Origin of the sequence: Tumidithrix elongata BACA0141, from assembly GCF_036349135.1 — a bacterium.
Classification (GTDB): Bacteria; Cyanobacteriota; Cyanobacteriia; order Pseudanabaenales; family Pseudanabaenaceae; genus Tumidithrix; species Tumidithrix elongata.
Genome location: NZ_JAZBJZ010000025.1, coordinates 1 through 51,807, shown reverse-complemented (window position 1 = coordinate 51,807; position 51,807 = coordinate 1). Strand labels below are relative to the sequence as shown.

The following is a 51,807-nucleotide window of genomic DNA, read 5'->3' as shown; positions in this document are numbered from 1 at the left end:
GATGATTCAAATCCTCCTAAAACGTCTTGCTTAACTTCTCAAACACTCTCTAATAACAGAGCAAAGTTGAGAATGCCAAAATCATCCGCGCTAAAAGTCAGCATCTTCATACTGCTTCTGGGTTGAGCCATTAATGCTTGAGGAACTCCTGTCAGCATTGCTGTACCCAAACTGACAAGTCCCCACTTCATCAAAGTACGGCGTGAAGCAGGAGAACTTCTTCTCAAAAGTAAGTCTGGAAAAGTCATAGTGGTTGTCCCTGTAAATGTTATCCAAACATTCTTGTGGTTTTGAGATGATTTCTAAAATCTCAAAGTGTTTGTAACTTAAGAGAATGACATGCCTATGATTGAAATCGTGTAACAGTAAATGTGTGAATAGTTGTGACTGTATACTTTGTGTGAATACTTTTCAAATCTTAATCCTTGTAAAGCATAGAAAGATGTATAGGTTTAATACAGGATTTTGAGAGAAGTCTAAATGAGTTCGCTGGGATAATCTTTGCTGTTCTAAACTCATGCTTAAAAGTTGGTAGTAAATGCCCTGAACAGGGTTCTGTCGTATTTCATCAGCAATCTATTTTTACGTTTTGTATCGTTGTTAATCAATTCATCCAATTCACTCAGGAAATAACTCAGCGACCTGTAAAGGTTGATTTTGGAAACAGAGTTGTTCATTCGACTCAGACAAGTAGTCCTCCACTTCAATCGGGAACTCGTCATGAGCTTAAAAAATAGAGAAATAACTTTGACAAACAACAAACGCGCTGTAGGTATCTTCTCTGGTTATCAAGAGGCAGAGGATGCTCTCACGAAACTTCGCTGCGCTGGATTTGCCATGAATCAGGTATCGATCGTGGCAAAAGATTCTGACGTGAATGAAGCGACCCACTTTGACGAAGAGGCAAAGATAGGGGCGGAAGCAGGTGGAGCGGTTGGAGGACTGACAGGATTGCTGGTCGGACTGGGTATTTTATCCGTTCCTGGTGTGGGATTAATTATGTTGGCAGGGACAACAGCCAGTGCGATCGCGACCACATTAGCTGGCGGTGCGATCGGAACGGTTGCTGGCAGTTTAGTTGGTGGGCTGATCGGTCTAGGAATTCCAGAGGATCAAGCGCAGATCTATCACGATTATGTCGTGCGTGGAGACTACCTCGTCATTGTCGATGGCACAGATGCTGAAATCCTTGGCGCTGGGACAATTCTAAGACGTAGAGGAATTCGCGAGTGGGAAGTATATCCCCCTGCGATCGCAAGAAGAGACATTGAGCCTAGCTGTTCGCTGATGAAGTCGTGAAATCTTCAAGATATAAGTACAAGGAGACAAAATCATGCCAGATCGGCCCCCCAACCATGTTGAGTTAGAAAAAGAGGTATTGCCCAAGAGCACTCCCCAAAAACTTAAAATTTTAGATAAACCCAAACGGAAACCTTGGTTGCTTGGCTTATTTGTTTTGATTCCCTTTATGGGTATCGGCTATTTTGCTTACAACCAGCTTGTTATAGTGCCTCAACAGCAGGCAAAGAACAAGATTCAAACGGCTTTAGTCAAGCGGAGCACTCTGACGATCGTGGTTTCTGCAAATGGAACCGTACAACCCCAACAATCGGTGAATGTAAGTCCCAAAACATCAGGGATTTTAAAGCAACTGTTGGTCAAAGAAGGCGATTTTGTCAAAGAAGGGCAAATTCTTGCCTATATGGATGACTCCAACCTGCAGGGGCAACTAAGTCAGGCTCAGGGAAATCTCGCCGCTGCGGAGGCAAATCTGCAAAAGGTGATCGGCGGCAACCGTCAACAGGCAACTGCTCAGGCAACTGCCAAATTGCAGGATTCTCTATTTGCACTTCGCTTAACCGAAAATGATTTGCAGCGAAATCAGTTGTTAAATCAGCAAGGAGCGATTTCCAGACAGGCTTTTGATACGGCGCTAACAACCCGCAATCGCGCTCAAGCACAGGTCAATCAAGATCGGGAAGCTCTGAATCTTTCGCAGGCGGGAGCCCAACAGGAAGACATCGATCAAGCCCGCGCCCAAGTCGCAGCGGCTCAGGGGGCAGTGCAAATTATTCAATCGAATATCAACGACATGGTACTCCGAGCCCCCTTTAGTGGGACGATCGGGCGTAAATTTGCCGACCCAGGTGCATTTGTGACACCCACGACATCAGGGAGTTCGGTTACTTCGGCAACTTCTTCTTCTATCTTATCTCTTGCCTCGACAAACCAGATCGTTGCTCAGGTCTCTGAAGCGAACATTTCCCAAATTCGGCTGGGGCTGGAGGCGACAATTCTGGCAGATGCCTATCCGGGTAAAACCTTTACGGGTCAGGTGACGCAAATTGCTACCCAGTCGGATGTCGTGCAGAATGTGACCAGCTTTGAGGTTAAAACATCGGTTCCCGATCCCAAAAATTTGCTGCGATCGGGCATGAATGTGAACGTAGAGTTCAAAGCTGGAGAGTTGAAAAATGTTCTGGTGGTTCCAACGGGGGCGATCGTCGCTCAGAACAACGTACAGGGCGTGTTTGTGGCAGATGATAAGGGCGGTTCCGTTTTTGTACCGATTACAGCCGGGACAACGGTAAATGACAAAACCGAGGTAAAGTCTGGTTTAAAAGGTAACGAACAGGTTCTGCTCAGTTTCCCCACTGGGACGCGCAAGGTTTCTGCACCTAGGGGTGGGCCTTAATTACTCATGACAAAGCTAGCGAATTCACCACAAATAGTTCGATCGCGACGGCCGCGAAAGCGCAGAATTTCTCTCAGTGAAGTTCTGATCATGTCTGCTGAAACGCTGTGGAGCAACAAGCTGCGAACATTCTTAACGATGTTAGGCGTGATTATTGGCATCTCTTCGGTGATTGCGATTACGGCTGTGGGACAGGGCGTGCAGAGGTCAACAGAGTTACAAATCGAAGCACTGGGAACGAACGTCATGCTAGTGTCGGCTGGAGCTGCCAGAACGGGCGGCATTAGCCAAGGTTCGGGTTCGGCAAGTACGCTGACTTGGGAAGATGCGAAAGCGATCGCGGCACAAGTTCCACCTGCCAAGTCAGTTTCGGCATTCTTACAACGCCCTTCAATTCAGGTGGTCAGGGGCAATACCAATATTTCTACTACCCTGTTAGGAACGGATTTGACTTACCCAGTCATGAAAAATATTCATCCCGAGGTAGGGCTCTTTTTTAGTCAGGGGGATTTGGATGCTGGCAAACCTGTAGCTTTTCTCGGCGCTAAGGTGCGCGATGAATTGTTTAGTCCCGATGAGACTGCGATCGGAGCCGATTTGCGAATTCGAGGCAAGCGCTACACGATCGTCGGCGTGGCAGAATCCAAGGGATCGGCGGGTGGACAGGATCTGGACGATCTGATTTATATTCCACTGACCAATATGTCCGCTCAAATTGTGGGTAATAACGCTCTGACGGGTGTTGCGATTAATGGCTTTTGGGTAGAAGCGAACGATGCCGATCAACTCAACTCAGCGCAATTTCAGGTGACGAATATTCTGCGGTTGCGGCATGGTATTCATCTATCAGCCCCCGATGATTTTCGGATTACCAATCAAGTTGACATCATCAATACCTTCACGAACGTAATCGGGTCATTTACCGTGATGATTGGTGCGATCGCAGGAATTTCCCTTGTGGTTGGCGGCATTGGCATTGCCAATATCATGCTGGTTTCGGTGATGGAACGGACGCGTGAAATCGGGATTCGCAAAGCCGTGGGTGCAACGAGCGCGGACATTTTAAGCCAATTTTTGACGGAATCGATTGTTATTTCTACGATCGGCGGTGCGATCGGTGTGGGATTGGGCGTGGGATTGGCGTTTGCGGCGGCAACTATTTTTAAATATCCGTTCATTGTGCCCTTGTGGTCAGTTGGAGCAGGGTTTGGGCTTTCCTTCATAGTTGGCATTCTCGCAGGAGGGATCCCTGCTCGTAATGCTGCCAAATTAGATCCGATCGCGGCGCTACATAGCGAGTAACGATAAGCGAGTAACGATAAGCGAATAACGATAAGCGAATAACGATAAGCAAGTAATCACCATGGCAACCATGATCTCGATCGAGGGACTTACAAAAACCTATCATCTAGGCGAATTGGATGTGCCCGTTCTGAAGGAAATCGATCTATCGATCCAAGAAGGAGAATATGTGGCGATTATGGGAACTTCGGGTTCGGGAAAATCGACCCTGATGAATATCATTGGCTGTCTGGATCGTCCCACAAGTGGTCTATATACCTTGGATGGCAGGGATCTAACCACGATGGATGACGATGAACTCGCAGACATTCGCAATCAATATATTGGCTTTGTATTTCAACAGTTCAATCTATTGCCAAGGTTGACAGCTTTAGAAAATGTGATGCTACCAATGATTTATGCCGAAGTTCCGCGATCGGAACGCATAAAATTTGCGATCGCTGCCCTAGAAAAGATTGGATTAGGCGATCGCTTAACCAACCGACCTAGCCAACTTTCAGGAGGACAGCAACAGCGGGTCGCGATCGCCAGAGCATTGGTAAACCATCCTGCCTTGGTGTTGGCAGATGAACCCACAGGAGCATTAGATTCCAAAACTTCCCACGAAATTATGGAACTGCTGACGGAATTAAATCAACAGGGTACGACGATCGCCCTCGTTACCCATGATGCGACCGTGGCAGCTCAGACAAAGCGGGTGATTCATATGCAAGATGGCGTAATTGTTGAGACCGAGAAACATTCGTAAAACTTGAGGAACCCTTCTATGGAACCAGATTATTTGATTGTCGGTAGCGGTTTATCCGCATTGGTCTTTGGTGCTTTGATGGCAAACTCAGGGAAGATCGTGCAAATTCTCGAAGCCCACGAGCATCCAGGTGGCTTTGGTCATACCTTTACCATGGCTAAGAAATATACCTTTAACGCCCAATTTCACTATGTTTGGGATTGCGGTGAAGGGCAGATGGTGAATCAAGTACTTAAGAAACTAGGCTTAGAAAAGGACGTCACCTTTGAGCGGTACGATCCCCAAGGCTTTGACCATATGCGAATGCCAGGATATGCGTTAGATATTCCTTCGGATCCAGAGGAACTGATTCAGCGATTGTCCGCGCTGTTTCCTGACCACAGCGATCGCATTCGCAAATTTGTGAACGAAGTCGAAAAAACTGGCGCAGGCATGAAACACCTTGCACCTCCGATTCAGCCCATGGCATTGCTCAAACATGCAGGTGAAGTGGCTTGTGCGATCCAATATCTCCCCAGCACGCTTCAGGATGTATTCGATAAGTTCCAACTACCACAGGCCGCCCAAACCCTTTTGGCACTGCAATGGCTTGATTTTTTGCTACCACCCAATCAGCTTTCTTTCTATGCTTGGGTGGCATTATTTCGGGGCTATCAGGCAGGGGCATTTTATCCAACGCAGCATTTTGAACATGTGGTGAATTCGTTAGTCAAGGTGATTGAATCCCACGGAGGACAGGTGCTGCTCAACCATGAAATTACAAAATTTAGAGTCACCGATCGCAGAGTTACGGGCGTTGAAGCGATCGATCTCACCACCCATCAAACCCATGAATTCAAAGGCAACACGGTAATCTGTAATATCGATCCTCAAAAAGCCGCCAAAATGATTGGTGAAAAGAAGTTCTCCAAAACCGTGCGCCGCAAACTCAACTATGAGTATTCCGCATCGAACTATATGGTCTACTGCGTCGTCAAAGATCTCGACCTACGAGACTATGGATTTGGCAAATGGAATCTCTCCCATACGGGGCATGAGGATCTAAATGAAGCCTTTGCGCAGATGTACGATCGGCACGATTTTTCCAATCCGAGTTTTGCAATTACAACGCCCACCTTGCTCACAGAAGCAAGACAAGATTGTCCTGAGGACTGCCAAATTGTGGAATTCCTTACCGTTGCCAACTACACCTACTTTAAGCAATTGCAGGAAAGCGATCGCCAAGCTTATAAGCATAAAAAACAGGAAATCTTAGATGCCATCCTAGATGTCGTGGAAAAACACTATGTCCCGAATTTTAGAGAGCATATGGTCTTCCACATCACGGGCAGCCCTACCACCAACGAACGCTTCTGCTGGTGTCCTAATGGGAACTCCTATGGCTCTAGTCTAACCCCACGCAATATGGGGCTAGGACGATTAAATCACGAAACTTCACTGGAGCATTTCTATTTTTGCAATGCCTCATCTGGTTATCCGGGCTTTGCTCCCACATTCTGGACAGGAACGCTGCTGTATCAACGATTATCAGGTGACTTGCTTTTAGGTAAGAGCGAAAGCTCAGTAAAAAATAATGCGAATTTGGGATGAGAAGGGATTGTCAGAGTTCCCCAGAATTGAGGAATTTAGAAGGGAGTTCATATTCATCAACTAGGAGGTCAGTTATGAGAATTGCAGTGATCGGTGGTGGTGCTAGCGGTATGGTGACAGCCTACCTACTTGACAAACAAAAACATCATGTCACGGTATTTGAACGGCAACCGATGTTGGGAGGACATATTCGGACGCTTAACAAAAATGTAAAGCCCAACCAATCTGAATGCCATGAAATGTTAGAAGGTGGTGTACTAGAATTCCCTACGGCATTTCACACCTTTATCGCGCTTATGGAAGAATTAGGGGTAAAACTAGAACCCGTTAGCGTCGGCTCGGCTTTATACCCTAAGGATGGCAATCATTTTTTGTCGGGGGTTACGATCGATAAGAACTACACGGGTATCCAACGCTTGATTGAATATCTCCGTTTCGATCTGCTCCATGCCCGTTCCGCTGGATTATGGTTAGAAACGAGATCGGCGGAGATCGAAGATTTCTACGATCGCCCTCTATCTGAATATGTGAACAACGACAGCATTAGCAATATCTGGCTAAAGTTACTCACCATGTATAGCTACTCCATGCCGTTCGATCTGATTGATGACTTTCCCGCAGAACTGGCAATTCCCATGTTACGCGACTACCTCGCGGTCAATTGGCTCAGGATCGAAGGCGGTGTGTATACCTACATTGAAAAAATTTTAGAGCGTTTTAAGGGTGACATCTTCCTTAATGTAGAGATTGCCAATATTACTAGAAGTTCTGATACCGTGAAAATCGAGCGATCGCAAGGTGAGATCCAGGAATTTGATCAAGTCGTGTTCGCCATGCCCCCTGACCAGGTGATGTCATTGCTAGCGGATCCTACGGATGCTGAAATCAAGCGCTTTTCTGCTTGGAAAGCCAACTATATAACTACGACCTTGCATCATGATGCTTCCCTGTACAATCGTTACGACATCCAACATCCCTCGGAATTTGATTTCTTCCAGACAGAAACCCACTGGGGGTATAACAGTTGCTTAAATCAGCTTTGCAATATCTCATCGCCTAAGCTTTATTTTTTGTCGTTTCAACTGGAAGATTTGATTGCTAAAGATTGCATTATTCACACGCAGAAACATCATACGCCACTGTTTAGCACTGAATCTTTTCGATATCGCGATGAAGTGGTAGCTACCAATGGAGAGAATCATACCTATCACGCAGGAGCCTATCTGGGAGATGGCTTGCATGAAGGCGCGATCGCCTCTGCTTTTCGAGTTGCTCAACTGATCGGCTAAATCTCAACCCCATCTAAAGCAAGAATGATCGATTCTTTCTTACGTTTTGTGTCGTAGTCAATCAATTCATTCAATTCATGCAAGAAAGAACCCAACAGCCTGTCAGGATGATAGCAGAAAAAGGGTTGTTCGTTCAACTCAGACAAACAGTCCGCTCTTTATCTGGATATATTCTGTAAGCTTTGCAGGTCGCCAGAATGGAACTTTTGGACTTTACAAAAAGCTAATAAATGCTCTTGGAGTCTTACCCATGAAATCCGCCATTCTGTCTGCAACTACGATTACATTCATCAGTTTAATCAGTGTCGTTCCTGCGATCGCCCAAGTTCACTTCATTGAGTCAACCCAAAATCCTGACAGGGCGATTGTAGAAACCACTTTGTTCATAAGACTTAGGCAAACAGCCCACGCTCCATCTGGATTGGTTCTGTAAGCTTTATCGCTTATCAAAATGGAGTTCCGTGCTTTCTAAAAAAATAAATCTCTCGGAGTCTTAACCATGAAACTTTCTATTCTCTCTACCGCATCTATTGTATTCATCAGTTTAGCAAGTACTGCTCCTGCGATCGCGCAATCTGAAAGAATTTCCTGCATTCGCACTCAATATACGATTAACTGCCCTGGTTATGGCAGTTTCAACTATCGCTCCAATAATGGCAATAATGGCAATAATGGCAATTACAACAACGGTAATTACAACAATGGTGCACAGATGGATCGAGCGATCAACAGTATTTACCAACAATACTTGGGACGAAACGCCGATGCCTCAGGACTACAAACCTATCGCAATGTACTCATGAACGGTGGAAGCATTGAGGATGTGAGAAATGCAGTTGCTAATAGCCCTGAAGCTAGAAATAGAAATGGTAACCAAGGTAATCAAGGTAATACTCTTGCGATCGATCAGGCTATCAACAGAATATACCAACAGTACTTAGGACGAAATGCCGATGCCTCAGGTTTACAGACCTACCGCAATATGCTCATGAACGGTGGAAGCATTGAGGATGTCAGAAATGCAGTTGCCAACAGTCCTGAAGCTAGAAACAGAAATGGCAACCAAGGTAATAACCAGACTATCGAGCAGGCTATCAACAGAATATTTCAAGAGTTCTTAGGACGAGATGCCGATGCCAGTGGATTACAGTTCTATCGAAACTCAATTACTAACGGCAGAAGTATTGATGATGTTAGAAGTGAAGTTTCCAATAGCCCCGAAGCTAGAAATAGAAGATAGAGATCTTATGGCGCTCCCCTATGGGAGTGCATGAGTGCCGAGTAAAAGAAGAATTTTGAATAACGATAACGAGGAAAATTATGAGACCTAACGAAGATCCAATTAGTGAAGATGCCCGTCGCAAAGGCTATACACAGGGTGAAATTGACGAAAATAATCGACAGGCTGGAATTCAAAAAGCTCGTGACAGTGAAAGTGCTGTGAGTGGAACGCTGATAGGAATTATTCTCGCCGTTGTAGTAGGTATGGTTGTTGGTACAATCTATTTCTTGAATCGCCGCGATCAGGCTCCTGTTCCTTCTCCTGTGATTGTTCCTGTAACTCCAATAAATCAACCTTCACCAACACCTGTTCCAACCATAAATATTACTATTCCACCACAACAGCAGACACCTCCACAACCAACTCAAGCGCCACCTAACAACATTAATATTACGGTTCCTCCACAACCAACCCAAGCGCCACCTAACAACATTAATATTACAGTTCCACCACAGAAGGAGCCAGTAACACAACCATCTCCTCAGGGTTCACCTGTGCCCAAGCCCAGCACGTCCCCAAACTAGAAAAGACAGTGCCGCTAATAACTTGGAAGCTAGAAACAGAAGATAGAAGTCTTATGGAATCTCTCTTTTGAAGCTTTCAAGTTCGGCTTGAGAGAAGATTTCCGAATAACTACACTAAGGATAACCATGAGACCCGAAGATCCAATCAATAAAAATGCCCGTCAAAAAGGATATGTACAGGGCAAAATTGATGAAAATAATCGACAGGCTGGAATTCAAAAAGTTCGTGACAGTGAAAATGCTGTGAGTGGTACGTTGCTAGGAATTATTCTTGCAGTTATAGTAGGCATGGTTCTTGGTACGGTCTATTTCTTAAATCGACGAGACCAAACTCCTATCCCTTCTCCAATCGTCATTCCTGCAACTCCACTAGTTCAGCCTTCGCCAATACCGACTCCAACCATTAATATTACGGTTCCACCGCAACAACAGGCACCTCCCCAACCAGCACCATCTCCTTCAACGAATAATATTGAAATTACAGTTCCACCGCAGCCAGAACCAGTTCGACCAAGTCCAACACCTCAAAGTTCCCAAGCTCCACAGGTTTCCCCGCCTCCTAAACCTAATACATCCCCAAACTAACAAAGACTGGTAGAGGCAATTTACAACTGATGTTACGCGGAAGTTCCTGAAACCCTTACCCCTAGCCCCTCTCCCTGAGGGAGAGGGGAATAAAACCCAAACGGGGGCTTCGCCCCTGCGACCTATGTGGGAGAGGTGTTTGATGATTAAGAGGAGATTATCGTTCTACGTAAGACGAGTTAAGTAAATAAACTGAGATTGAATTTCATACAGAACGATCGCACGACAGACTACAAAATTTATTAAGTAGCTTGGAGAAAAGAAATGATTTTAAAACATGACAAACGAGCTGTAGGAACCTTTTCTAGCCGTCAAGAGGCAGAGAAGGCTCTTAGCGAACTACGAGATGCCAAATTTGCAATGGATCGGGTATCCATCATTGCAAAAGATAGCGATCGCATTAGTGAGATGCAGGTTCAAGGAACTAATCGGCTTGATGGAGGCGTAACAGCCGGTGTAGCAGTAGGCGGAGCCGTCGGAGAACTAACTGGCTTGCTAGTCGGACTTGGCTCCCTAGCCATTCCCGGAGTAGGCCCCATTATATTGCTGGGGGCAACTGCCACTGCGATCGCTACCACATTAGCTGGCGGTGCGATCGGAGCCGCGACTGGTGGTTTGGTTGGTGGTCTGATCGGTCTAGGCATTTCAGACGAACAGGCACAGGTTTATCACAATTCTGTGCTTCGGGGAGATTACCTTGTTATTGTAGATGGCACAGAAGCTGAGATTCTTCAAGCTGAAGCAATTCTGAGATCCAGCAAGATTCGTGAATGGGAAGTTTATTCCCCTTCTTCCACTGCGGGTTACATCGATCCTATCGTTCGCTTATAAGGTTGTAGATTATTCAGAAATTGAAGTTATGAAGAAGATTGCAAGATTAGTCCTTAGTAGCATTCTACTAATGGGTACTGTCGCCTGTTATGCAGAAGTTCCCACAACAACAGTTCAAAACAGTCAAAATGATGCGCCTAGTAAAGTACGTCAAGATCAACTCGATTCAGATATTCGCGCTCGCGAGCAGCGTAACAAACTGACTGGAGGAGACACAAATCGCGCTGATAGTGACTTAACTAGTGAAGTTCGCTCTAAGCTAGAAGCCAATATCCCTAATGGCAACCTCACGATTACTTCTAAGGAAGGAACAGTTGTTGTATCTGGAACTGTACAAACGCAAAGCCAACTCGACAAAATTGAACCTTTGGCAAAACAAATCAAGGGCGTTAAGAGTGTTTATGTTGGAGCTAAAGTTATGACCATCGTTCTAGATAAAAAGCAGTAAACACCTAGATTTCATAAGTTCATCACTCACCTATTTTAGGAGCAAAACAGGTGCTTTGGTCAATTACAGTTGTTTTAGTAGTTCTATGGGCTCTTGGATTTGGAATTAGCTTCGGAGGTGGGCTGATTCATATCCTTTTAGTCCTTGCCTTGATTAGTGTAGTCTATAACCTAGTTTCAGGACGTAGCGTTCTATAAAAAGTATTCCTCAACATCCACTAAGAAGCTGTTTGAGAATAGAAAGGGTCAAGCTAAACGTTTGATCATGACGCGAATCATCGTGACATAAATAAAGGCTTCAGACATTTGTGGCAAACGTTCATAATCTTTACTTAAGCGACGAGACCAAAGCAACCATGCGAATGAACGCTCTACGACCCAACGCTTAGGTTGGACAACAAATCCTTTCACATCATCAGCACGTAAAACTACTTCTAAAATCCACCGAAAGCTATCCATCACCCAATGCATAAAGGTTTCGCCACAATAAGTACCATCTGCCAAAATGCGTGCTAAACGAGGAAACTTTTGTCTTTTCTGCTCCAAGTGTTCAAACACCTGTCTTGCTCCCTGCTGATCGCTAATCCCTGCCGCAGTCACCACTACCATCAATAAGAGTCCGATGGTATCAACCAGGACATGGCGTTTGCGTCCATTCACCAGTTTCCCGCCATCAACGCTAATTTGCTTTGCTCCTGGTAATCCTGTCTTTATCGATTGACTATCAAGCAAAGCCATTGATGGAGTAGGAGATCTTTCCTCTGTCACGCGCACCCACTACCGTAATTGGTCATTCATTTTCTCCCATGTACCATCGATACGCCATCGACGAAAGTAGGTATAGACTGTGTGCCAGTTAGGAGGATAGTCATGCGGTAACATTCGCCACTGACAGCCTGTGCCTGATATGTAGAAGATAGCGTTAATCACGCTACGCAAACAAATCTTGCGTGGTCTTCCTAATCTGCTGGTACTGGGGAGTAAGTCTGCTATCAGAGACCACTGGCCGTTTGTCAAATCTGTAGGATAGGATGTTGTCATGGCTCTCGTAATTCTGCGATCTTTTCATTCACAGATTATAGTTGCGGGAGCTTTCCTACATTCTCAAACAGCTTCTTACTTCAAACCTATAGACACACTTGTATTTGAAGAGATTCCCAAACTTGAGGGATTAGCAGACCTCAAAAATCTCAAAAAGTTACAGGGCTATGAAAATGCTTATCGAATCAAAGTAGGAGATTATCGAATTGGGGTGACTTGTTAAGACGGAACTATCACCTTTTAGCGCGTCCTACATCGCAAAGAAATTTATCGTTACTTCCCACCCAAGAACTAAAAGATTGGGGAAGATAAGTGTTGATAGTCAGTCTAATAAAATTGTGTAATACCATTTTCAAAAAATGATGCAACGCATCTTTTTGAAAAAACCGCGCTCAGCGCGGAATCTAAAACCTGATCTGTCGCAAATATTTAGGAAATTGGTATAAGGTTTGAATACATTTTGAGACAACTCATGCAATTCCAACATTCCTTGCAACATGATTTCAAACATCCCTATGCCACAGTATTTAAAATCAAAGAGATGATGAAACGATCGCGTTAACCTCAGCAATCTATGCTAACCAATATAGGGATTCAATAGATGACATGGCTTTTAACGATCGCTACTTTGATCTTGATTGGCATTGGGCTTGCCATTGTTTATGGTAAATATCGGTGGCAGCTAGATACAGCTAATCTACGGGCTAAGTTTGCCAATGAACGCCAGCTCGTTAAACCCAAATTTTATCGCGAAGAAGAGCTTGAAGGCTTGCCAGCACCTGTGCAACGATTCTTCCGAAAAGTGTTGAGAAACGGACAGCCCATGATTGCTGCGGTGAAGGTCATGCATCGAGGTCAGTTCAACATGAGCGAGACAGAAGTGAAGTGGAATCCGTTTACCTCCACACAAGTAGCGATCACTCAGCCTCCTGGCTTTGATTGGGATGGGCATATTCAAATGGCTCCGGGTGTGAATGCATTCGTTCACGATACCTATCTACTAGGGAAAGGCAACTTACACGTATCATTACTTGGGCTGTTCGCGCTTGCTCATTTGCACGATACCCCCGAGTTAAACCAAGGTGAATTGCTCCGATTCTTTGCCGAAGCAGCGTGGTATCCTACAGCACTTTTGCCCAGTCAGGGCGTGCGTTGGGAAGCGATCGATGACCTCTCTGCCCGTGGGACTCTGACCGATGGTGCAACCACCGCCTCTCTTGTATTTCGGTTTAATACTGACGGGGCGATCGATAGCGTTCGTGCAGACGCTCGGTATGGAACCTTTGGTGGCAAACTGCTGGCGATGCCTTGGAACTGCCGATTTGGTGAATACACAGTACAGCATGGGATGTCTATTCCCTTATATGGCGAAGTGGAATGGGAGCGTCCAGAAGATACTTGGCTGTATTTTAAAGGGCAAATCATAGAGATTGACTATGAGTTTGTGTCATGAGTTCATCTAGCGTCGAATCAGGCGTGATTCATCGCTGGAGGTGAAATTGAACAAATAAAGCGTGAGATTGAATTTGCCTAAGGCAACCTAGCTATGAAGGAGGCATCCATGTTTAAGTCAAAGGCGCGAACGTTCTGGCAAACTTATGACTGTTAGCACTGCACCTATATTATCTCCTACCCTAAAAAATCGGATTACGATTCATGTGCGGAACCTCCATAGACACTATGGCAAAACGATTGCCATTCGAGGCATCGATCTAGATGTACGGCAAGGTGAACTATTTGGGTTGATTGGAGCCGACGGTGCTGGTAAAACTACGACCTTCAACATTCTGGGCGGAGTCATGGAGGCAACGGCAGGTACAGTGCAAATTTTGGGGTTGTCTCCGAGGGAGGCTCGTAACTACTCAGGGTATCTGACCCAGCAATTTTCGCTCTATCCCGATCTGAGTGTTGACGAAAACATTAACTATAGCGCTGGACTCCGATTAGTGCCAGAAAATCAACTGGAAGCGCGACGCAATAAATATCTGACGCTGATGCAGTTGGAGCGGTTTCGCGATCGCTTGGCTGGAAAGCTTTCGGGTGGAATGAAGCAAAAATTAGCCCTTTGTTGTGCTTTGATTGCCGAACCACAAGTTCTGTTGCTCGACGAACCAACGACGGGAGTTGATACGGTGGCGCGACGAGAGTTTTGGGATATTCTGGCAGGACTTACCAGACAGGGGATTACGGTCATTGTTGCTACGCCCGACCTAGACGAAGCGGAACGGTGCGATCGCGTTGCCTTACTCCACAACGGCGAGATTCAACAAATGAACACGCCATCTGCCTTGAAAGCGAAGCTAGGGCTGCAACGGCTTGTGATTCGCACACCAGAACTGCTTGAAACGGAACAGATGTTAAGACAAGCGATCGATCCATTGCAAGGACAAATTGCCGATGTGGCAACCTTTGGCGATCGCGTCGAAGTGTTAGTCCGAGATTCCAAGTACGGCGAGATTCAAGTCCGCGACCTGCTCGATCGACATCAGGTGTCCTACGATCGCATCCAGTCCGAAGAACCGACCTTGGAAAATGTTTTTGTCACGCTTTTACGACGGAAAGGATCTGTGCCACTATCGATCCCTTTTCCCCGACACAAGATGCCGGGGGAGCAAGGGCAAGGGAAACAAGACGCTAAGATTGCGATCGCTGCCCATAATCTCAATCGTGTCTTTGGGAATTTTCATGCGGTGAACGAGCTAAACCTCGATATTCACTACGGCGAAGTGTATGGATTGCTCGGTGCAAATGGCGCTGGAAAAACTACCGCAATTAAAATGCTATGTGGTCTCTTACCCGTTAGCTCGGGTGAGGTTTCGCTGGCAGGAGAAACGGGCAATCTCCGAAGCCCAGAACTGAGACAGCAGATTGGCTACATGAGTCAGAAATTTACCCTCTATGATGACCTGACCATTCTCGAAAATTTACAGTTTTACAGTGGGGTCTATGGCATTCCTCAGAGACAGCAACAGGAAAAAATCAAATGGGTACTCGCGACCTGTGGACTGGAAGGACAAGAACATCTCTTGACGCGACAACTCCCAGGGGGATGGAAACAGCGCGTTTCCTTTGGAGCCTGCGTGATGCACGAACCGAAGATTTTATTTTTAGATGAGCCCACTTCGGGAGCCGATGTGCTAGCAAGGCAACAGTTCTGGCAATTGATTAATGAGTTTGCCCGCAATGGTACAGCGATTCTCGTGACGACGCACTACATGAATGAGGCAGAACAGTGCAATCGCCTTTGTTTTATGGTAGCGGGGCGCAAAGTCACCGAGGGATCTGCGAGTGAAATTAAAGCAGCTCAACCAGGTAAGTTGTTTGAACTGCATGTCGAACAATTACAGGAGAGTTACGATCGCTTACGGCAACACTTAGAACCTTGGCGCGTATCCATCTTTGGCGATCGCCTCCATATCGTGCTAGATCGTCCCGATCTGGAACTTCCTCAAGTCAAATCGCTACTGCAAAGTGTCAATTTATCCTTCTCCGATCTGCAATCAATCCCATTCTCCTTAGAAGATGCCTTTATTGGCGAAGTTCAACGGGCAGGAGGAGCGCCGCCATGACGATCCGTCGCATTCGCAATCAGTTCTTTAAGGAATTAGAGCAGTTTCAGCGCGATCGCTTAGGCGTGGCACTGGCATTTATTTTGCCTGTGATTGCCCTTTTAATTATCGGTTTTGCGATTCGGTTAGAAGCCAGAAATATTCCCTTGGTGGTGCGCGATCTAGATCGAACTTCGCTTAGTCGCAGCTATATCGAACGGCTCTATGCCACCAATCTATTTATTCCGGCAATTTGGCGGGGCGATCGCTTTCCCGATGCGATCGATCGCAGTAGCGCCCTCGTTCAAATCAATATTCCCGCTGGATTTAGTGCGAATGTAGCAGCAGGTAGAGCCGGGGATTTGCAGGTTGTCATTGATGGCAGCGATGTGATCAATGCTCGTGTGGTTCGGTTAGCCATCCAAGGCACAACGCTATCGGTTCTGCAAAATCAGCTTGGCAAACTTGCCGATGAGTTAGGCGTAGTGGCTCAGGTGCGACTCTGGTTCAACCCCGGACGGCAAGAGTCGTTGTTTATCGTGCCCGGAAGTTATGGTGTGATTTTGGCGATTTTCCCACCCTTGCTGATTGCGATCGCGTTGGTTCGAGAAAAGGAACAAGGCACGATCTTACAACTCTATGCTTCCAGCCTAAGCGCTTTTGAATTACTAATGGGCAAATCGTTGGCATATACTGTTGTCGGTCTAGGAGAGGCGGTAATTCTGTTTGTTGTGGGATTTCTGTTGTTTGGAGTTCGTACGATCGGCGATCCAACGCCTTTAATAGTTGGCACTGTCATTTTCATGTTGGCAACGGTGCAACTGGGCTTGATTATCGGGATTTTTACTACAACGCAAAGTGCAGCAGTACAGGCGATCGGAACCATTAAGGTCTTGACGGCTTTCCTACTGGCAGGATTTCTTTTTCCCCTCAATAGCGTTCCGTTTCCATTCTCGCTCGTGTCTTACTTGGTTCCTGTTCGCTACTACATTGAACTCTGTCGAGACGTATTTATTCGGGGATCGGGATGGCTAGGAACAGGGCATTTAACGATCGCTCTTTTGCTTTTGGGCATGGTCGAATTTGCGATCGCTTGGTGGGGAATGCGCCGAATGCAACTGTCTGGTTGAAGGTGATTTATGGCTGTGTCTCACCTGAAAGCATCATTGACAAATCGTTAGGAGATAACCATCATGGAAAGTAGAATATGTTAAGCCGTCGTTTGCTTGCACTACTCATTAAGGAATCTACTGAACTGCTGCGAAACCGACAGTTGGTGATTTTCTTGACCCTTGCACCCATTCTCTCGATGGTCATTTTTGGCTATGTCCTAAACTCCAATGTGAATCATTTACGACTAAGCATCTTAGACCAAAATCAAGGGGCAATGAGTCGCGATTTCATCAATGCCTTTACTGAAAATCATATCTTTCTCGTCGATCGCTATTCCAACACGCAGCAAGATTTAACGCAACAGGTTGCCCAAGGGAAAGTCGATGCTGGTCTGATGATTCCTCCTACATTCAGCCGAGATCTACTTCAGATAGGCAAAGCAGAAGTCGGATTTGTGATTGACGGGATTAATGCTTATAGTTCGGGTTTGGCAAAGGGCTATGTTGCCCAGATTACAACCCAGTTCAATCTCAGTCTTCTGAAACAATATCAGCCCCTTTCCCTCGATTTCAAGCTTCCGCTCCAGCCACAGATTACATTTCGCTATAATCCAGGAACCCTTGATAGCTGGTTCTTCGTTCCAGGTGTGATTGGCGCAATTATGACATTGAGCGCTATCTTAGCCGCCGCAGTAGAAGCAGTGCGGGAAAAGGATCAGGGTACGCTTGAGCAACTCTTGATGACTCCAGTCGCTTCTACATCAATTCTGATTTCTAAAATCGCACCAATCTCTGGCTTGTTAAGCGTTACCTTACTCATGTGCTTTGCTACGGCGCATTGGATTTTCCAAATTCCATTTCGGGGCAATGTTTTTCTGTTGCTAATCTTCTCAATTCTGTTTATTCAAATTGGTGTTTCGATTGGACTGGCGATTTCCGCATTTTCAAGAAATAAATTGCAAACGATTCTGATTGGGATCTTCTTAAATATTCCAATCATTTTGCTGGGTGGTGCCGTAACATCCATTAACAGTATGCCTCTTCTGTTTCGTTGGATTGCCCAGATGAATCCACTCTATCATTATCTAATTATTCTACGGGGCATTTTGCTTAAGGGCGTTGGTTTAGAGGTTTGGGGGGTAAATGCGATCGCGATGGTTTTATTTGCAGTGACAACGCTTTTCGTGAGTGCAAGACATTATCGAAGTCAACTGAACTAGATTCCATATTCAACTAAAGAGGTAATTATGACAAAAACTGTTGATTCTTCAAAGATCGTAGTAGAAAATGCGCCGTCCGCATCTCCACAAATACTCAAAAAACCACCTCAACGGCGTTGGTTATGGATTTTAATGGGGACAGCAGCGATCGCAGGCATTGGAATCGGAATTTGGTACGGGTCGCGTCCTAAGACCGAGCGCTTGATTCAACTGAGCGGCCGGATCGAAGGCTATGAAACCGATGTTAGCACTAAGGGCGCTGGACGTGTCGAAGAAGTGACTGTGCGAGAGGGAACCATGGTTAAAAAAGGACAATTGCTAGTACGTTTAAGTGACGACGAAGTGCGATCAGAACTGCAAGCTGCCACTTCACAGGTCAATGCCGCCAAGCAACGAGAAGTCAGCGCGCGTTTACAAATCTCGGCAGCAGAAGCTCAAGTCGAAGATGCTCGACTAAATTTACAGCAATCTGAGGGTGACACTCAAGGAAAAGTCACAGAAGCTGAAGGGATCGTCGCAACGGCACAGGCAATTCTCGAACAAGAACAGGCAAGAGTTGGAGAAGCAAGAGCACTGCTCGAGCAGGCAAGAGTCGATCGCGATCGCTATTTCAATCTCGCGTCTCAAGGGGCTGAGACGCGACAGCGCTATGACTTGGCAAAAACAACATTCAACGTTGCCGAGGCAGGGCTGCAAAGTCGCCTAGCCGCAGTGAAAGCCGCCAGTCAAGCCATCCAAATTGCTCGGGGAAAATTGACGCAAGCCCAAACCTCAAGCCTCAATCCTAATCGCCAAGAAACGAATGTTAGTCGCTTTCTAACTCAGTTAGCCCAAGCCCAAGCTACGCTTGTTGCTGCCCAAGCCGATGTTCAAACTGCTGAAGCCAATCGCCAACTGATTCAAACCCGTCTGAATAATCTTACGGTCAATAGTCCAATCGATGGGGTTGTGACGATGCGCAGTGTAGAAACAGGCACAGTGGTTTTGCCCAGTCGTCCTCTGCTCCGTATTGTAGATCTAAATCAAGTCTATATGCGCGGCTTTATTCCCGGAGGAGACATCGGTCGAATTTGGGTTGGAGGATCTGCGAGAGTCTATCTGGATAACGATCCAGACCGTCAACATCCCTTAAAAGCAACGATTGTTGCGATCGATGCAAAAGCATCCTTTACACCAGAAAATGTCTACTTTCAGAAAGATCGAGTGGAACAGGTGTTTGGCGTGAAACTGAGCCTAGAGCAACCCAATGGATTTGCCAAACCGGGAATGCCTGCGGATGCAGAGATTATCTTAGATCGGAGATAGTTCTTTGGATGCGATCGCAGCACGATAAGATAACAATCCTAAACGAGTTGTAACTAACTTGTAGCGCAGGCATCTTGCCTGCAAGGGCTGGAAGTCCGTTTTTTAGACTTGTATTGCGTTTTCAAGCTTTTTATTACGTTTAATTCAATTTGTCTCGTAGTCAATCAATTCACGCAGTAAATCAAACCATCGTCGCATAGAAGTATTACATAGGTTATCTATCAAGACCAAACTTGATGCGGCGATCGCTGTATTTCGCTCAGTGTTTTGTCAAGAATTCTCGTTAAGTATTCAGGAGTTATATGTCTAGATTGATAAACCAACAAATCCTGCTCAAAAATTACCCGATCGCAGAACCCCAAGAAAGCGATTTTGCCCTAGTCGAAACAGAACTTCCAGAATTGGGAGAATCAGAAATTCTCAATCGCACGATTTACTTGTCCCTTGACCCTTATATACGAGGACGCATGAGCGATCGCGCCTCCTATGCAACACCAGCGGAATTAGGCAAAGTCATGGTTGGTAGTACTGTCAGCCAGGTGGTGAAATCAAACCATCCCAAATTTTCAGTGGGAGATTTCGTCGTGGGCTATGACGGTTGGCAATCCTATGGAATTTCAAAAGGCGAAACCTTAAGAAAGCTTGACCCCAATCAAGTACCACTTTCCTATGCCTTAGGCATTACAGGAATGCCTGGAATGACGGCCTATTTTGCGTTGCTAGATATTGGCAAGCCCAAAGCAGGCGAAACGGTTGTGGTTTCTGCGGCTTCTGGGGCAGTGGGTGCGGTTGTGGGGCAAATTGCCAAAATCAAGGGCTGTCGGGCAGTGGGCATTGTCGGGAGTGAAGAGAAATGTAAGTATGTCGTAGATGAACTGGGCTTTGATGCCTGCATCAATCGCAAAACTCAAGACCTGAGTGCCGCCTTGAAAGCTACTTGCCCTCATGGCATTGATGTCTATGTCGATCATACGGCAGGGCCAATTTTAGAAGCCGTGTTGCAACAGATCAATCTGGGAGCCAGAATTCCTTTGGTGGGTTTGATCTCTCAGTACAATGCCGAAAAACTACCTCCAGGGCCTAATCTGATGCCGCTCTTGGTGAAACGAGCCCTGATTAGGGGGGTTCTGGTAGGGGACTACCAAGAGCGGCACGCTGAGTTTATCAAGGATGTATCCCTGTGGTTACAGGCAGGCAAACTCAAGTACAGGGAAGATATCGTCCAAGGTCTAGAAGCTGCACCCAGTGCGTTTATTGGTTTACTGCAAGGGAAGAACTTTGGCAAGCTCATCGTTCAGGTTAGTGACGATCCAACCAAGAAATGAATTATTCACCATCTAATTTAAGAGGTTTCCATCATGAATGACGAATCAATGGTCGCTCAAGGAACTGTTTCCAATCAAGCCGCCGCAGAAGCGCTACAAACGATCGCAGGGCAAAATCATTACGCAGGAGGCAATGCACTGTTAAGTGCCGAAGCCGAGGCAGGAGCCCAACTTGATAATTCGGCGATCGACCAACTTGTGGAGACAAAAACTGCTAGTAATCAAGCTACAGAAAACTCCACTGAGGCAAAGCGGTTTACCACAACTGGAAACTACCCTATAAACTTTGAGCATCTTAGCGACGCAGGAGACCTATCCCTGACCAATGATGTTCCAAGTGCCGAATAATCGATTCTGAGAATTCCGTCATGCCCACTGCAACCGACTTCAAAGACTACTACGCCATTCTGGGAGTCAGCAAAACTGCCACTGCTGAGGAAATTAAGCGGGCATATCGCAAACTTGCCCGTAAATACCATCCTGACGTAAATCCTGGTAATCCAGATGCTGAGGCGAAATTTAAAGACATTAATGAAGCCAACGAAGTTGTCTCAAATCCCGAAACGCGCAAAAAGTACGACCAATTTGGACAGTACTGGAAGCAATCGGCGGAAGGGGTTGCTCCTCCTAGAGGAACGAACGAAAGTGCCGCAGGATTTGAGCAATATAGCGACTTTGATGATTTTATTAACGATTTACTGGGTGGTTTAGGCGGCAGAACCAAAGCAGGAAGAACCTATCGCCGCACATCCGATGGTCAGCCAGAGGACTTTGCGGGATTTCGCAGTCAAGCCCCAGCCCCTGATACAGAAGCAGCGATCGCGCTCTCGTTATCAGAAGCCTTTCATGGCGTGCAAAAACGGTTGCAGTTGGACAATGAAGCCATGAACGTTCGCATTCCCGCAGGCGCTAAGCGGGGCAGTCGAATTCGGATTAAAGGAAAAGGTCGCCCCAGCCCTTTTTCTCAACAGCGAGGTGATTTGTATCTCACGATCGAACTATTTCCCCATCCCTTTTTTCAATTTTCTGGGGATAATCTGACCTGTGAAGTTCCTATTCGTCCCGACGAAGCTGTCTTAGGCACGCAAATTCAGGTACCAACCCCAGAAGGTCGCGTGACTATGACCGTTCCTAAAGGGGTGCGCTCTGGGCAATCGCTGCGGCTACGCGGCAAAGGTTGGATATTACCGAAAGGCGATCGCACCGATCTGATTGTGAAGCTTCAGATCGTGTCTCCGCAAGAGTTAAGTGATATCGAGCGCGATTGCTACGAAAAGATTCAGTCCAATAGCATTTTTAACCCACGTTCTGCCATAGCAGAGGTGACATTATGAGCGAGTTTAGCCTTTCCTGTACAGTCGTCTCCCAAGAAGGCGATCGCCTTTATACCTTTGAATATGCTGCTTTGGTGACGGAAACCTCAACGATTGTAATCGAGCAATACGTGCAGGTGGGATTGATCGAACCCATTGGCTCCATGCTGCACTCGCGGGAAATTGCGCGCATCGCTCAAGTCCAACGGTTGCGACGAGATTTAGGACTTAATCTTGTTGGCGCAATCATGGTTCTAGATATGGCTCAGGAAATCGCCCAACTTCGGGCAAGGCTTACAGCCTTACAGTCTTGATTTGCAAAATATTATTGCAGATATCTAGAACTACAAACTCAAGCCCATGCCAAATCGCTCTCTCACCAAGCACTTTAATGAGCGCCACTAGCATCGGTAGACTTCACCTTCTTAAAAAATAAAATTGCTACACCACTCAACAACAAAGCAAAACCAACAAAATAAAAGCAATCATTAAAAGCCATCACATAGGATTCGCGACTCACCACATTGGCGATCGCTTGATAAGCCTGAGACTTTGCTGCGATCAAATCCGAGCCTTTACTGACAAACAACTGGGTCAGCTCATCTACACGCTGCTGCGTTGCGAGATTATACAAAGACACCGCATCCCCCAAACGATTGGAGTGGAACTTCTCTCGCTGGGTTAACAAAGTCGCCAAAGCGGCGGTTCCTTTGGAATTGCCCAAATTTCGCATCATGTTAAATAAACCACTTGCCGAACCTGCTTGAGCCTTTGAGAGACCAGCCGTAGCTACTGCCGATAGCGGCACGATAATTAACGGTTGACCCATGGCTCTGACTAATTGCGACCAGCGCAACTGGTCGATGCCACTGAGATTCGTCAGATCGGAATTCATAAAACAGCTAATCGAAAATAGACTTACGCCCACACCAATCACCAAGCGCGTATCCACAAGCTGAATCAGTTTTGGTACAAAAGGAATGAGAAATAATTGCGGTAACCCCGCCCACATTAACACCTCACCAATCTGGAGGGCATTATATTTCTGGATTTGCACGAGATACAAAGGCAAAAGATAAATGGAACCATATAAGCCCACTCCCAGTGAAATATTGACGATACTAGCCAGCCCAAAATTGCGATCGCGTAACAGCCGCAAATTAATAAATGGTTGTTTGCGCGTTAATTCGATCCAGAAAAATATGGATAAGAAAATTGCCGCGATCGCACCCAGCGTCACAATCAAGGACGAACTAAACCAATCCTTGCGAGAGCCTTCTTCTAACACTACCTGTAAAGATGCTAACCCGATCGCCATGGAGATAATTCCCCACCAGTCTCCTTGTTTTAGCAACTCTGGTTTCGCTGGTTGCGGCTTGATGCCATACCACACGCCCGCTAGGAGTAATACCCCAGGAACGATATTGAGATAGAAGATATAGTGCCAACTCAAATTATTCGTCAACCATCCACCCAAGGTGGGGCCAATCGAAGGGGCAAATGTGGCAGTAATTCCAAATAACGCCATGCCTATGGGTTGTTTAGATGGAGGCAAAGTGACCAACATATTGGTAAATGCCATCGGGATTAATATTCCTCCTGTTGCTCCTTGACAGGCGCGAAAGACAATCATGGAGGACAAGTCCCAAGCGGAGGCACAGCAGATAGAAAAGAAGATAAATAGCGCCGCATTGACTAAGATGTAACGTTTAATTGAGAAGACTTGGGATAACCAACCTGTCAAGGGAATCACCACAATCTCGGCGACGAGATAGGCTGTGGAAATCCAAGAACCTTCCTCTAGGGTTGCACCTAGGGCTGCTTGGATATCTTGGAGTGAGGAGTTCGTGATTTGAATATCCAGTACCGCCATAAACGCGCCCAGCATACTAGCAGCGACCCCAATCCAGATCCTTAGGGGGACATCATCGGGTGGACGAGTAGAAAGTTGGCGTTGGTTAAGGATTGCTCTGGTATTCGCCACGGTTTTGACACTGTATAGTTTTTGCTTTGGGGTTCTCGATTTGTAACTAAGAGAGTGTTTGAGAAGTCTAGTATCTCGTATAAATTTCTACTTTTACCCCCCTTAATCCCCCCTTGCAAAGGGGGGAAACTTAAATCCTCCTCTTACCCTGCGGGAAGTCGCTTCGCGGCCAGTGCAAGGGGGAGCTAGAGGGAGTAAAAACTTCTCAAACACGCTCTAAGCCTGTTTCCTATTCTTTGATGGGTAAGGGGATAATGATTCCTTTGCTCTGATAAATTTTATGGACAATCTTCTTTAATGCGGGCAACTGTCTACTGAAAAAGAACGAACCTAAAAGGCAAGAGAGTCCAGCAATAATTAATGTGTTGGTTGCACCGATCAGATCGGCTAAAGCGCCACCCATGAGATTGCCAAAAGGAGTCATGCCTAAAAATGACATGGTATATAGGCTCATGATGCGTCCGCGTTTGTCATCATCTACAATCGTTTGTAAAACAATGTTGCCAGATGAGACTTGCAAAATTGTGCCTAAACCAATCAATAACATGGCGAATAGTGAAAGGGCTAAAATAGGTGACAAGGAAAAGATAAGTAAACCACAGCCTAAAATTGCTGGGCCGACGATAATTAATTTGCCGATTCCGACGACTGTTTTTCTTGTAGCTAGATAAACACCTCCAAAGAGAGCGCCAACGCCTGATGCTGCCATGAGAAAGCCTAAAGTTTGAGCATTCCCATTGAGGATTTTGTCTGCGAAAACGGGTACGAGTACGGTATATTGCATCCCCATAAAGCTGACGATCGCTGAAAGCAATAAAATTGCGCGGATGGGTGGACTGCGAAAGGCATAGTCAAATCCTTCTAGGATTTTTTGGAGAAGATTACCATGGGGGATGGGAATTTCTTTTGCCTGAAATCGCATCGCCAGTAAAGCCCCAATCACAGCAATGTAACTGAGCCCATCGATTAGGAAGCAGTAAGCCTCTCCGACTAGGGAAATGAGTAATCCCCCGATCGCAGGACCGATTAATCGCGCTGCATTAAACATTGTGGAGTTGATTGCGATCGCATTCGCTAAATCTTCTCTATGTTCGACCAGTTCGATCGCAAACACTTGCCTTGCTGGCGCATCCACAGCATTGATGAGTCCTTGAAATAGGCTTAAAGCAAGGATGTGCCAAAGGTTGATCGCATCAGATAGGGCTAAGGCAGCAAGACTTAGGGATTGCACCATCGCTAAAATCTGGGTGCCTACCAAGATCCGATGGCGAGGGAAGCGATCGACAAATACACCACCAAACGGAGCTAACAGGAAACTAGGAATTTGGCTGGTAAATCCGACTATCCCAAGCATGAGAGCCGAGTGTGTGAGGTGATAAACCAACCACACCATAGCGATTTGCGTCATCCATGTCCCAATCAGAGATACACCCTGTCCAGCAAAAAACAGCCGATAGTTTCTCGATCGCAGTGCAGGTAGGAAGAATTTAGGCTCAGTTGCTTGCATAGGGTTGGCGGAATATTACTTAATCTCAACCGTAACTTCCGCAGACATACCTGCCGTAATCCGCGATTCATATCCTTTGAGGCTTTGAGGTTCTAGGGTGATTTTGACAGAAATACGTTGGACGATTTTAGTGAAGTTACCCGTCGCATTATCGGGTGGTAAAAGTGCGAATTGAGCGCCAGAAGCTGGAGAAATACTCTCTACCCGACCCATAAAAACTTGTTCGGGAAAGGCATCTAGCCTAACTTCCACAGACTGTCCAGCTTTAATGCGATTTAGTTGCGTTTCTTTGAAATTAGCCACGATCCAGTAATTGTTCTCTACCACTGCCATGAGTGGCGAGCCCACTTGAATATCGATGTAGGCAAGCTGCAATTGGGCGTCCTTGAGAACTGCACCTGACTGCGCGATCGCGGATTGAGCGGCTTCGTATTCACTGCGATTAACAGTTGTTTGTTGACCGCTGGCGGCGGCCTGAGCCAATTCACCCCTAGATCCTGAAAGCTTGGCTTGCGCGCTGGTGATTCCTTCCTGTGCTTGGGCTAATCTGGCTTGAGCCTGTTGTACGGATTGGATTGCCGAATTTTTCTGGGCTAGCGCCACCTCGTAGGCGGTTTTAACTGCACCTAATTGTTGACTAGAAATTGCACCTTCCTTATACAGTATGTTATTACGGTTGTAGTCAGTTTGGGCATTTTCTAAGCTGGCATTGGCCTGCTCTACCTGCGCTTGGGCAAGGGGAATTCCCGCTTGGGCTTCTTGGGCGATCGCTTGGGCATTCGCAATGGAGGCTTGAGCAATGCCAACATTTCCCTGAGCTTGAGATGTCCTACCGCTGGTGGTTTCAGAGGCTAGGTCTATATTGGCTTGCGCGGCATTCGCCGTTCTCTTTGCCGACTCTAGTGCGGCTTCGGCTTCTTGGACTTTATTCTCATAGTCCTTGGGATCGAGCTTCACCAATAGCTGCCCTGATTGCACCTGTTGATTATCGCTCACGAGGACGTAGGTAACGGTTCCCGCAATTTTGCTACTAACTTGGTGAATATGTCCGACCACGGAGGCGTTATCGGTTGATTGATGGGTGGAGGCATATTGCCAATAACGATAGCCAAACGCGATCGCGACAACTGCCCCAACGCCCAATCCTGTCAGAATATAGGCGATCGGTTTAATCTGCTTTGGTGCTGGTTTTTCTGGTTCCTCTGGTAATGGGTTCGCTATTGCTACTTTCTCTACATTTGTTATGGGTATTAGTAGGGGCTTCGTAATATTTAAATTTGCAGTATGGTCTTCGCCTATATCTTTATTTGTAATCATATCTTTCTCCATAATTTGCAATCGCTATAGACCCAGAGCATTGAATATGTAACCGATGCTGATAATACCTACTGTCATGAGTCCAATAAATACAGCTAATAGTTGAGGACGCAGTACTTTTTTGAGAATCACCATTTCAGGAAGAGAAAGAGCTGTTACTGCCATTGTGAAGGCTAAAACTGTACCCATAGGCATTCCTTTATTGACTAAAGCTTCAGTGATTGGCATTACTCCTGCAATATTCGCGTAGAGTGGCACGCCCAAAATTACCGCGAGTGGCACTGCTAAAGGATTATTCACACCTGCATATTTGGTAATAAAATCTGTCGGTACATAACCATGAATTCCCGCACCGATCGCTATACCAACCACCACATAGAGCCACACCGATCTCATAATTTCACTCGATTGGAACCTACCTTGCTCAAGTCTTTGATGCCAAGTTAGGGCGACTGATTCTAGGTTGCTTTCATGTTCTGGTGGCTGTTCTTGATAAGATTTTTGCATTTCCCAAACAAATGGTTCCACCCATTTTTCTAATTTAAGTAGTCCGATTATGTAACCAGCCGCGATCGCCAAACCCACGCCAAAGCCAATATAAAGAAGTGTTATCTTCAAGCCAAATAATCCCCACAAAAGGATCACGGCAACTTCATTTACCATTGGTGCTGCCATCAGATAGGAAAAAGTTATGCCCAAAGGTACACCTGCTTCTAAGAACCCGATAAATAAAGGAACAGCAGAACAAGAACAAAATGGTGTAACGATTCCTACCATCGCTGCCAAAATATTGCCTGCGAAAGTGTGCTTTCCCTCTAGCAAAGCACGAACTCTCTCTGGTTCTAAAAAGCTTTGAAATGTCCCAATAATGAAGCTAATCATCATTAGCAATGTTAAAACTTTTGGCACGTCGTAAAGAAAGAAGTGCAGGCTTGCTCCTAAATGCGATGATATTTCTAACCCTATTAGCTTTGTGACGATCTGGGTTGCTAACCAATCGAATGGATAAAAAAGATCGAACATCAAATTTACTCCTTTAACGCAGCAAAAGGGGTTGAATTTGTTCCGAACTGATCACTTGACCTTTGCTGACAACTTTGCCGTTGATTGTCATGGCAGGAGTAGACATCACGCCTCGTTTAGCGATTTCGATTGGGTCAGTAATGTGTAGAACTTCAGCAGTTAAATTGAGGATCGCTAATGCTTCCTTAGCATTTGCTTCTAGCTGTTGGCATTTTTTACAGCCCGCACCCAAAATTTCAATTTTGATTGTATTCATGGAGTGATTCCTAATATTGATCTAATCCTCGAGACTAATCCACTTCACGGAGAGCTGATCGTCTACTGAGAATACCCCAGGTGCAGCCCAAGCAGCTCGTTCGGCTTCCTCCATCTCGGTATAGTTCCGCACTTTGCCACGAAGTGTCACCTTGCTTCCGAGTACCTCCACTTGGATGTTTCTAGCATCCAAAATGGCACTTCGTTTAAAAGCTGATTTAATATCAGCTTCGATTTCTGTTTTTGTCAGTTTGGGGTTGATTGAGATCAGATTAGAGACCCCTTTGACACCAGACAGGTGGTGCAAGAAGTGCCCAGCGGCTTCTTTTAGATACTGCCACTCTACTTCGCCATCTAGTGTGATCCAGCCGTCGCGAACCGTTACCTTAACAGTTCCTCTTGGAATAGTGGTAAACCAGTCGATGTGATGGGCAGCAGCAGCAGCAATGTCGCCATCTGTGCGTTGCAGAGATTCTGGTAGCTTGACTTCGATGTCGTCTGCGATCGCCCTTACTCCAGCAACTCGTTTAGCCGCACGTACAGCTTCCCATTTCTCGCCAGAGCTGGTTGCATAGCCATTGAGTGTCACAACCCCGTCTTTTACTAAAACGCCGATGTCTGTAACTTTCACGCTGGGATCGTATTTGAGTTCGGAAAGCACATCAGTCTTGAGGACGGAGTCAGTTTTCTCTATGGTAATCATTATTTATTTCTCCTATGTTTTATGTATAGCGATCGAAGGATAGGTTGAGATATTCAAAATCAGAGATTATCCTTACAGAGCTAGGCTCCTCAAATCAGCAGTCCCGATCTTTGCTTGACTGCTACAATCTGTTACAAGAATCATCATGACATTCTGTTGTTTGAAATCATGTTTGATTAAGCGTATGGATTGGCTGGATCGCATGAATATCCAATAAATCTTTACAAGAAAGATTTCCGATCGCTCCCGTTCGATAATGGCAACTGTTCCCATGTCGATGCTTTCCACAATCAGCACGGCAAGAGCCATGCCAGTGTTGAGCTTATGGGTACAATATTTTCGAGTAAGTTTCTTGACCCGAAATTGCGCTATGAGGGTAGCTCTAAATCTCTAATGTAAAACATTTCGCTCTCCTGAATAGAGAGTGAACATCCAAATTCCATCAAACAAGAGATTGATTCCAATTAACGTCCCAATCAGCCAAGCGGCACTCACTGGTGAAGTGGACCATACGAAAATCCCGAAAATAATGCCAATCATTCCGCTCACAAGCATCCATCCCCAGTTCGATGAAATCCAACGCATTTGAAATGCGATTGACACTTGAATGATGCCTTGCATAAAAATGGTAAAACCTAACACTAATGTGAAAGCGAGGACTCCTTCGAGCGGATTTATAATCACGAGAATTCCTGCTAAGAGATACAAGAAACCTAGAATCATTTTCCAGACGACTTGTCCCTCTTCTCTCGATTGAAGGACAAAAGCGATTTGTGCAATTCCCGCGAAGATGAATATCCAACCAAATAGTAAGGTTGATGCAATGGTGACAAAGAAGGGAAATGCGATCGCAATCATACCCAGCACGATCGTAAGAATAGCGATCGGAGCTAACCACCTAGAACTAACAACTTGCTCATCAATTTCAGTCTCAATAACTTTCATGTGGTTCTCTTTATGAATAACTACATACATTTCGGCAAACTACTCGCCAACTACGATCAGTTCGCGAATTAAACGCTCTACATCAAAGCACTTTATAGATACCCCAGTCTTGAACGCCTTGGGTTTTTAAAATTGCTTCGGCACAATCGATCTCGTCATCTGTTCCCTCTATCACAACTAAATATTTGCCTTGAAGTAAGCTATCGGTGTAAACGCTGGACTGCTTGGGAGACATACTGTTACCAAACGCGCCTCCAAGCAAACTACCGCCGACTGCCCCATAGAAACTGCCAACCGCCATTCCCAGAAGCGCAGCTCCTCTAGCACCTGCGAATACAATTGTTCCCACACCAGGCAGGATAACGCTTGCCAATCCGAGGAGTAATCCACTGGCAGCGCCTAATATTCCACCACTCAACGCGCCTATTTCCAACTGCTCAATCGTTTGATGTCGAGAGAATTCACTTTCAGATATTGCCACATCATCAGGCGCTACAGTCTGCGCGACCAATGTGATCTTGTTTAAGGGAATTCCAGCCTCTTTAAGGCGATCGAGGGTAGACTCTGCGACATGTCGATCGGACAATACACCCACAGCACTTTTATGTTCTAGATCCATCTTTTTCTCACTGTATGTATTGAAGTCTCGATCTAATGGAATCGCGAGCATCAAAAGCAAACTAAACTTTATTCACATAATTACTATGACAAGCGATTGTTCTATTCCATGAATGAATAGATTGAATACGATACAAAACGTAACTGGCTGTTAGTTTTTTGGGAAGCCTTGCGATCGGAGATACAGGATTTTGAATGTACGATACTGATTTGAGAATTGCTATAAGCATTGTAAAGTTTAAATGCATTTCGATGAAACTCATGCAATTCAACCACTCCCATCAACACGATTTCAAACATCTCTGGGTCACAATATTGAAGTAGGATTCCACACACTAAGCTAGGAAAAGAATGATGAGTGAAAAGATTGACAGCTTTGCCAATATCTTTCGAGGTAAATTAAACGATATCGACGATCGCTTGTCCTCCGTTAAGGCAACCATAGAATCTGCCGCTGAGGAAACCCAATCAACGATTGAATCCAAACTGAATGAGGTTAAAGCCAAGCTAGAGAAGAAGAAAGACGAATTCGCGACCTACAGAACAAAACTTGCTGAGCTAGCTGCAGAAAAGCAAGCTGAGGTCAAATCAAAGGTTGAAGAATGGAAAACGAAACAGGAATTTGAAGAACTCAACCGTCGTGCCGATCGCGCCGAACACTACGCCGCTAGTGGAATTATCGTTGCTATGGCAACCATCGATGAGGCAGAAGAGGCAATTTTAGAAGCGATCGCTGCCCGATTAGACGCAGATAACGCCGTGAAGGTTAAGTAAGCCCATACATTCACCCGTTCTGAATTGGGCTAAACTCAACAAGTAAGCTAAATTCAACGAGAATGAGATGAGTCTAACTCTGTATTTTCTACGCCATGGAGAGACGACTTACAGCCAGACTGGGGGCTATTGCGGTACGCTCGATCCAGACTTGACGGCTGAGGGGCATCGTATGGCAGAGGCGTTTGCAGCGACCTATCAGGCGATCGCTTGGACTGCGATCTACGTCAGTCCGATGAAGCGAACCATTGCCACAGCTAAACCCCTCTGTGACGCAGTAGGGCTAGAGATGCAACTGCGCGACGGACTCATGGAGCTTCACTATGGTGAGTGGGAAGGCAAAACCCCAGAGTACGTTAAGGCAAACCATCTCGATGACTACATCAAGTGGTTAACTGAACCAGCTTGGAATCCCCCTACGGGTGGCGAGACCGCAGTAGAAGTAGCCAGCCGAGCTACTCCTGTGATTAGCAAAATTGAGTCGGAGCATTCTGAGGGAAATGTGTTGGTGGTTTCCCACAAGGGAACCATTCGGATTCTCCTATGCAGTCTGTTGGGAATCGATCTGGGACGTTATCGCGATCGCATCGATATGCCTGCCGCCTCTGTAAGTGTAGTTAAGTTTGATACCCACGGGCCCTTGCTACAACGCCTCGGCGATCGCGCTTACCTTCCTGACGACTTACGCAAGCGATCGGGAACTTAGAACATTGAATCCATGCTGACCGCACGATCGGTTTTGGTTAAATAGCAGGTCATGGAAAAGAGCTTCTCACTGTTGAAGATCGTCTAGCAGTTTCAATAAGATTCATCTCGAAATTCATCAATTTATGCGACAAGTCAAATAGCGATCGCAACCACACTAGCACATTAAACCCAATCGCCCTAAGGCTTTTATCGGTTCTCAAGATTTTTATTATTTTTGATGACAATTTATATCGTAATCAATCAATTCATCCAGTAAATCAAACAGCGATCGCTCAGAGTACGCGAAATAGGAAGGTTATCGAGTTCAATTTGACCAACCAAAGGAAATGATTTTATGACGCGATTAGGCAAAGCTACCGATGCACTCAAAAAGCCTAAAACAGGATCTAGCTCAGATGTGGAGTCATCCACATCACTGCTCAAAATGGCGAACTGTGATGTGGATGGAGTTTTACACTTATTCGATACTTCGCTAAAGGGGCTGAGCGATCGTGAAGCCAAGCGGCGGCTAGAGAAATATGGACTGAATGAAATCGCTCGCGAAAAACCGATCGCATGGTATATCCAACTACTGAAAACAGTAACGAATCCCCTGTCGCTGTTACTCATCGTTCTCGGGGTGATTTCACTGTTGACAGGGAGTACGACTGCCGCTGCAATTATTTTTATTATGGTGATTTTTGGGGGATTGCTGCGCTTTTCCCAAGAATTTCAATCGAACAAAGCTGCCGAAAAATTACGGGAAATGGTGAGTTCGACGGCTACGGTGAGTCGCCAAGATACCGTACAAAATATGGCTCTAAAATCCGATACGAAAGAAGTAAAGGGGGCAACCGCAGGCAAAGAAATTGCAGTGAAGTTGCTTGTGCCTGGGGATATTATTTTTCTGTCAGCAGGAGATATGATTCCAGCGGATGTCAGGCTGATTGCGGCAAAGGATTTATTCCTCAGCCAATCTACCCTCACTGGAGAGTCTCTACCCGCCGAAAAGCATGTAGAACTCCCCGACGACAAGGAGAAAAATCCCTTAGAGCTAGCGAATCTCTGTTTTATGGGTACGGCAGTGGTGAGTGGTTCTGGAACAGCCGTTGTCGCAGAAACTGGTACGCATACCTACTTGGCATCTCTGGCTAAAACCGTCAGTGGACGCAAACCCCGCACCAGCTTTGACAAAGGGGTGAATGGCGTCACCATGCTGTTGTTACGCTTTATGCTGATCATGGCTCCCCTCGTCTTTTTAATCAATGGAATCGTTAAAGGCAATTGGGTCGAAGCCTTTACATTCTCTTTATCTGTGGCGGTGGGACTAGCTCCTGAAATGTTACCTGTGATTGTCACGGCTAATTTGGCGAAGGGAGCGATCGCGATGTCTGACAAAAAGGTAATTGTCAAAAATATTGATGCGATTCAAGATTTTGGCTCTATGAATATTCTCTGTACGGACAAAACAGGGACGCTGACCCAAGACAAAATCGTCTTGCAGCGGCACTTAGACCCCTACGGTCAAGAGAGTGCCGATGTACTCAAATATGCCTATCTCAATAGCTTCTATCAGACAGGTTTAAAAAACTTGCTGGATATCGCTGTTCTCGAACACGATCGCGAACTCGAATCTTTAGAAATTGAGAAAAACTACCAGAAATTTGACGAGATTCCCTTTGACTTTGTGCGCCGCCGCATGTCTGTCGTGATCGAAGAAATGGGAAAACAGCATGTGCTAATTTGCAAAGGTGCAGTGGAAGAAATCCTAAAAGTTTGCACCCAACTCAAAGTCAATGACGAGGTTGTAGCGATGGATGAATCAGCCCGTAAAAAGGTAGCTGACTTACAACAAGCCCTCAACGCCGATGGATTGCGGGTAATTGCCGTTGCCTACAAAGTGATGCCAAAGGATCAATCCCATTACGCGATCGCTGACGAAAGCGATCTGATTCTATTGGGGAACATTGCCTTTCTCGATCCGCCCAAAGATTCTGCGGCGGAGGCAATTAAAGCCCTGAAGTGTTCTGGTGTCGATGTCAAAATTTTAACAGGCGATAATGAAGTGATTACTCGAAAAATCTGTAAAGATGTGGGTCTGCCCGTCCACCATGTTTTATTAGGCAGTGAGATCGAAGCTTTATCCGACGATCGACTAGCCGAAGTTGCAGCCACCACAACGATTTTTGCGAAGTTCTCTCCCACCCAAAAAGCCAAAGTAATTCAGGTGCTGCGAAAGAAAGGCACGATTGTGGGATATATGGGAGATGGAATCAATGATGCGGCAGCTTTGCGGGAAGCCGATGTGGGTATTTCCGTGGATACAGCAGTCGATATTGCTAAAGAGTCAGCAGATATCATTCTATTAGAAAAAAATCTGTTAGTCCTAAGCTCTGGAGTGGTTGAAGGTCGGAAGACCTTTGCGAATATCATCAAATACATCAGAATGGGTACGAGTTCTAACTTTGGTAATATGTTTAGTGTCTTGGGTGCGAGTGCGCTCTTGCCATTTTTACCGATGCAGCCCGTGCAGATATTGATCAATAATCTTCTCTACGACTTTTCGCAAACGGGGATTCCCTTTGATGATGTGGATCGAGAAGAATTGGTAAAGCCACCAAAGTGGAAAATTGATAATATCCAGCGATTTATGATATTCATCGGTCCAATTAGCTCCATCTTTGACTATGCCACCTATGCCCTGATGTGGTTTGTGTTTGGGGCAACTTCTAGGGAGCATCAAGCCTTGTTCCAAACGGGGTGGTTTGTGGAAAGCCTGATGACGCAAACGCTGATCGTCCATGTCATTCGTACAGCTAAAGTTCCTTTTTTCCAAAGTCGGGCTTCTTTCCCGACCCTCGCGATTACCGCTACAGTGATGGGTGTAGGTATGTATTTACCCTTTTCTCCCCTCGCCACCAGTTTAGGGTTTGTTCCCTTACCAGCCGTTTATTTTCTCTGGTTGGCTTTAATCCTCACCTGCTATTGCGTCTTAACTCAATTTGTCAAAACTTGGTTCATCAAGAAATATAGCTATACCTAAAGTTATCCAAACGCAAAATCAGCTAAAGAGGGGCTATTACCTTTGACTTATATTGCCTTAGATGCTTTTGAAGTTGGTGTAAATGGAGCAGCGATCGCGTTGTGGATGGCTTTCCTTTGGGCAATTGGTTTAGGGCTGCTATCCCTAGCTTGCTGGCAACTGTCAAAGGCGAGCCAATGATTGAGGAATCTTTTGATAATTCTGCTCTAAGTATCTCTTTGGCTGAAGGCATCAAACCAAGAGTCTCCATGCGCAATAGCCTTCGATCTTCCACGATCGATGGAGGTCTGGCGGCAGTCTTTAACAGCGTGACTGGTGGCGTTTTACTCAACAAATTTCTACTAGATCTTGGCGCTAATCCAGTAGAGATAGGCATGTTGGCTTCTGTACCGATGCTGGCAAATCTTTTGCAACCCCTAGGAGCCCTACTATCCAATCGCACCCATAGCCGTTGTTTCTATGGGCTGTGGATATTTTTACCTGCGCGATTATTGTGGTTGCTGCTGCTTTTAGGCATTATTTTTGACGCCGATCGCCCTAGGCAACTGGTGTACTTAACCCTAGCGCTAATATTTAGCTCCAATATTCTAGGGGCATTGGGCAGTGCTTCATGGATGACTTGGCTTGCTGCTCTAGTACCCGCACAATTGCGGGGGCGCTACTATAGCGTTCGCTATCTTGTGAGTAATTTGGCTAGTCTGCTCTGCTTACCGATCGCGAGTTTGGTGGTGTCGGAATGGAAAGAGGGAGAGATTGCAGGTTATGGCATCGTTTTGGGTGTTGGCATTGTGGCAGGGATAGTGAGCTTGGGCTGCCAACAATTTATGGTGGATATCAATCCGCAGGAATGCCAACAGGAGAACCCTTCCCTATACAAGGATCTATCCGCTCTTTTTGGCGATCGCAACCTCGCGATCTTTCTGCTTTATGCTGCCCTATGGGGATTTGCCCTCAATCTCAGCGCTCCGTTTTTTAATCTCTATATGCTGGATGATTTGGGCTTAGAGGTAACTTGGGTCACTTTGTTTAATACCCTCTACATTGGCGCAAATATGGTGATGCTATTGGTCTGGGGACGGCTGAGCGATCGCTTAGGCAACCTTCCCCTGTTGTTATGTGCGGGAATCGCGATCGCAGCAATGCCTCTATTCTGGCTGCTCACCAATACCGCGCCCTTACAGGCACATTTATTTATCTATCTGGCTTTGTTCCATATCGTTTGGGGAGGAACTTGGAGCGCGATCGATCTCTGTAGCAATAATATCCAGATCGATATTGCACCGATGCCGTATCGGGCAACTTTTTTTGCAATCGCTGCGGCGATCGCAGGAGTTAGCGGCGCTTTAGGCACAACCGTTGGTAGTTTCCTCGCTCAGTTTGCACACTACGAAGGATTATGGGGCGTGTTCTTCCTGTCTGCGATCGCGCGGGCGATCGCGCTTATCCCGCTATTATTTGTGAAGGAGACAAGATAGCCAAAAGACGAATTCTCCCCACCCTTGTTTACCTGTGAATGTTCCGAAATAGACGCAGAAAATTCCGCAAACCTATCCAAATATTCTCCATCATTCCTTCTCTATGGCATATCAATGGGAGGTGCGGCGATTCTCAGAGCAGTAGCGATTGAAAATTTGTAGCGTAGGTATCTTGCCTGCAAGAACTGGAAACATTCACAAACAATTAAGGGGCGTAACACATCGAAGTCATTGTTAGCAAATCCGTAATAAACAACCAAATTTACGATCGCTAAGCAAAGAGTTTTGCCATAATATATAAGCTCTTGTAGTTTAGGGCTTCAAACTAAGCCTTTATGCTCAATGACAGACCTCCGACTTCACCCTGATACGAAAGAGCAGGTCAGACAGAAGGTTGACATCGTCGATGTCATTTCTGAGCATATTGTGCTACGCAAAAGTGGCGTAAATTTTCGCGGGGCTTGCCCGTTTCACAATGGCAGTAACCCCACAGCCTTAACCGTTAACCCCGTCAAACAGATCTATCACTGCTTTAACTGCGGCGCGAGTGGTGATGCCTTTAAGTTCTTGATGGACATCGGCAAAAGGTCGTTTCAAGATGTGGTGTTGGATCTCGCCAAACGGCATGGCGTGGCAGTTCGTACCCTAGAGCCCGAAAAAGCCCAAGAATTACAACGGCAACTTTCCCATCGCGATCAGATTTATGAAGCCATGGGTTTGGCAACTAGCTTTTATCAACATGCTCTGTTTTCCAGTCAGGGACGGGAAGCCCATGACTATCTCATCCAAAAGCGGCAACTGACTAAAGAGACGATTCAGACCTTTCAACTGGGGTATGCCCCCGCAGGTTGGGATACACTCTATGGCTATTTGGTTCAGCAAAAACGCTTGCCGCCCGCTTTGGTCGAGCAAGCAGGTTTGATCGTGCCCCGCAAAGGGGGCGGCGGCTATTACGATCGCTTCCGCGATCGCTTGATGATTCCGATTCATGACACCAGAGGCAGAGCGATCGCCTTTGGAGGACGTTCCCTTGGAGACGAACAGCCTAAATATCTAAATTCGCCTGAAACGGAACTATTCAGCAAAGGTTCCATTCTCTATGCGATGGACAAGGCAAGAGATGCGATTAGCAAAACCGATCGCGCCGTGGTGGTAGAAGGGTATTTTGATGCGATCGCACTGCACCAAGCGGGAATTCAGCAAGCCGTTGCCACGATGGGCGTGGCTCTGAGCGGCGATCAGATGCGCCAGCTATTGCGCTATACAGAATCGAAGCACATCATTCTCAACTTTGATGCGGACAAGGCAGGAATTACGGCGGCGGAAAAAGCGATCGCTGGGTTTAAAGATTTAGTTTTTAATGGAACGGTGCAACTTCGCATTCTCACAATGCCTGATGGTAAGGATGCCGATGAGTATCTCAAACAGCATGATGCCAATGCCTATCAAGAACTCTTAACCAATGCACCGCTTTTCATCGACTGGCAAATCGAACAGATTCTGGCTGGGCAGAATCTCAATCAAGCTGACCAGTTCCAAAAATGCAGTCAGGCGATTACCCAACTACTAACAAATCTACCCGACACCTTCATCCGCACCCATTACATTCACACCTGCGCTCAGCGACTGGCTCAAGGGAACTCATACCTTGCCCTGCGCTTAGAACAAGACCTGCGCCGACAATTGCGCTATTCCCGTTGGTATGGCAATAAACCACAAACCCCGACTACGCCCACCTCGGCATTACATGTGGCAGAAACCCAACTCCTGCAAATCTATCTCCACTTCCCCCAACATCGCGCCTTCGTTTATGAGATCTTGGAAACAGAAGACATTAGCTTTAGTATGTCGAATCACCGCCATCTCTGGCAGATGATCCTAGATATGCTGGAAGAAGAGACAACTTCCCTCGAACCTGTGGAACCCTTTCCCGATCATCTCGTGCAGCAATTGCAAACTGCCTGTGCGGAAATTCCTGAGATGGCAAAACAATTGCATCACCTCCTGTGGCTCGATGAGAACTCACGGGTGGCATTACTGCGTCCGACCATGGTGGTTAAGGCAGCGATCGCTAAGATTCAACTCGTAATGGGTGAAAAACGCTATCGCCACTGGCGCGATCTATGGGAAAAAACCGATCTCAAAGCCAATCCAGAACTCGGTCATTACTATCAAACCAAAATTCAATCAGAACGAAACAGTATTTTAGAACTTCAGAAACAAATTGAAGTTACTTTTGCCGACCTCACCGATACCTTAGGCTTGATCGTTGAGTTTTAAGACTTTAAAACTACTGTAACTATCGATTCGTTAGGTATTAGCGCGATCGCTTGAGACTGAGAGACATACAAATTTTTACTTTTTAGTGGGAAAGGTCAATAAGTCAAACAAGTCAGCCACAGATAACTGCCAATTGTGAAAAACATCTAGGACAGGCAAAATATCATCGTCTTTATGGCTATTAAAGCGATCACCCTGAAATGTCAAAACTGTTTTTTCATTCGGTGCAATCAACCAGCCTAGCTTTGTCCCATGTTTTAGCGCAAAACTGATTTTATCAATCACAAGAATTGACGATTGCTCAGGTGACAGGATTTCGATCATCCAATCAGGAGCAAGTTCGATCTTATCGAGAATCTCACCATCGGCATCGAGTGGAATATTCGCCCATTCAAACACACAAATATCGGGTACAAGCGATCGCTCTGCAAAAGTACAACGCAACACAGGAAATGCAAAAGCAAGTTGTTCAGATTCCCCACGTTGATTGATGATGGTGGTAAATCGCCCTTGCAATGTACTATGTTTTCCTTGGGGCATAGGTTTTTGATAGATTTGTCCATCGATCAATTCGCTAGCAGGTTTTGTCTCTGGAATCTCCAAAAACTCTTCTAGAGAGAGCGTATTTGTCTTAGGTTGAACTGCGATCGTCATAATTATGCTCCCTTTTACATTGCTTAAGACTAAAATAAATTCGATTGGATTTGCCTCAAATGGGCGATCATCGTTCTTTCCTAGTTTTCATATTGCTTGGATATGGATTTATCTGTAATTGAAAGATTGTTTTACGACCTACTGCCTATAATTTGAGGATCGAATCTTTCCAAAATTTCGTGGTAGCAACTGCGATAGTATTCTTGCAGACGCGCTATGCAATCTGAAACATGCTCTCGAAGTGCCTGTACATTTTCTACATTCATTGGGCTGAGAAGTTGTTCAGCAAAACGACAACTAGCAGCTTGTGACAAATAGCTGGGAGGTCGATTCAAATATATAACGCTCCAAGGATGCCAATTCCCAAAAGCCAATTGTGCATGAGGAATAGTTAGATATAAGAAGAAGTCTGCTTCCATGAAAGATTGAGCAGGAACAATCTTTGCGAGAGAACTTTCGGTATGACGCTTGTTAAGAACATCAGCATGAAGCGATATTCTATTGAGTTTTTCTCTGTCATTGATTGTATTAAATGTTGCAACATGTCTACTAGCATAGGTGAATAGCACTGATGTAGATTTAATTCGGTAAACATTTGAAATATACAACTCCGTGCTGAGCAGTTCGGCAATTAATGCCCAACGCTTATTTGCAAGAAAAGCAGAAAAGAATGACACAAATAACTCATGTCCCAGAAAGCGGTAAAAGTCAAATTCTGTCTTTTGTATTTCCCCAAAGTAATCACTTGGATATTCATAGAGTTCCAGAATTGGAACAAATCCTTCATAGACTGCCTTAGCAATCTCAATATTATTGGTGGCGGCTATAGCTTTTGCAAACGTTGAGAATTCGGATGCAAGAACTTGTGTTGGATCGTCTGCCTGTGTTAAGAGCAAATCTAGACGATCTTCTTTGTACTCAGGGAACAGGCGAATGAGTTCTTCCACAAGCCACGATAAATATTTTCGAGCTAGCACTGGAGCATTGGGTTGTGAGTCTTCAATAGCTGTTATAGCTTGTTCAACAATAGATGGAGGGGCAGGCGTTGATTCAACTACAGTCATTTCAACCCTTAAGATTTCGCGAAGTGCTGCACCTAATTTGCCTTCAAGTACTCTACGCATATCAGCTTTGCTCTCAAAATTGACAGGTAATGTGTAGGAGGTAATGCGTCGCATCCGCAAGTCGAATGGCAGGCTCTCAATTTCTCCAAAGGCTGTATTCATTACTAGAACTATTCTTTCCCACCCTAATACGCCCACAGCAAAGCCAAGCTCCACTAGAACATTTGGGTTTGGTGTTAGTCTACCATCCTTGCCATTGTTGATGATTGAAACGTCACAGACAAAAACCTGACACTCTCTTATTTTATTAAAGATGGTATTTGCAATATCAGGGGAACCAGCTACACCTTGTGTATCCCGATCGATAACGGGCTCAACGAGGATGGAATCATCTTTGTGGATTTCTTTTGCAACTCTTTCCAAAGCAGCCTCTATAAATCCTCGGTTAGTCGAGTTGGGACAGTCAGACTGCCAAGAATAGAAAACCTTACACTCCATAATTTCTCCTGCAGTTCTTTATACAAAGTCATCCCAATCTATCTTTCGCCTCAAATTATTACCTCGGTTATAGGCTAAAACCCCATCATGATGCAACCTGCCCACAACGATCGCAGGGGCAATCCCAAGTTCTGTAGCAAAAAGTGAGATCTCCCGATCGTCTAATTTCCCATTTTCTAGAAACTGCTGCAATGGTTGCTTCGGAATTAGCAGATTTGCCGCAAACTCGTCTGCACCCTTTTCCATTGCATCATTTGGGTCGTAGTCCTTTTTCTCGTCTGTTTCAATAAAAACATCACGTTTTCTTTCTTGAAGTACATGTCCAGATTCATGAAAGAAAGTAAACCAGAAGCGATCGTCACGTTTATAGCGAAAACTGAGTTGTATCAGTGCTTTAGTTGGTGTTAACCAACGTGTTACCCCACTAGCCCTAACACCTTTTAGAGAAGGGACTAAAACAACTACCACACCCGCTGCTGCACATAGTTGTTTAACTTTAGAGATTGCCTCCTTGGGATTTTCCACCGTAAGACTGCGAATCTCCTCTAAGGCTCGTTTAAACTTTTCTGCATCATAGGGAGCACACTCGATCTTTTGAGCATCGAGTTCGCCCTTTCTTAGCCAAGCATTTGTTGCGATGCGATCGCTCTCAAAAGCAACAGATTTCCGAAAAGCCAACGCTTTCGTTCCCCAATAGACATCACACTGTTCGGGTGAAACCACACCAAAAAAATTCAAAACAATTTGTAACTGTTCAACTTTCTCCTTAGACTTTTCAATCCAGCCAAGTTTTATCATTTCCTTGACAGGAACCTTCTCCAGCCAAGCGATCTGTACTTGTAAGCGTGCTTGCTCTTGCTGACGCGCCAAAAATTCTCGATATTTCTGCTCGCGGCTATTCCAGAAACTTGCAGAAATACCTAAGACTCGTTCTAGCTGTAAAGCTGTGTCTGTTGTAATGGCTGCTTTGCCATTAATAATTTCGCTAATAGTTTTTTTGGGTCGCCCTGTGCGATCTGCCAAGTCAGCTTGGCTCATGCCTCTTTCTTCAAGCACCTCAAGTAATGTTTCGCCGGGGGGAGAAACATAATCTGGCAAATATTGATTGTGAACTTTGCTACTCATGGGTGTTATCTACTCCAATAATCCGCACTGCGGTTACTTGCGTCCAATCTATTCCCCCATCCAGTTTTTTGGGGATTGGATCGTTTGCAGGTTCAAAGATAAGTCGATATGGGCCATCGAGATCCAGCGACAACTGACCAGCGCGATCGCCTCGCAACTCATGACATCGCCCTGGCAAATCGCGCATAGTTACAAGCGAAACAGCACCAGAGAGGTCATCCAATCGTCGTCGAATTCGACTAGCTCTATCTAATCCATGTTCTTTGATCAGTAACTTTTGATTGTTACAGGATTTTGCAAACTTCTTATCTTGGAAGAATATGTCCATTATAGCAGGACTTGTATAATTTTATTAACCTTAAAGGTTAACATATTTTTTTCGATTAGTTGCGGATGCAGAAGATTTTATCCTGTATATAGTGCTTAATTGAAACAAAAGTTGATATTTAGCACTATATCTGAGAGCTTAAACGATGACAATTCGTGTTGGGTTGGGACAGGGCTAAGTATTTCTGGCGATAAAAATCCCCAAAAAAGTGGCAAATAGGCAGAGCATGACGCTTAGAGAAACATAGAGAAATAGGGTAAGGTAGTCACCACTTTCAAAAAGTGAATTGTTCTCATAGGCAAAAGAAGAGAAGGTGGTAAATCCTCCACAAAAACCTGTGGCAAGCAGCAAACTCAAAGCTGGACTTAAGCGATATTTTGCCACAAGGGCATAAACTACACCAATGAGAAAACACCCCAAAATATTCACAAAAAAAGTCCCCAATGGGAATGTAAGTTCAAATTGGCGACTAATCGTTTTACTAAGCAAAAATCGCGAAACACTCCCAAATCCTCCTCCCAAGAAAACGATGAATATCTGGCGCATGATGTTTGTCGGGTAAATCGTTGTTAAAATTGCAGTGAAATCATTCTCTCTTGCAAACTTTAATCCATGCCTGCCATTAGTTCCACGATTCCTTTAGTTTTTCCAGAATTTCAGACCCATGCCACGATGGTAGGACTGATTGCAATTTTTGCGATCGCGCACAGTGGTCTAGCAGCTTTACGGATGCGGGGCGAAAAATTGATTGGGGCTAGAGCATATCGGGTGATTTTTGCACTGGTTAGCCTACCCCTCGCATCAATCCTGTTGATCTATTTCTTTAATCATCGCTATGACGGCATACAGCTCTGGCAAGTGCAAGCTGTACCGGGCATCAACCCTCTGGTTTTGGTCGTATCCGCAATTTCTTTTTTGTTTCTCTATCCCTCCACATTCAATCTACTGGAAGTAGCTGCGATCGCAAAGCCACAGGTTCATCTACATGAAACGGGAATTATTCGCATCACCCGCCATCCACAGATGGTTGGTCAAATTATTTGGTGTGTTGCCCATACACTCTGGATTGGGAGCAGCTTTATGGTAGTAACTTCCCTTGCGCTGATCTTGCATCATCTTTTTGGTGTGTGGCATGGCGATCGCCGTTTGCTGGAACGCTATGGCGATGCTTTTGAGGAGCTGAAACAGCGAACTTCTGTATTTCCATTTCTGGCGATCGTGCAAGGACGCCAAACCTTTGAATGGAAAGAATTCATCCGTCCTGCCTATATCGGTGTAATTATTGCCGTAGTTCTATTTCGCTGGTTGCACCCGATCGCAATTAATGCCTTCGCCAACATCCCTTGGTAGTCGTCTAAAAGTTCAGGTGGGATAAACTTCAGGTGGGATTTAGATCGGCAGTAAGATTTTTAATTGCTGCAATCAATTCGGGTACGGAGGATGCCGCCCAATCTAGTTCGGCCCTGCGTCCGACTTGAAGTTGGGCGTGCAGGCTAAACTCCTGTGGGTAACCCGTTACCTCTACGCGAATCATTTCGGTAGCAGCCGTACAGGTGAGCTTCTCGCGATCGCTTAGCTCTGTTTCCATGTGTGTCATCGTATCTGCAAGCTGCAAACTCAGCCGACAAAAATCGCGCAGTTCCTGACCTGTAAGCTCGATCGCCCAGCGATCGCCACCCACCAAACCTTCAAAAACCTCTGCCTCAGATTGCCAACCGAGTCGCCAGCCCGCACCACTTGCCATGCGTTTTGGCATTCGTTTGAATCTATAAATCTAGTCGCTATACATTTAATCGCTAAGACTTAATCGCTAAGTCTTAGGGAGCGATCGCTTTTAAAAAGGGTACTTCCAGATTCTCCCCCTTAATTCAAGGGGGGCTGGGGGGGATCTAAACCTAATCGCTCAAAATTTCTGGTTGGGTCATTTCATCAGACATCTCAATAATGGCTCTGAGAATTGGTTTCATGGCGTGATCGTCGTAATCGTCAATTTCTTCGTAACGTCTGAGCTTGGCACGATTGGCGACCTGCACCGTAATACGGTAGCGATTAGAAGCTTTACCCACCAAATCTTCTACACGACGAGTAATCTGAGCTGAGTCAACAATGTAGCGTTTTGCCATAACGAGTTTGTCTGTCTAAGTTCTGGTTTATGAGTTTGAGTCGATTTTGCCTTGTGCGCCCTTAAACAAATATTCAGTTAAAAAGCAACAGTCAGCCTGTCTAGTTTACCTTGATTCTCCAGTTGTATTGCTTAGAATTATAGGTCATCAGTATTTATACCTAAAGACTTATCAAAATATCTGCCAAGCTGTAAATATTGATACTAGTTATTCGGTAAGATTGTTAAGACAGTCTAAAAAATATTTAACATAACGTAAGGATTTTTCTATGGCGAAGCAAACTTTAGCGTCTTTAAACTCTGCTGACTTAGCTGGAAAGAAAGTGTTGGTCAGAGTGGACTTTAACGTACCTCAAGATAAAGTAACTGGAGCAATTACCGACGACACCCGCATTCGCGCTGCATTGCCCACCATTAACTATTTGACTGAAGCTGGAGCCATAGTAATTCTCACTAGTCACCTCGGCAGACCTAAAGGTGTGACTGAAAATTTAAGACTCAATCCGATCGCCGTACGTCTGTCAGAGCTTCTCGGTAAGCCCGTAGCCAAGACCGATGATTGTATTGGCGATGCCGTAGCCGCAACCGTCGCGGGTCTGAGCAATGGTGATGTTGTCTTGCTTGAGAACGTGCGCTTTTATCCTGAAGAAGAAAAGAACGATCCTGAATTTGCCCGTAAGTTAGCATCCGTTGCTGACATGTATGTTAACGATGCCTTTGGCGCTGCCCACCGCGCCCATGCTTCCACAGAAGGCGTTACCAAATATCTCAGCCCCTCCGTCGCTGGTTTCTTGCTCGACAAAGAGTTGCAGTACTTGAGCGGTGCAATTGATACGCCCCAACGTCCTCTAGCAGCGATCGTCGGTGGTTCTAAGGTTTCTAGCAAAATTGGTGTGATTGAAGCTTTACTCGGTAAAGTAGACAAGCTTTTGATCGGTGGTGGCATGATCTTTACCTTCTATAAAGCCAGAGGCCTTGCCGTAGGTAAGTCCTTGGTCGAAGAAGACAAGCTCGAATTGGCAAAATCTCTCGAAGAAATCGCCAAGCAAAAAGGCGTACAACTGCTTTTGCCTACCGATGTTGTCGTAGCTGATAACTTTGCCCCTGATGCCAACTCTCAAACCGTCAGCATTAACAATATTCCCGATGGTTGGATGGGCTTAGATATTGGACCTGACTCGCTCAAGGTATTCCAAGAGGCATTGGCTGATTGCAAGACCGTCATTTGGAATGGTCCTATGGGTGTATTTGAGTTTGATAAATTTGCCGCAGGTACAGACGGAATTGCCCACACGCTTGCTGGTCTAACGGGTTCAGGCACAATCACGATCATCGGCGGTGGTGACTCCGTAGCAGCCGTTGAGAAAGTTGGCGTAGCCGACAAAATGAGCCATATTTCTACAGGTGGTGGCGCCAGTCTCGAACTGCTAGAAGGCAAGGTACTTCCTGGCATCGCTGCTTTAAATGATGCCTAGTTTGCCGTCGGTATCTAGATCCATAGCGAAATAAATAACGAATCGGGGGGATTGGGATGGAAGTCTCAGTCCCCTCTCTGTTTCAGCTATCATAAGCACCATTCACGCATAACTACCGCAGATAAAGCAAACATAACTATTTACCGATCGCTGATAGGAGCAATGACGAATGTCTCAAGGGAAAGAAACGGCAGTCCTAATTTTGAGTCTGTTAGTTACAGGTGGATTAGCAGCAGGGGGGTACTGGTATTTCCAGAAGGAGAGCAAAAATTCCGTACAAACAACCTCAACTGAGACGGCTAGTCCAACTTCATCGCCAACCTCTTCAGCCACACAAGCCCCTCCGAGTCCTGTTTCTGTAGCTTCCCTAGATACCTCTCAACCAAACCCTGCGATCTTGGGTATTGACGGCAGTACCGCCATGGTTTCCTTAGTCAAAGAATTGCGTACTGCCTACGCTCAGGTTAATCCCAATATTCCCTCTACTTTTGGTGTGCCTGATGGTAGCCCGGGCGGATCGAGCAAGGGCATTCAAAATTTAATGAATGGTTCTGTGGCGATCGCTGCGACTTCGCGTCCGCTCAAGGTAAACGAGGCACAGGCAGGGGTGCAACTTTTTCCGATCGCTAAAGATGCGGTTGCGATCGTTGTGGGGGCAAATAATTCGTTTAAAGGTAGCTTAACCTTTGACCAAGTCCGAGACATTTATACAGGTAAAATCACCAACTGGTCTCAGGTAGGGGGAGCCAATATACCGATTAAGGCAATCAATCGTGCGTCTGCTAGCGGAACCAGAGACCTATTTCAAGATGTCGTGTTAAAAGGTCAACCCTTTGCGCCCGATAGTGCCAACTTTATTACTTGGCCGCAGGACGAAACCACAGCCATCTTACGCGCAATTGGAGATAACGGCATCAGCTATGCCACCGTGTCTCAAGTTGAGAAGCAAGAAATTGTGCGAATTGTATCGATTGATGGGGCAGCACCGACAGATGTTGCCGCCATCAAAGCAGGTAAATACCCAATCACGCGCAATCTGTTTTTGGCAGTCAAAAAACAGACTAGCCCTGCGGTCAAACAGTTTATCGATCTAGCCCTATCCCCACAGGGACAACAAATTGTGCAGAAATTGGGGTTTATTCCCTTGCAGTGAATTGATGCATGGCATCTTAGCTAGCAGCCGTCACGCGATCGATTTCGCCGACATAGGTTCCCAGACCGATCGCAGTTTTAATTAAACCGCCATCGGTCTCAACGGCACGATATTGGGAGATCGCTTCCATGATTGGCACCGCCACGATGTGACGGTTTTGCCATGCCACCATATGATCAAATTTCTCTTGGGCAATCAGATCGACAGCACTGACCCCAAAGGCTGCACCTAGAACGCGATCCAATGCCGAAGGCTTACTGCCACGCTGGACGTGACCGAGAGTTGTGACGCGAGTTTCAATACCCGTGCTGGTGCTGATCTGGTCGCCCAAATACTGAGCAATCCCGCCATACAGAGACTGACCCAAACTATTGGTGTACTTGACCGCTTCACCTGTTTCAGTTTTGACGGCTTCGGCGACGACCATCGTACTAAAGTTGATGCCCCGATCGCGTCGTTCGCTTAAGGTCTTACAGATTTTTTCCATGCTATAGGGAATCTCAGGAATGAGAATCACATGCGCACCACCAGCAATCCCAGCACTCACAGCAATATGCCCCGCATCGCGTCCCATCACTTCTAAAATCATGACGCGGCTGTGACTGATCGCCGTGTAGGTGAGTCGATCTAAGGCTTCAACCGCAACATCGACAGCCGTGTTGAACCCTACGGAATATTCGGTAGCACCAAGATCGTTATCAATGGTTTTGGGCACGGCAACGAGATTTAAATTACCCTTTTGGGCAAGTTTGCGTAAAATTGCCAGACTGCCATCGCCACCTACCACAATTAGGGCATCTAGCCCCAGTTGCTTGTAACCTTCAATTACTTCATCGGAGCGATCGACAAGACTGCCATCGGGCATGGGAAAAGCGAAGGGATTCCCTTTATTGATCGTGCCCAGAATAGTGCCGCCATATCTCAGAATGCCAGAAACCTTTTTAATATCAAGGAGTTCGGCATCAACGGGGCGATTCATCAATCCTTGGGTCGAATCTTTAATTCCATAGATCTCTATGTCATAGTCTCGGGCTCGCCGCACAACGGCTCTAGTCACCGCGTTTAAGCCACCACAATCACCGCCACTGGTGAGAATACCAACACGCTTGGGTTTACTCATGCAATACCTTACTTAACTCACAATGTATGAACTTAGCTTTATCTAGCCTTTGAACTAGAAAATTGCAGGTTGTCTCAAGGATCGCTCAGGCAATGCAAACAAGTAGCATCAATAAACACAAATCCGAGAATGCGGAAATGGGCGCAAAAAGATAAGCACCACAGGAACTTATGATTCCTCGGTGCTTATCCCAAATAATTTCTAATAATTTAATGATTGCTTTTTGAAAACTTGAGTTTCTCAGTCTAACGATCTAAATTAGTCGCCTAATTCGATCTTCAGCTTAATGGAGAAAACTCAACAAGCTAGGTTGGCTGTTTGGTTACAGAGAAGAACCAAGACCGATATAAGAGCCATAGAAAAACAAACCGACTACAACAAGCACACCAGTTCCAGCAACTGTTGCTACCAACCATAAAGGAATACGCCCACCTTCTGTCATCGTTTACACCTCTATAAAATAAGTTTTATCTGAATTTTGATTCAAATCGGCGATCTAAGTTTCAATTTGAGTTTTGGCTTGAAGTTTGTAAAGCTATCAACATAACCAGTACGAGCAACTAGTTAAAGAAATAGCTCGAAAACAACAAAACAGTAACAAAAATAAGCAGCAAACCCAAAAAGAGCGATGTACGGTTTAGCTCTACAGGTTGGCTATTAGGATTTTTGGGAGCCATGAATAATAAGACCTCTAAATTCTCTGGGTTAATCAGTAGTGTCTAACGAGAAATGAACTGCATAGCAGTGATTGCGCCAATGAAGAATACAGTGGGTACGCCGAGGGCATGGATTGCCAACCAACGCACTGTAAATACTGGATATTGAACGGGTTGATTTGAGTTAGTCATAACAGCAGTTTAAATAATGAATCTTGGTTTTAGGGGGTGATTTCCTAACTATTATTTAGCCGCCGCAGGGATTTCTTGGCTGGCATCGTAGCGATCGCGAAGCACTGGTGCTGTTTGGCGATCGGGGGTGTAGTACTCATTGGGTCTAGGTGTACCAAACACGTCATAGGCAAGACCTGTTTGCACAAATAGCCAACCTGCTAAAAACAAAGCGGGAATCGTCAAGCTATGAATTAGCCAATAACGAATACTTGTAATAATGTCTGAGAATGGACGTTCTCCAGTCGTTCCTGCCATAACAGTCCTCTATAGGTTTATATCTAAAATCGTGATGCTTAAATAATAATTTACTATTGTACCAAGTTAGAAATACCAACTTAGAAATACCAACATGGAAATCAGGAAGATCGACCTCGCCGAACGAGACGAGATTCTTCGTGGCGATCGATATGCCTATAGCCAGTGGTTTCATCAAGAATTTAAAGTCTCTCAATTGGGGACAATTAATCCTGACGACGTATTTGTTGCCGCGATCGCGGGCAAAATAGCTGCCGCCCTGCAAAATTTCCGCTTTCGACAATCGGTACGAGGGATTGTCAAACCGATGGGAGGTATTGGAGGGGTATGGACATATCCAGAATATCGCAATCAAGGCTGTGTTAAAAATTTAATCAAAGCGGCTTTTATAGAGATGAAAACCAAGGGGATCTGCGTCAGTATGTTACAGCCCTTTAAAGAAAGCTTTTACGCTGCCTTTGGCTATGTGACCGCTAACGCAAATTTAGAGCTAAAAGTCCCAATTCAAGCCTTGCGCCATTATCTCAGCCAAAATTCATTATCCCCCGCGTCATCAGAGCCGATCGATCGCTGGCAATGGGAGCGCCAACCTGCTAGCGATCTAAAAGATCCGATTTTAGCGTTTATATCGTCTTTGCCGCCCCAGCAACATCATGGTTTAGCAATACCAGGTCTGACCTACGAACAATGGTGTCTGTGGTACAGACATAAGATCTGTGTTTCTGTGAAACATAACGGCGAAACCTTGGCGATCGCCCTCTACAGCATCGACAGCCGCACAGCCAAGGAAGGTGGCACGAGGTGCATCGATATCTATGCCATGTTTTGGAAGAATCTAGAAGCCCGCGATCGCCTCATGGCTTTTTTTGCCAACCATCGCGATCAGATCGACTACGTTACAATGTCGGTTCCAGCAAATAGCCATTTTCATACTCTATTCAGGGATGCCCCACATCCCATCGAAGCGATCGTTTCTCATCAGCCTTGGATGGTAAGAGTTATAGATGTCAGTGAGGCTTTAAGGGATTTGCCCGCACCTGCGATTGGAGAAGTTGCGATCGCTGTATCCGATCCGCTTTGTGCATGGAATCAAGGCGTCTTTATATTGCGGAGCCAAGAAGGTAAGTTAAGCGTGACTAGAAGCGACAATTCCCAACCCGATCTTGAGGCAACGATTGAGGGGATCTCGTCACTGGTCTATGGCACATTGCCCCTAGAGGAACTGCTTTACAAACAATGCCTCAAGCTTCCGAATCCTGAAAGTAATTCCATTGATACTTCTAATGAACTATCCAAAGTTCTATTACAATGGTTTCCTGTTGTTCCTATCTTCAATCCGTTTAAGTTTTAGTTTTTGAACTTTTAGAATGCCAAGCGAAAGACTCGTGCCACTGAGCTAGCCTCTTTCATTTCGAGAATTAAATCTTGATTGCCATTGTCGATCCAGCGATGTTTGAGAACTTGCAAACTTGCTTCTAGTTCTTCGCCTGTTGCCACTGTAAATGATTTCCCCTTTTTAAGGGTTAACAGTGATTTGAGTGGATCGCCAGTGCTATTTAAAACCCGAACTAAACTCGAACCAAACGTAAAAGCCCGATCGCTATTGTTTTTTATGCGTAATGCGATCGTCAATGACAAGCAATCATCTGCAACAACAGCACCATCTAAACTGACCGCAACCCGATCTCGTTCCATTCTGGCGGAGAGGGGAACTTTCCCCGACTGACAGCCTGAAGAGGGTAGCAACAGAAGGATTACCCGAGTTAGGAACGAGTGGTTCTTTATCTAGTGGTACGATCTGAGGGTTAGTTTCAGAAAGCTGTTCGCCAACCAAGCGCTTTTGCATTTCTCTAAAGCTAGACACTCCTTCAAATCCATAACGATTGAAGTTATTTCGATTGATAAATTCTTCTAGATTGGCAAGGCGATCCTCAGATAGAGGATGGGAGCTTAAATAGCTGAGCTTCCCTTCATTGGCTTGAATTGCCTTTAATAAGCGCATCACAGTCCATATGCCATCGGCGGAGTAGCCTCCAGAAGCGATCGCTCGCGTGCCCAAAATATCGGCTTGCTTTTCTTCAGTGGGGGTGTTTTCAGCTACCTGACTATCAAAGATAAGTCCGACTCCAAACACGTTGCCTACAGCCCCTACACTCAATCGATCGACCATTTTACTATAACCATGGGAAAGCACGGCATGAGCGACCTCATGGCCTAACAAACCCGCGAATTCGGCTTCGGTTCCGATCGCATTTAAGATACCAGTAGAAAGAAAGATTTTGCCTCCTGGGAAACTATAGGCATTAGACTTGTTTGGAAATAATAGATAATAACAAAACAGTTAGAAGGCGAGAT

Annotated in this window: 57 protein-coding genes and 1 pseudogene; 33 read left to right on the top strand and 25 right to left on the bottom strand. The window is 45.6% G+C overall.

The window, feature by feature from the left end:
* Positions 1 to 38: 38 nt before the first annotated feature.
* Positions 39 to 248: a hypothetical protein gene (locus V2H45_RS08590; protein ID WP_330483220.1), complete on the bottom strand. Its 210-nt coding sequence runs from the start codon at positions 246 to 248 to the stop codon at positions 39 to 41.
* Positions 249 to 741: 493 nt separating this feature from the next.
* On the opposite strand from V2H45_RS08590, the gene V2H45_RS08585 reads away from it, so the two are divergent.
* From V2H45_RS08585 to V2H45_RS08525, 13 genes are all read left to right on the top strand, one after another.
* Positions 742 to 1,299, top strand: coding sequence for a general stress protein (locus V2H45_RS08585; protein ID WP_408648755.1), 558 nt, complete (start codon positions 742 to 744; stop codon positions 1,297 to 1,299).
* Between the two features lie 34 nt (positions 1,300 to 1,333).
* Complete coding sequence (locus V2H45_RS08580) at positions 1,334 to 2,695, top strand: efflux RND transporter periplasmic adaptor subunit (protein ID WP_330483218.1); 1,362 nt, start codon at positions 1,334 to 1,336, stop codon at positions 2,693 to 2,695.
* 6 nt (positions 2,696 to 2,701) lie between these two features.
* On the top strand, positions 2,702 to 3,997 hold the full coding sequence (locus V2H45_RS08575) for an ABC transporter permease (RefSeq protein ID WP_330483217.1): 1,296 nt from the start codon (positions 2,702 to 2,704) through the stop codon (positions 3,995 to 3,997).
* A 61-nt stretch (positions 3,998 to 4,058) separates the two neighbouring features.
* Positions 4,059 to 4,745 carry an ABC transporter ATP-binding protein gene (locus V2H45_RS08570; RefSeq protein ID WP_330483216.1) on the top strand — a complete coding sequence of 229 codons (687 nt, stop codon included), beginning with the start codon at positions 4,059 to 4,061 and terminating at the stop codon, positions 4,743 to 4,745.
* An 18-nt stretch (positions 4,746 to 4,763) separates the two neighbouring features.
* A complete protein-coding gene (locus V2H45_RS08565) occupies positions 4,764 to 6,335 on the top strand; it encodes a phytoene desaturase family protein (protein WP_330483215.1) in 1,572 nt (523 codons plus the stop codon).
* 74 nt (positions 6,336 to 6,409) lie between these two features.
* Positions 6,410 to 7,624: an FAD-dependent oxidoreductase gene (locus V2H45_RS08560; RefSeq protein WP_330483214.1), complete on the top strand. Its 1,215-nt coding sequence runs from the start codon at positions 6,410 to 6,412 to the stop codon at positions 7,622 to 7,624.
* A gap of 250 nt (positions 7,625 to 7,874) precedes the next feature.
* On the top strand, positions 7,875 to 8,057 hold the full coding sequence (locus tag V2H45_RS08555) for a hypothetical protein (protein WP_330483213.1): 183 nt from the start codon (positions 7,875 to 7,877) through the stop codon (positions 8,055 to 8,057).
* A 66-nt stretch (positions 8,058 to 8,123) separates the two neighbouring features.
* Positions 8,124 to 8,864 carry a DUF4214 domain-containing protein gene (locus V2H45_RS08550; RefSeq protein WP_330483212.1) on the top strand — a complete coding sequence of 247 codons (741 nt, stop codon included), beginning with the start codon at positions 8,124 to 8,126 and terminating at the stop codon, positions 8,862 to 8,864.
* 80 nt (positions 8,865 to 8,944) lie between these two features.
* Entirely contained in the window at positions 8,945 to 9,430 is a 486-nt protein-coding gene (locus tag V2H45_RS08545; protein ID WP_330483211.1) for a hypothetical protein, read from the top strand.
* A 126-nt stretch (positions 9,431 to 9,556) separates the two neighbouring features.
* Entirely contained in the window at positions 9,557 to 10,015 is a 459-nt protein-coding gene (locus tag V2H45_RS08540; protein WP_330483210.1) for a hypothetical protein, read from the top strand.
* 264 nt (positions 10,016 to 10,279) lie between these two features.
* A complete protein-coding gene (locus V2H45_RS08535) occupies positions 10,280 to 10,846 on the top strand; it encodes a general stress protein (RefSeq protein ID WP_330483209.1) in 567 nt (188 codons plus the stop codon).
* Positions 10,847 to 10,874: 28 nt separating this feature from the next.
* Entirely contained in the window at positions 10,875 to 11,294 is a 420-nt protein-coding gene (locus V2H45_RS08530) for a BON domain-containing protein (protein ID WP_330483208.1), read from the top strand.
* 50 nt (positions 11,295 to 11,344) lie between these two features.
* Positions 11,345 to 11,491: a lmo0937 family membrane protein gene (locus V2H45_RS08525; RefSeq protein WP_330483207.1), complete on the top strand. Its 147-nt coding sequence runs from the start codon at positions 11,345 to 11,347 to the stop codon at positions 11,489 to 11,491.
* Positions 11,492 to 11,539: 48 nt separating this feature from the next.
* Here the strand turns inward: V2H45_RS08525 and V2H45_RS08520 are convergent.
* Positions 11,540 to 12,334, bottom strand: a pseudogene (locus tag V2H45_RS08520) (IS5 family transposase).
* On the opposite strand from V2H45_RS08520, the gene V2H45_RS08515 reads away from it, so the two are divergent.
* The 10 genes from V2H45_RS08515 to V2H45_RS08470 all read left to right on the top strand — a co-directional run bounded on the left by V2H45_RS08515 (position 12,333) and on the right by V2H45_RS08470 (position 22,471).
* Positions 12,333 to 12,557 carry a type II toxin-antitoxin system RelE family toxin gene (locus V2H45_RS08515; RefSeq protein ID WP_330483206.1) on the top strand — a complete coding sequence of 75 codons (225 nt, stop codon included), beginning with the start codon at positions 12,333 to 12,335 and terminating at the stop codon, positions 12,555 to 12,557. The pseudogene V2H45_RS08520 and the gene V2H45_RS08515 overlap by 2 nt on opposite strands.
* Positions 12,558 to 12,935: 378 nt before the next feature.
* The gene (locus V2H45_RS08510) at positions 12,936 to 13,787 is read left to right on the top strand and encodes a DUF6920 family protein (RefSeq protein ID WP_330483205.1); all 852 of its coding nucleotides are present in this window, start codon (positions 12,936 to 12,938) and stop codon (positions 13,785 to 13,787) included.
* Positions 13,788 to 13,932: 145 nt separating this feature from the next.
* Positions 13,933 to 15,903, top strand: coding sequence for an ATP-binding cassette domain-containing protein (locus V2H45_RS08505; RefSeq protein ID WP_330483204.1), 1,971 nt, complete (start codon positions 13,933 to 13,935; stop codon positions 15,901 to 15,903).
* Positions 15,900 to 17,012 (top strand): ABC transporter permease, encoded by a 1,113-nt coding sequence (locus V2H45_RS08500; RefSeq protein WP_330483203.1) that lies wholly within the window; start codon positions 15,900 to 15,902, stop codon positions 17,010 to 17,012. Before V2H45_RS08505 ends, V2H45_RS08500 begins: the two co-directional genes overlap by 4 nt.
* A 77-nt stretch (positions 17,013 to 17,089) precedes the next feature.
* Positions 17,090 to 18,214, top strand: a complete 1,125-nt coding sequence (locus tag V2H45_RS08495) for an ABC transporter permease (RefSeq protein ID WP_330483202.1) — start codon at positions 17,090 to 17,092, stop codon at positions 18,212 to 18,214.
* Between the two features lie 27 nt (positions 18,215 to 18,241).
* Positions 18,242 to 19,519: an HlyD family secretion protein gene (locus V2H45_RS08490; protein ID WP_330483201.1), complete on the top strand. Its 1,278-nt coding sequence runs from the start codon at positions 18,242 to 18,244 to the stop codon at positions 19,517 to 19,519.
* Positions 19,520 to 19,821: 302 nt separating this feature from the next.
* A complete protein-coding gene (locus tag V2H45_RS08485) occupies positions 19,822 to 20,844 on the top strand; it encodes an NADP-dependent oxidoreductase (RefSeq protein ID WP_330483200.1) in 1,023 nt (340 codons plus the stop codon).
* Positions 20,845 to 20,877: 33 nt separating this feature from the next.
* Entirely contained in the window at positions 20,878 to 21,192 is a 315-nt protein-coding gene (locus tag V2H45_RS08480; protein ID WP_330483199.1) for a hypothetical protein, read from the top strand.
* A 20-nt stretch (positions 21,193 to 21,212) separates the two neighbouring features.
* Positions 21,213 to 22,178: a DnaJ C-terminal domain-containing protein gene (locus V2H45_RS08475; protein ID WP_330483198.1), complete on the top strand. Its 966-nt coding sequence runs from the start codon at positions 21,213 to 21,215 to the stop codon at positions 22,176 to 22,178.
* On the top strand, positions 22,175 to 22,471 hold the full coding sequence (locus V2H45_RS08470) for a chaperone modulator CbpM (RefSeq protein ID WP_330483197.1): 297 nt from the start codon (positions 22,175 to 22,177) through the stop codon (positions 22,469 to 22,471). The genes V2H45_RS08475 and V2H45_RS08470 overlap by 4 nt, the downstream gene beginning before the upstream one ends.
* Before the next feature lie 74 nt (positions 22,472 to 22,545).
* Here the strand turns inward: V2H45_RS08470 and V2H45_RS08465 are convergent, their stop codons facing one another.
* The 9 genes from V2H45_RS08465 to V2H45_RS08425 all read right to left on the bottom strand — a co-directional run bounded on the left by V2H45_RS08465 (position 22,546) and on the right by V2H45_RS08425 (position 30,510).
* Positions 22,546 to 24,141: an MDR family MFS transporter gene (locus V2H45_RS08465; protein ID WP_330483196.1), complete on the bottom strand. Its 1,596-nt coding sequence runs from the start codon at positions 24,139 to 24,141 to the stop codon at positions 22,546 to 22,548.
* A gap of 229 nt (positions 24,142 to 24,370) precedes the next feature.
* Positions 24,371 to 25,648, bottom strand: a complete 1,278-nt coding sequence (locus V2H45_RS08460; RefSeq protein ID WP_330483195.1) for an MFS transporter — start codon at positions 25,646 to 25,648, stop codon at positions 24,371 to 24,373.
* 15 nt (positions 25,649 to 25,663) lie between these two features.
* Positions 25,664 to 26,965 (bottom strand): HlyD family secretion protein, encoded by a 1,302-nt coding sequence (locus V2H45_RS08455; protein ID WP_330483194.1) that lies wholly within the window; start codon positions 26,963 to 26,965, stop codon positions 25,664 to 25,666.
* Positions 26,966 to 26,989: 24 nt separating this feature from the next.
* Positions 26,990 to 27,988, bottom strand: coding sequence for a permease (locus V2H45_RS08450; RefSeq protein ID WP_330483193.1), 999 nt, complete (start codon positions 27,986 to 27,988; stop codon positions 26,990 to 26,992).
* Between the two features lie 13 nt (positions 27,989 to 28,001).
* The gene (locus tag V2H45_RS08445; protein ID WP_330483192.1) at positions 28,002 to 28,244 is read right to left on the bottom strand and encodes a thioredoxin family protein; all 243 of its coding nucleotides are present in this window, start codon (positions 28,242 to 28,244) and stop codon (positions 28,002 to 28,004) included.
* A 21-nt stretch (positions 28,245 to 28,265) separates the two neighbouring features.
* On the bottom strand, positions 28,266 to 28,946 hold the full coding sequence (locus V2H45_RS08440; protein WP_330483191.1) for a BON domain-containing protein: 681 nt from the start codon (positions 28,944 to 28,946) through the stop codon (positions 28,266 to 28,268).
* A gap of 72 nt (positions 28,947 to 29,018) precedes the next feature.
* Positions 29,019 to 29,255, bottom strand: a complete 237-nt coding sequence (locus V2H45_RS08435; RefSeq protein ID WP_330483190.1) for a hypothetical protein — start codon at positions 29,253 to 29,255, stop codon at positions 29,019 to 29,021.
* 81 nt (positions 29,256 to 29,336) lie between these two features.
* Positions 29,337 to 29,891: an HdeD family acid-resistance protein gene (locus V2H45_RS08430; RefSeq protein WP_330483189.1), complete on the bottom strand. Its 555-nt coding sequence runs from the start codon at positions 29,889 to 29,891 to the stop codon at positions 29,337 to 29,339.
* A gap of 82 nt (positions 29,892 to 29,973) precedes the next feature.
* Positions 29,974 to 30,510, bottom strand: a complete 537-nt coding sequence (locus V2H45_RS08425) for a hypothetical protein (protein ID WP_330483188.1) — start codon at positions 30,508 to 30,510, stop codon at positions 29,974 to 29,976.
* 353 nt (positions 30,511 to 30,863) lie between these two features.
* On the opposite strand from V2H45_RS08425, the gene V2H45_RS08420 reads away from it, so the two are divergent.
* The 6 genes from V2H45_RS08420 to dnaG all read left to right on the top strand — a co-directional run bounded on the left by V2H45_RS08420 (position 30,864) and on the right by dnaG (position 38,768).
* Positions 30,864 to 31,283: a hypothetical protein gene (locus V2H45_RS08420; RefSeq protein WP_330483187.1), complete on the top strand. Its 420-nt coding sequence runs from the start codon at positions 30,864 to 30,866 to the stop codon at positions 31,281 to 31,283.
* A 67-nt stretch (positions 31,284 to 31,350) separates the two neighbouring features.
* Positions 31,351 to 31,989, top strand: coding sequence for a histidine phosphatase family protein (locus V2H45_RS08415; RefSeq protein WP_330483186.1), 639 nt, complete (start codon positions 31,351 to 31,353; stop codon positions 31,987 to 31,989).
* Positions 31,990 to 32,325: 336 nt separating this feature from the next.
* Positions 32,326 to 35,013, top strand: a complete 2,688-nt coding sequence (gene mgtA, locus V2H45_RS08410; protein ID WP_330483185.1) for a magnesium-translocating P-type ATPase — start codon at positions 32,326 to 32,328, stop codon at positions 35,011 to 35,013.
* Between the two features lie 42 nt (positions 35,014 to 35,055).
* Positions 35,056 to 35,193 carry a hypothetical protein gene (locus tag V2H45_RS08405; RefSeq protein ID WP_330483184.1) on the top strand — a complete coding sequence of 46 codons (138 nt, stop codon included), beginning with the start codon at positions 35,056 to 35,058 and terminating at the stop codon, positions 35,191 to 35,193.
* Positions 35,190 to 36,488, top strand: coding sequence for an MFS transporter (locus tag V2H45_RS08400; RefSeq protein ID WP_330483183.1), 1,299 nt, complete (start codon positions 35,190 to 35,192; stop codon positions 36,486 to 36,488). The genes V2H45_RS08405 and V2H45_RS08400 overlap by 4 nt, the downstream gene beginning before the upstream one ends.
* A gap of 342 nt (positions 36,489 to 36,830) precedes the next feature.
* Positions 36,831 to 38,768 (top strand): DNA primase, encoded by a 1,938-nt coding sequence (dnaG, locus tag V2H45_RS08395; protein ID WP_330483182.1) that lies wholly within the window; start codon positions 36,831 to 36,833, stop codon positions 38,766 to 38,768.
* A gap of 75 nt (positions 38,769 to 38,843) precedes the next feature.
* On the opposite strand, the gene V2H45_RS08390 is transcribed toward dnaG, so the two are convergent.
* From V2H45_RS08390 to crcB, 5 genes are all read right to left on the bottom strand, one after another.
* Positions 38,844 to 39,422, bottom strand: coding sequence for a Uma2 family endonuclease (locus tag V2H45_RS08390; protein ID WP_330483181.1), 579 nt, complete (start codon positions 39,420 to 39,422; stop codon positions 38,844 to 38,846).
* Between the two features lie 131 nt (positions 39,423 to 39,553).
* Positions 39,554 to 40,909, bottom strand: coding sequence for a hypothetical protein (locus tag V2H45_RS08385; protein ID WP_330483180.1), 1,356 nt, complete (start codon positions 40,907 to 40,909; stop codon positions 39,554 to 39,556).
* Positions 40,910 to 41,002: 93 nt separating this feature from the next.
* Entirely contained in the window at positions 41,003 to 42,109 is a 1,107-nt protein-coding gene (locus V2H45_RS08380; protein ID WP_330483179.1) for a HigA family addiction module antitoxin, read from the bottom strand.
* Positions 42,102 to 42,437: a type II toxin-antitoxin system RelE/ParE family toxin gene (locus tag V2H45_RS08375; protein WP_330483178.1), complete on the bottom strand. Its 336-nt coding sequence runs from the start codon at positions 42,435 to 42,437 to the stop codon at positions 42,102 to 42,104. Before V2H45_RS08375 ends, V2H45_RS08380 begins: the two co-directional genes overlap by 8 nt.
* A gap of 174 nt (positions 42,438 to 42,611) precedes the next feature.
* Positions 42,612 to 42,983, bottom strand: coding sequence for a fluoride efflux transporter CrcB (gene crcB, locus V2H45_RS08370; protein WP_330483177.1), 372 nt, complete (start codon positions 42,981 to 42,983; stop codon positions 42,612 to 42,614).
* 66 nt (positions 42,984 to 43,049) lie between these two features.
* Here crcB and V2H45_RS08365 point away from each other — a divergent pair, with 66 nt between their 5' ends.
* Positions 43,050 to 43,787 carry an NnrU family protein gene (locus V2H45_RS08365; RefSeq protein ID WP_330483176.1) on the top strand — a complete coding sequence of 246 codons (738 nt, stop codon included), beginning with the start codon at positions 43,050 to 43,052 and terminating at the stop codon, positions 43,785 to 43,787.
* 28 nt (positions 43,788 to 43,815) lie between these two features.
* On the opposite strand, the gene V2H45_RS08360 is transcribed toward V2H45_RS08365, so the two are convergent.
* On the bottom strand, positions 43,816 to 44,193 hold the full coding sequence (locus V2H45_RS08360) for a DUF1818 family protein (protein ID WP_330483175.1): 378 nt from the start codon (positions 44,191 to 44,193) through the stop codon (positions 43,816 to 43,818).
* A gap of 139 nt (positions 44,194 to 44,332) precedes the next feature.
* Positions 44,333 to 44,560 (bottom strand): DNA-directed RNA polymerase subunit omega, encoded by a 228-nt coding sequence (locus V2H45_RS08355; RefSeq protein ID WP_330483174.1) that lies wholly within the window; start codon positions 44,558 to 44,560, stop codon positions 44,333 to 44,335.
* A gap of 268 nt (positions 44,561 to 44,828) precedes the next feature.
* Here V2H45_RS08355 and V2H45_RS08350 point away from each other — a divergent pair, with 268 nt between their 5' ends.
* Together V2H45_RS08350 and V2H45_RS08345 are read left to right on the top strand one after the other, a co-directional pair.
* Positions 44,829 to 46,034, top strand: coding sequence for a phosphoglycerate kinase (locus tag V2H45_RS08350; protein ID WP_330483173.1), 1,206 nt, complete (start codon positions 44,829 to 44,831; stop codon positions 46,032 to 46,034).
* A 169-nt stretch (positions 46,035 to 46,203) separates the two neighbouring features.
* On the top strand, positions 46,204 to 47,187 hold the full coding sequence (locus V2H45_RS08345; RefSeq protein ID WP_330483172.1) for a phosphate ABC transporter substrate-binding protein: 984 nt from the start codon (positions 46,204 to 46,206) through the stop codon (positions 47,185 to 47,187).
* Between the two features lie 16 nt (positions 47,188 to 47,203).
* Here the strand turns inward: V2H45_RS08345 and V2H45_RS08340 are convergent, their stop codons facing one another.
* The 5 genes from V2H45_RS08340 to psbE form a co-directional block, all read right to left on the bottom strand.
* The gene (locus V2H45_RS08340) at positions 47,204 to 48,307 is read right to left on the bottom strand and encodes an ATP-dependent 6-phosphofructokinase (RefSeq protein ID WP_330483171.1); all 1,104 of its coding nucleotides are present in this window, start codon (positions 48,305 to 48,307) and stop codon (positions 47,204 to 47,206) included.
* Positions 48,308 to 48,629: 322 nt separating this feature from the next.
* Entirely contained in the window at positions 48,630 to 48,749 is a 120-nt protein-coding gene (locus tag V2H45_RS08335) for a photosystem II reaction center protein J (protein WP_330483170.1), read from the bottom strand.
* 118 nt (positions 48,750 to 48,867) lie between these two features.
* Positions 48,868 to 48,984 carry a photosystem II reaction center protein L gene (locus V2H45_RS08330; RefSeq protein WP_071590099.1) on the bottom strand — a complete coding sequence of 39 codons (117 nt, stop codon included), beginning with the start codon at positions 48,982 to 48,984 and terminating at the stop codon, positions 48,868 to 48,870.
* Between the two features lie 42 nt (positions 48,985 to 49,026).
* On the bottom strand, positions 49,027 to 49,155 hold the full coding sequence (psbF, locus tag V2H45_RS08325; RefSeq protein ID WP_330483169.1) for a cytochrome b559 subunit beta: 129 nt from the start codon (positions 49,153 to 49,155) through the stop codon (positions 49,027 to 49,029).
* Between the two features lie 51 nt (positions 49,156 to 49,206).
* Complete coding sequence (psbE, locus tag V2H45_RS08320) at positions 49,207 to 49,452, bottom strand: cytochrome b559 subunit alpha (RefSeq protein ID WP_330483168.1); 246 nt, start codon at positions 49,450 to 49,452, stop codon at positions 49,207 to 49,209.
* A 94-nt stretch (positions 49,453 to 49,546) separates the two neighbouring features.
* Between psbE and V2H45_RS08315 the strand changes: the two genes are divergently transcribed.
* On the top strand, positions 49,547 to 50,803 hold the full coding sequence (locus tag V2H45_RS08315; protein WP_330483167.1) for a GNAT family N-acetyltransferase: 1,257 nt from the start codon (positions 49,547 to 49,549) through the stop codon (positions 50,801 to 50,803).
* Positions 50,804 to 50,814: 11 nt separating this feature from the next.
* On the opposite strand, the gene V2H45_RS08310 is transcribed toward V2H45_RS08315, so the two are convergent.
* Together V2H45_RS08310 and V2H45_RS08305 are read right to left on the bottom strand one after the other, a co-directional pair.
* The gene (locus tag V2H45_RS08310) at positions 50,815 to 51,147 is read right to left on the bottom strand and encodes a hypothetical protein (RefSeq protein ID WP_330483166.1); all 333 of its coding nucleotides are present in this window, start codon (positions 51,145 to 51,147) and stop codon (positions 50,815 to 50,817) included.
* The gene (locus V2H45_RS08305) at positions 51,095 to 51,793 is read right to left on the bottom strand and encodes a M48 family metalloprotease (RefSeq protein ID WP_330483221.1); all 699 of its coding nucleotides are present in this window, start codon (positions 51,791 to 51,793) and stop codon (positions 51,095 to 51,097) included. The genes V2H45_RS08310 and V2H45_RS08305 overlap by 53 nt, the downstream gene beginning before the upstream one ends.
* Positions 51,794 to 51,807 lie beyond the last annotated feature (14 nt).

What these genes read in the sequence shown, in the direction of transcription:
- V2H45_RS08500 (WP_330483203.1), top strand. Translation starts at nt 15,900, where the DNA reads ATGACGATCCGTCGCATTCGCAATCAGTTCTTTAAGGAATTAGAGCAG.
- V2H45_RS08440 (WP_330483191.1), bottom strand. Translation starts at nt 28,946, where the DNA reads ATGATTACCATAGAGAAAACTGACTCCGTCCTCAAGACTGATGTGCTT.
- V2H45_RS08580 (WP_330483218.1), top strand. Translation starts at nt 1,334, where the DNA reads ATGCCAGATCGGCCCCCCAACCATGTTGAGTTAGAAAAAGAGGTATTG.
- V2H45_RS08495 (WP_330483202.1), top strand. Translation starts at nt 17,090, where the DNA reads ATGTTAAGCCGTCGTTTGCTTGCACTACTCATTAAGGAATCTACTGAA.
- psbE (WP_330483168.1), bottom strand. Translation starts at nt 49,452, where the DNA reads ATGGCAGGAACGACTGGAGAACGTCCATTCTCAGACATTATTACAAGT.
- V2H45_RS08565 (WP_330483215.1), top strand. Translation starts at nt 4,764, where the DNA reads ATGGAACCAGATTATTTGATTGTCGGTAGCGGTTTATCCGCATTGGTC.
- V2H45_RS08475 (WP_330483198.1), top strand. Translation starts at nt 21,213, where the DNA reads ATGCCCACTGCAACCGACTTCAAAGACTACTACGCCATTCTGGGAGTC.
- mgtA (WP_330483185.1), top strand. Translation starts at nt 32,326, where the DNA reads ATGACGCGATTAGGCAAAGCTACCGATGCACTCAAAAAGCCTAAAACA.
- psbF (WP_330483169.1), bottom strand. Translation starts at nt 49,155, where the DNA reads ATGACTAACTCAAATCAACCCGTTCAATATCCAGTATTTACAGTGCGT.
- V2H45_RS08330 (WP_071590099.1), bottom strand. Translation starts at nt 48,984, where the DNA reads ATGGCTCCCAAAAATCCTAATAGCCAACCTGTAGAGCTAAACCGTACA.
- V2H45_RS08560 (WP_330483214.1), top strand. Translation starts at nt 6,410, where the DNA reads ATGAGAATTGCAGTGATCGGTGGTGGTGCTAGCGGTATGGTGACAGCC.
- V2H45_RS08515 (WP_330483206.1), top strand. Translation starts at nt 12,333, where the DNA reads ATGGCTCTCGTAATTCTGCGATCTTTTCATTCACAGATTATAGTTGCG.
- V2H45_RS08590 (WP_330483220.1), bottom strand. Translation starts at nt 248, where the DNA reads ATGACTTTTCCAGACTTACTTTTGAGAAGAAGTTCTCCTGCTTCACGC.
- V2H45_RS08480 (WP_330483199.1), top strand. Translation starts at nt 20,878, where the DNA reads ATGAATGACGAATCAATGGTCGCTCAAGGAACTGTTTCCAATCAAGCC.
- V2H45_RS08575 (WP_330483217.1), top strand. Translation starts at nt 2,702, where the DNA reads ATGACAAAGCTAGCGAATTCACCACAAATAGTTCGATCGCGACGGCCG.
- V2H45_RS08550 (WP_330483212.1), top strand. Translation starts at nt 8,124, where the DNA reads ATGAAACTTTCTATTCTCTCTACCGCATCTATTGTATTCATCAGTTTA.
- V2H45_RS08530 (WP_330483208.1), top strand. Translation starts at nt 10,875, where the DNA reads ATGAAGAAGATTGCAAGATTAGTCCTTAGTAGCATTCTACTAATGGGT.
- V2H45_RS08445 (WP_330483192.1), bottom strand. Translation starts at nt 28,244, where the DNA reads ATGAATACAATCAAAATTGAAATTTTGGGTGCGGGCTGTAAAAAATGC.
- V2H45_RS08350 (WP_330483173.1), top strand. Translation starts at nt 44,829, where the DNA reads ATGGCGAAGCAAACTTTAGCGTCTTTAAACTCTGCTGACTTAGCTGGA.
- V2H45_RS08570 (WP_330483216.1), top strand. Translation starts at nt 4,059, where the DNA reads ATGGCAACCATGATCTCGATCGAGGGACTTACAAAAACCTATCATCTA.
- V2H45_RS08375 (WP_330483178.1), bottom strand. Translation starts at nt 42,437, where the DNA reads ATGGACATATTCTTCCAAGATAAGAAGTTTGCAAAATCCTGTAACAAT.
- V2H45_RS08485 (WP_330483200.1), top strand. Translation starts at nt 19,822, where the DNA reads ATGTCTAGATTGATAAACCAACAAATCCTGCTCAAAAATTACCCGATC.
- V2H45_RS08535 (WP_330483209.1), top strand. Translation starts at nt 10,280, where the DNA reads ATGATTTTAAAACATGACAAACGAGCTGTAGGAACCTTTTCTAGCCGT.
- V2H45_RS08545 (WP_330483211.1), top strand. Translation starts at nt 8,945, where the DNA reads ATGAGACCTAACGAAGATCCAATTAGTGAAGATGCCCGTCGCAAAGGC.
- V2H45_RS08390 (WP_330483181.1), bottom strand. Translation starts at nt 39,422, where the DNA reads ATGACGATCGCAGTTCAACCTAAGACAAATACGCTCTCTCTAGAAGAG.
- V2H45_RS08355 (WP_330483174.1), bottom strand. Translation starts at nt 44,560, where the DNA reads ATGGCAAAACGCTACATTGTTGACTCAGCTCAGATTACTCGTCGTGTA.
- V2H45_RS08490 (WP_330483201.1), top strand. Translation starts at nt 18,242, where the DNA reads ATGACAAAAACTGTTGATTCTTCAAAGATCGTAGTAGAAAATGCGCCG.
- V2H45_RS08425 (WP_330483188.1), bottom strand. Translation starts at nt 30,510, where the DNA reads ATGGATCTAGAACATAAAAGTGCTGTGGGTGTATTGTCCGATCGACAT.
- V2H45_RS08450 (WP_330483193.1), bottom strand. Translation starts at nt 27,988, where the DNA reads ATGTTCGATCTTTTTTATCCATTCGATTGGTTAGCAACCCAGATCGTC.
- V2H45_RS08505 (WP_330483204.1), top strand. Translation starts at nt 13,933, where the DNA reads ATGACTGTTAGCACTGCACCTATATTATCTCCTACCCTAAAAAATCGG.
- V2H45_RS08365 (WP_330483176.1), top strand. Translation starts at nt 43,050, where the DNA reads ATGCCTGCCATTAGTTCCACGATTCCTTTAGTTTTTCCAGAATTTCAG.
- V2H45_RS08360 (WP_330483175.1), bottom strand. Translation starts at nt 44,193, where the DNA reads ATGCCAAAACGCATGGCAAGTGGTGCGGGCTGGCGACTCGGTTGGCAA.
- V2H45_RS08335 (WP_330483170.1), bottom strand. Translation starts at nt 48,749, where the DNA reads ATGACAGAAGGTGGGCGTATTCCTTTATGGTTGGTAGCAACAGTTGCT.
- V2H45_RS08460 (WP_330483195.1), bottom strand. Translation starts at nt 25,648, where the DNA reads ATGCAAGCAACTGAGCCTAAATTCTTCCTACCTGCACTGCGATCGAGA.
- dnaG (WP_330483182.1), top strand. Translation starts at nt 36,831, where the DNA reads ATGACAGACCTCCGACTTCACCCTGATACGAAAGAGCAGGTCAGACAG.
- crcB (WP_330483177.1), bottom strand. Translation starts at nt 42,983, where the DNA reads ATGCGCCAGATATTCATCGTTTTCTTGGGAGGAGGATTTGGGAGTGTT.
- V2H45_RS08455 (WP_330483194.1), bottom strand. Translation starts at nt 26,965, where the DNA reads ATGATTACAAATAAAGATATAGGCGAAGACCATACTGCAAATTTAAAT.
- V2H45_RS08400 (WP_330483183.1), top strand. Translation starts at nt 35,190, where the DNA reads ATGATTGAGGAATCTTTTGATAATTCTGCTCTAAGTATCTCTTTGGCT.
- V2H45_RS08315 (WP_330483167.1), top strand. Translation starts at nt 49,547, where the DNA reads ATGGAAATCAGGAAGATCGACCTCGCCGAACGAGACGAGATTCTTCGT.
- V2H45_RS08555 (WP_330483213.1), top strand. Translation starts at nt 7,875, where the DNA reads ATGAAATCCGCCATTCTGTCTGCAACTACGATTACATTCATCAGTTTA.
- V2H45_RS08345 (WP_330483172.1), top strand. Translation starts at nt 46,204, where the DNA reads ATGTCTCAAGGGAAAGAAACGGCAGTCCTAATTTTGAGTCTGTTAGTT.
- V2H45_RS08435 (WP_330483190.1), bottom strand. Translation starts at nt 29,255, where the DNA reads ATGGCTCTTGCCGTGCTGATTGTGGAAAGCATCGACATGGGAACAGTT.
- V2H45_RS08470 (WP_330483197.1), top strand. Translation starts at nt 22,175, where the DNA reads ATGAGCGAGTTTAGCCTTTCCTGTACAGTCGTCTCCCAAGAAGGCGAT.
- V2H45_RS08540 (WP_330483210.1), top strand. Translation starts at nt 9,557, where the DNA reads ATGAGACCCGAAGATCCAATCAATAAAAATGCCCGTCAAAAAGGATAT.
- V2H45_RS08310 (WP_330483166.1), bottom strand. Translation starts at nt 51,147, where the DNA reads ATGGAACGAGATCGGGTTGCGGTCAGTTTAGATGGTGCTGTTGTTGCA.
- V2H45_RS08380 (WP_330483179.1), bottom strand. Translation starts at nt 42,109, where the DNA reads ATGAGTAGCAAAGTTCACAATCAATATTTGCCAGATTATGTTTCTCCC.
- V2H45_RS08340 (WP_330483171.1), bottom strand. Translation starts at nt 48,307, where the DNA reads ATGAGTAAACCCAAGCGTGTTGGTATTCTCACCAGTGGCGGTGATTGT.
- V2H45_RS08420 (WP_330483187.1), top strand. Translation starts at nt 30,864, where the DNA reads ATGAGTGAAAAGATTGACAGCTTTGCCAATATCTTTCGAGGTAAATTA.
- V2H45_RS08430 (WP_330483189.1), bottom strand. Translation starts at nt 29,891, where the DNA reads ATGAAAGTTATTGAGACTGAAATTGATGAGCAAGTTGTTAGTTCTAGG.
- V2H45_RS08415 (WP_330483186.1), top strand. Translation starts at nt 31,351, where the DNA reads ATGAGTCTAACTCTGTATTTTCTACGCCATGGAGAGACGACTTACAGC.
- V2H45_RS08510 (WP_330483205.1), top strand. Translation starts at nt 12,936, where the DNA reads ATGACATGGCTTTTAACGATCGCTACTTTGATCTTGATTGGCATTGGG.